61 protein-coding genes, 4 tRNA genes and 1 pseudogene (1 of these 66 running past the window's edge) are annotated in these 57671 nt (G+C 34.2%); 42 read left to right on the forward strand and 24 right to left on the reverse strand.

Translation table 11 applies throughout. The features are described from left to right. Positions 1–135: 135 nt before the first annotated feature. The 3 genes from F0460_RS14500 to F0460_RS14510 all read right to left on the reverse strand — a co-directional run bounded on the left by F0460_RS14500 (position 136) and on the right by F0460_RS14510 (position 1178). A complete protein-coding gene (locus F0460_RS14500) occupies positions 136–603 on the reverse strand; it encodes a regulatory protein RecX (RefSeq protein ID WP_150014499.1) in 468 nt (155 codons plus the stop codon). Between the two features lie 62 nt (positions 604–665). Beyond that, complete coding sequence (locus tag F0460_RS14505; RefSeq protein ID WP_150014501.1) at positions 666–938, reverse strand: hypothetical protein; 273 nt, start codon at positions 936–938, stop codon at positions 666–668. Positions 939–1098: 160 nt separating this feature from the next. Next, positions 1099–1178 (reverse strand) — tRNA-Leu (locus F0460_RS14510). Between the two features lie 145 nt (positions 1179–1323). Here F0460_RS14510 and F0460_RS14515 point away from each other — a divergent pair. Together F0460_RS14515 and F0460_RS14520 are read left to right on the forward strand one after the other, a co-directional pair. Further along, on the forward strand, positions 1324–2265 hold the full coding sequence (locus F0460_RS14515; RefSeq protein ID WP_150014503.1) for a ribose-phosphate pyrophosphokinase: 942 nt from the start codon (positions 1324–1326) through the stop codon (positions 2263–2265). Positions 2266–2292: 27 nt separating this feature from the next. After that, on the forward strand, positions 2293–2898 hold the full coding sequence (locus tag F0460_RS14520) for a 50S ribosomal protein L25/general stress protein Ctc (protein WP_150014505.1): 606 nt from the start codon (positions 2293–2295) through the stop codon (positions 2896–2898). A gap of 196 nt (positions 2899–3094) precedes the next feature. Here the strand turns inward: F0460_RS14520 and F0460_RS14525 are convergent, their stop codons facing one another. The 6 genes from F0460_RS14525 to F0460_RS14550 form a co-directional block, all read right to left on the reverse strand. Beyond that, a complete protein-coding gene (locus tag F0460_RS14525) occupies positions 3095–3484 on the reverse strand; it encodes a hypothetical protein (RefSeq protein WP_150014507.1) in 390 nt (129 codons plus the stop codon). Positions 3485–3502: 18 nt separating this feature from the next. Then, the gene (gene pyk, locus F0460_RS14530; protein WP_150014509.1) at positions 3503–4933 is read right to left on the reverse strand and encodes a pyruvate kinase; all 1431 of its coding nucleotides are present in this window, start codon (positions 4931–4933) and stop codon (positions 3503–3505) included. Between the two features lies 1 nt (position 4934). Beyond that, positions 4935–5453 carry an IPExxxVDY family protein gene (locus tag F0460_RS14535; protein ID WP_150014511.1) on the reverse strand — a complete coding sequence of 173 codons (519 nt, stop codon included), beginning with the start codon at positions 5451–5453 and terminating at the stop codon, positions 4935–4937. 64 nt (positions 5454–5517) lie between these two features. After that, positions 5518–6261 carry a ribonuclease III gene (rnc, locus tag F0460_RS14540; protein WP_150014513.1) on the reverse strand — a complete coding sequence of 248 codons (744 nt, stop codon included), beginning with the start codon at positions 6259–6261 and terminating at the stop codon, positions 5518–5520. Positions 6262–6267: 6 nt separating this feature from the next. After that, the gene (gene fabF / locus F0460_RS14545) at positions 6268–7521 is read right to left on the reverse strand and encodes a beta-ketoacyl-ACP synthase II (RefSeq protein WP_150014515.1); all 1254 of its coding nucleotides are present in this window, start codon (positions 7519–7521) and stop codon (positions 6268–6270) included. 167 nt (positions 7522–7688) lie between these two features. Next, positions 7689–7925 carry an acyl carrier protein gene (locus tag F0460_RS14550; protein ID WP_007137004.1) on the reverse strand — a complete coding sequence of 79 codons (237 nt, stop codon included), beginning with the start codon at positions 7923–7925 and terminating at the stop codon, positions 7689–7691. A gap of 189 nt (positions 7926–8114) precedes the next feature. Here F0460_RS14550 and purN point away from each other — a divergent pair, with 189 nt between their 5' ends. Beyond that, positions 8115–8678 (forward strand): phosphoribosylglycinamide formyltransferase, encoded by a 564-nt coding sequence (gene purN, locus F0460_RS14555; protein ID WP_150014517.1) that lies wholly within the window; start codon positions 8115–8117, stop codon positions 8676–8678. Here purN and F0460_RS14560 read toward each other — a convergent pair. Beyond that, positions 8675–9184 carry a hypothetical protein gene (locus tag F0460_RS14560; RefSeq protein WP_150014519.1) on the reverse strand — a complete coding sequence of 170 codons (510 nt, stop codon included), beginning with the start codon at positions 9182–9184 and terminating at the stop codon, positions 8675–8677. The two genes, purN and F0460_RS14560, sit on opposite strands and share 4 nt — an antisense overlap. A 151-nt stretch (positions 9185–9335) precedes the next feature. Further along, positions 9336–9716, reverse strand: coding sequence for a hypothetical protein (locus tag F0460_RS14565; protein ID WP_150014521.1), 381 nt, complete (start codon positions 9714–9716; stop codon positions 9336–9338). Positions 9717–9790: 74 nt separating this feature from the next. Here F0460_RS14565 and rnhA point away from each other — a divergent pair, with 74 nt between their 5' ends. The 7 genes from rnhA (at position 9791) to F0460_RS14600 (ending at position 14903) form a co-directional block, all read left to right on the forward strand. Beyond that, complete coding sequence (rnhA, locus tag F0460_RS14570; protein ID WP_150014523.1) at positions 9791–10261, forward strand: ribonuclease HI; 471 nt, start codon at positions 9791–9793, stop codon at positions 10259–10261. Positions 10262–10336: 75 nt separating this feature from the next. Continuing rightward, positions 10337–10564, forward strand: coding sequence for a ribbon-helix-helix domain-containing protein (locus F0460_RS14575; protein WP_150014525.1), 228 nt, complete (start codon positions 10337–10339; stop codon positions 10562–10564). Continuing rightward, positions 10557–10844, forward strand: a complete 288-nt coding sequence (locus F0460_RS14580; RefSeq protein ID WP_150014527.1) for a type II toxin-antitoxin system RelE/ParE family toxin — start codon at positions 10557–10559, stop codon at positions 10842–10844. The genes F0460_RS14575 and F0460_RS14580 overlap by 8 nt, the downstream gene beginning before the upstream one ends. Before the next feature lie 129 nt (positions 10845–10973). After that, complete coding sequence (locus tag F0460_RS14585; protein WP_150014529.1) at positions 10974–11903, forward strand: PfkB family carbohydrate kinase; 930 nt, start codon at positions 10974–10976, stop codon at positions 11901–11903. A 64-nt stretch (positions 11904–11967) separates the two neighbouring features. Further along, positions 11968–13869, forward strand: a complete 1902-nt coding sequence (locus F0460_RS14590) for an amidophosphoribosyltransferase (RefSeq protein WP_150014531.1) — start codon at positions 11968–11970, stop codon at positions 13867–13869. Positions 13870–14050: 181 nt separating this feature from the next. Next, a complete protein-coding gene (locus tag F0460_RS14595) occupies positions 14051–14452 on the forward strand; it encodes a hypothetical protein (RefSeq protein WP_150014533.1) in 402 nt (133 codons plus the stop codon). Positions 14453–14570: 118 nt separating this feature from the next. After that, complete coding sequence (locus F0460_RS14600; RefSeq protein ID WP_150014535.1) at positions 14571–14903, forward strand: hypothetical protein; 333 nt, start codon at positions 14571–14573, stop codon at positions 14901–14903. Positions 14904–14965: 62 nt separating this feature from the next. On the opposite strand, the gene F0460_RS14605 is transcribed toward F0460_RS14600, so the two are convergent. Together F0460_RS14605 and F0460_RS14610 are read right to left on the reverse strand one after the other, a co-directional pair. After that, on the reverse strand, positions 14966–16258 hold the full coding sequence (locus F0460_RS14605) for an aminopeptidase P family protein (RefSeq protein WP_150014537.1): 1293 nt from the start codon (positions 16256–16258) through the stop codon (positions 14966–14968). A gap of 73 nt (positions 16259–16331) precedes the next feature. Further along, positions 16332–16913 (reverse strand): Crp/Fnr family transcriptional regulator, encoded by a 582-nt coding sequence (locus tag F0460_RS14610; RefSeq protein WP_150014539.1) that lies wholly within the window; start codon positions 16911–16913, stop codon positions 16332–16334. Positions 16914–16995: 82 nt separating this feature from the next. Here F0460_RS14610 and F0460_RS14615 point away from each other — a divergent pair, with 82 nt between their 5' ends. From F0460_RS14615 to F0460_RS14640, 6 genes are all read left to right on the forward strand, one after another. Further along, positions 16996–17856 (forward strand): ChaN family lipoprotein, encoded by an 861-nt coding sequence (locus F0460_RS14615; protein ID WP_150014541.1) that lies wholly within the window; start codon positions 16996–16998, stop codon positions 17854–17856. Between the two features lie 150 nt (positions 17857–18006). Then, on the forward strand, positions 18007–18873 hold the full coding sequence (locus tag F0460_RS14620; RefSeq protein WP_150014543.1) for a succinate dehydrogenase cytochrome b subunit: 867 nt from the start codon (positions 18007–18009) through the stop codon (positions 18871–18873). A 20-nt stretch (positions 18874–18893) separates the two neighbouring features. Beyond that, on the forward strand, positions 18894–20894 hold the full coding sequence (locus F0460_RS14625; protein WP_150014545.1) for a fumarate reductase/succinate dehydrogenase flavoprotein subunit: 2001 nt from the start codon (positions 18894–18896) through the stop codon (positions 20892–20894). A 63-nt stretch (positions 20895–20957) separates the two neighbouring features. Continuing rightward, entirely contained in the window at positions 20958–21701 is a 744-nt protein-coding gene (locus tag F0460_RS14630; RefSeq protein WP_150014547.1) for a succinate dehydrogenase/fumarate reductase iron-sulfur subunit, read from the forward strand. An 80-nt stretch (positions 21702–21781) separates the two neighbouring features. Beyond that, positions 21782–22597 carry a hypothetical protein gene (locus F0460_RS14635; RefSeq protein WP_150014549.1) on the forward strand — a complete coding sequence of 272 codons (816 nt, stop codon included), beginning with the start codon at positions 21782–21784 and terminating at the stop codon, positions 22595–22597. Between the two features lie 30 nt (positions 22598–22627). Then, on the forward strand, positions 22628–23395 hold the full coding sequence (locus F0460_RS14640; protein ID WP_150014551.1) for a nitrilase family protein: 768 nt from the start codon (positions 22628–22630) through the stop codon (positions 23393–23395). A 32-nt stretch (positions 23396–23427) separates the two neighbouring features. On the opposite strand, the gene F0460_RS14645 is transcribed toward F0460_RS14640, so the two are convergent. Both F0460_RS14645 and F0460_RS14650 read right to left on the reverse strand, forming a co-directional pair. Further along, positions 23428–25032 (reverse strand): Ig-like domain-containing protein, encoded by a 1605-nt coding sequence (locus F0460_RS14645; RefSeq protein WP_150014553.1) that lies wholly within the window; start codon positions 25030–25032, stop codon positions 23428–23430. 45 nt (positions 25033–25077) lie between these two features. Then, on the reverse strand, positions 25078–25764 hold the full coding sequence (locus F0460_RS14650; protein WP_150014555.1) for a ComF family protein: 687 nt from the start codon (positions 25762–25764) through the stop codon (positions 25078–25080). 109 nt (positions 25765–25873) lie between these two features. On the opposite strand from F0460_RS14650, the gene F0460_RS14655 reads away from it, so the two are divergent. Then, a complete protein-coding gene (locus F0460_RS14655) occupies positions 25874–27418 on the forward strand; it encodes a glycine--tRNA ligase (protein WP_150014557.1) in 1545 nt (514 codons plus the stop codon). 48 nt (positions 27419–27466) lie between these two features. On the opposite strand, the gene F0460_RS14660 is transcribed toward F0460_RS14655, so the two are convergent. Then, the gene (locus tag F0460_RS14660) at positions 27467–28291 is read right to left on the reverse strand and encodes a universal stress protein (RefSeq protein WP_150014559.1); all 825 of its coding nucleotides are present in this window, start codon (positions 28289–28291) and stop codon (positions 27467–27469) included. Positions 28292–28466: 175 nt separating this feature from the next. Between F0460_RS14660 and rimP the strand changes: the two genes are divergently transcribed. The 4 genes from rimP (at position 28467) to F0460_RS14680 (ending at position 34084) form a co-directional block, all read left to right on the forward strand. Next, positions 28467–28934 carry a ribosome assembly cofactor RimP gene (rimP, locus tag F0460_RS14665; protein WP_150014561.1) on the forward strand — a complete coding sequence of 156 codons (468 nt, stop codon included), beginning with the start codon at positions 28467–28469 and terminating at the stop codon, positions 28932–28934. Positions 28935–28953: 19 nt separating this feature from the next. Next, a complete protein-coding gene (nusA, locus tag F0460_RS14670) occupies positions 28954–30198 on the forward strand; it encodes a transcription termination factor NusA (protein WP_150014563.1) in 1245 nt (414 codons plus the stop codon). A 53-nt stretch (positions 30199–30251) separates the two neighbouring features. Then, complete coding sequence (gene infB / locus F0460_RS14675; RefSeq protein WP_150014565.1) at positions 30252–33269, forward strand: translation initiation factor IF-2; 3018 nt, start codon at positions 30252–30254, stop codon at positions 33267–33269. A 140-nt stretch (positions 33270–33409) separates the two neighbouring features. Then, complete coding sequence (locus F0460_RS14680) at positions 33410–34084, forward strand: zinc metallopeptidase (protein ID WP_150014567.1); 675 nt, start codon at positions 33410–33412, stop codon at positions 34082–34084. Between the two features lie 34 nt (positions 34085–34118). Here the strand turns inward: F0460_RS14680 and F0460_RS16330 are convergent, their stop codons facing one another. Both F0460_RS16330 and F0460_RS14685 read right to left on the reverse strand, forming a co-directional pair. Continuing rightward, the gene (locus tag F0460_RS16330) at positions 34119–34544 is read right to left on the reverse strand and encodes a TM2 domain-containing protein (protein WP_262714210.1); all 426 of its coding nucleotides are present in this window, start codon (positions 34542–34544) and stop codon (positions 34119–34121) included. Beyond that, positions 34521–35462 (reverse strand): annotated as a pseudogene (locus F0460_RS14685) (2-hydroxyacid dehydrogenase); the annotation flags it as partial. The pseudogene F0460_RS14685 and the gene F0460_RS16330, both read right to left, overlap by 24 nt. A 139-nt stretch (positions 35463–35601) precedes the next feature. Between F0460_RS14685 and F0460_RS14690 the strand changes: the two are divergent. Genes F0460_RS14690 through F0460_RS14710 form a run of 5 tightly spaced genes read left to right on the forward strand, consistent with a single transcriptional unit; the run spans position 35602 to position 38157 of the window. Then, complete coding sequence (locus F0460_RS14690; RefSeq protein WP_150014571.1) at positions 35602–36105, forward strand: GbsR/MarR family transcriptional regulator; 504 nt, start codon at positions 35602–35604, stop codon at positions 36103–36105. A gap of 60 nt (positions 36106–36165) precedes the next feature. Beyond that, entirely contained in the window at positions 36166–36516 is a 351-nt protein-coding gene (locus F0460_RS14695) for a hypothetical protein (RefSeq protein WP_150014573.1), read from the forward strand. An 11-nt stretch (positions 36517–36527) separates the two neighbouring features. Beyond that, positions 36528–37436 carry a TIGR01777 family oxidoreductase gene (locus F0460_RS14700; protein ID WP_150014575.1) on the forward strand — a complete coding sequence of 303 codons (909 nt, stop codon included), beginning with the start codon at positions 36528–36530 and terminating at the stop codon, positions 37434–37436. Next, on the forward strand, positions 37433–37777 hold the full coding sequence (locus F0460_RS14705) for a hypothetical protein (RefSeq protein ID WP_150014577.1): 345 nt from the start codon (positions 37433–37435) through the stop codon (positions 37775–37777). The genes F0460_RS14700 and F0460_RS14705 overlap by 4 nt, the downstream gene beginning before the upstream one ends. 11 nt (positions 37778–37788) lie before the next feature. Further along, the gene (locus F0460_RS14710; RefSeq protein ID WP_150014579.1) at positions 37789–38157 is read left to right on the forward strand and encodes a hypothetical protein; all 369 of its coding nucleotides are present in this window, start codon (positions 37789–37791) and stop codon (positions 38155–38157) included. A gap of 65 nt (positions 38158–38222) precedes the next feature. Here F0460_RS14710 and F0460_RS14715 read toward each other — a convergent pair whose 3' ends face one another. The 6 genes from F0460_RS14715 to serS form a co-directional block, all read right to left on the reverse strand. Further along, positions 38223–38687, reverse strand: a complete 465-nt coding sequence (locus F0460_RS14715; RefSeq protein WP_150014581.1) for a MarR family winged helix-turn-helix transcriptional regulator — start codon at positions 38685–38687, stop codon at positions 38223–38225. A gap of 5 nt (positions 38688–38692) precedes the next feature. Further along, positions 38693–39052 carry a VOC family protein gene (locus F0460_RS14720; RefSeq protein ID WP_150014583.1) on the reverse strand — a complete coding sequence of 120 codons (360 nt, stop codon included), beginning with the start codon at positions 39050–39052 and terminating at the stop codon, positions 38693–38695. Positions 39053–39148: 96 nt separating this feature from the next. Then, positions 39149–40501: a magnesium transporter gene (gene mgtE / locus F0460_RS14725; protein WP_150014585.1), complete on the reverse strand. Its 1353-nt coding sequence runs from the start codon at positions 40499–40501 to the stop codon at positions 39149–39151. Continuing rightward, positions 40491–41276, reverse strand: a complete 786-nt coding sequence (gene rsmA, locus F0460_RS14730) for a 16S rRNA (adenine(1518)-N(6)/adenine(1519)-N(6))-dimethyltransferase RsmA (protein WP_150014587.1) — start codon at positions 41274–41276, stop codon at positions 40491–40493. Before rsmA ends, mgtE begins: the two co-directional genes overlap by 11 nt. Next, positions 41269–41583: a DUF4286 family protein gene (locus tag F0460_RS14735; protein WP_150014589.1), complete on the reverse strand. Its 315-nt coding sequence runs from the start codon at positions 41581–41583 to the stop codon at positions 41269–41271. The genes rsmA and F0460_RS14735 overlap by 8 nt, the downstream gene beginning before the upstream one ends. 136 nt (positions 41584–41719) lie before the next feature. Beyond that, positions 41720–42991 carry a serine--tRNA ligase gene (gene serS / locus F0460_RS14740; RefSeq protein ID WP_150014591.1) on the reverse strand — a complete coding sequence of 424 codons (1272 nt, stop codon included), beginning with the start codon at positions 42989–42991 and terminating at the stop codon, positions 41720–41722. Between the two features lie 134 nt (positions 42992–43125). On the opposite strand from serS, the gene F0460_RS14745 reads away from it, so the two are divergent. The 16 genes from F0460_RS14745 to F0460_RS14820 all read left to right on the forward strand — a co-directional run. Then, a complete protein-coding gene (locus F0460_RS14745; RefSeq protein WP_150014593.1) occupies positions 43126–45045 on the forward strand; it encodes a M1 family aminopeptidase in 1920 nt (639 codons plus the stop codon). Between the two features lie 76 nt (positions 45046–45121). Then, positions 45122–46465 (forward strand): RIP metalloprotease RseP, encoded by a 1344-nt coding sequence (gene rseP / locus F0460_RS14750; protein WP_150014595.1) that lies wholly within the window; start codon positions 45122–45124, stop codon positions 46463–46465. A gap of 83 nt (positions 46466–46548) precedes the next feature. After that, positions 46549–46622: transfer RNA gene (locus tag F0460_RS14755), tRNA-Asn, on the forward strand. A 61-nt stretch (positions 46623–46683) separates the two neighbouring features. After that, positions 46684–46757, forward strand: a tRNA-Asn gene (locus F0460_RS14760). Between the two features lie 40 nt (positions 46758–46797). After that, positions 46798–46871 (forward strand) — tRNA-Asn (locus F0460_RS14765). 223 nt (positions 46872–47094) lie between these two features. Next, positions 47095–48300: a site-specific integrase gene (locus F0460_RS14770; RefSeq protein WP_150014597.1), complete on the forward strand. Its 1206-nt coding sequence runs from the start codon at positions 47095–47097 to the stop codon at positions 48298–48300. 303 nt (positions 48301–48603) lie between these two features. Further along, positions 48604–49032 carry a hypothetical protein gene (locus tag F0460_RS14775; RefSeq protein ID WP_150014599.1) on the forward strand — a complete coding sequence of 143 codons (429 nt, stop codon included), beginning with the start codon at positions 48604–48606 and terminating at the stop codon, positions 49030–49032. Positions 49033–49035: 3 nt separating this feature from the next. Continuing rightward, positions 49036–49851 (forward strand): hypothetical protein, encoded by an 816-nt coding sequence (locus F0460_RS14780; protein ID WP_150014601.1) that lies wholly within the window; start codon positions 49036–49038, stop codon positions 49849–49851. Between the two features lie 5 nt (positions 49852–49856). Further along, the gene (locus F0460_RS14785; RefSeq protein ID WP_150014603.1) at positions 49857–50045 is read left to right on the forward strand and encodes a hypothetical protein; all 189 of its coding nucleotides are present in this window, start codon (positions 49857–49859) and stop codon (positions 50043–50045) included. A gap of 433 nt (positions 50046–50478) precedes the next feature. Next, positions 50479–51336: an AAA family ATPase gene (locus F0460_RS14790; protein WP_150014605.1), complete on the forward strand. Its 858-nt coding sequence runs from the start codon at positions 50479–50481 to the stop codon at positions 51334–51336. Positions 51337–51348: 12 nt separating this feature from the next. Further along, positions 51349–52332 carry a DUF3871 family protein gene (locus tag F0460_RS14795; protein ID WP_150014607.1) on the forward strand — a complete coding sequence of 328 codons (984 nt, stop codon included), beginning with the start codon at positions 51349–51351 and terminating at the stop codon, positions 52330–52332. 32 nt (positions 52333–52364) lie between these two features. Continuing rightward, on the forward strand, positions 52365–52613 hold the full coding sequence (locus F0460_RS14800; RefSeq protein ID WP_150014609.1) for a hypothetical protein: 249 nt from the start codon (positions 52365–52367) through the stop codon (positions 52611–52613). Positions 52614–52830: 217 nt separating this feature from the next. Beyond that, positions 52831–53592, forward strand: coding sequence for a hypothetical protein (locus F0460_RS14805; protein ID WP_150014611.1), 762 nt, complete (start codon positions 52831–52833; stop codon positions 53590–53592). Positions 53593–53730: 138 nt separating this feature from the next. After that, positions 53731–55194 (forward strand): primase-helicase family protein, encoded by a 1464-nt coding sequence (locus F0460_RS14810; protein WP_150014613.1) that lies wholly within the window; start codon positions 53731–53733, stop codon positions 55192–55194. After that, complete coding sequence (locus tag F0460_RS14815; RefSeq protein WP_150014615.1) at positions 55187–55825, forward strand: GIY-YIG nuclease family protein; 639 nt, start codon at positions 55187–55189, stop codon at positions 55823–55825. The genes F0460_RS14810 and F0460_RS14815 overlap by 8 nt, the downstream gene beginning before the upstream one ends. A gap of 150 nt (positions 55826–55975) precedes the next feature. After that, positions 55976–57671 carry the 5' portion of a DUF262 domain-containing protein gene (locus F0460_RS14820; RefSeq protein WP_150014617.1) on the forward strand. It continues 239 nt past the right edge of the window, so the window shows 1696 of its 1935 coding nt (coding positions 1–1696); its start codon is at positions 55976–55978; its stop codon lies off the right edge, out of view.

Here is a 57671-nt window from a genome sequence, read left to right on the forward strand (position 1 = left end):
CGCAATAGGGATAGAGCGATTGTTGGAGCTCTTTGTTTTGAAAAAACAAAAGCGACTCGCGAAAGCCCGAACTGTAGCAACAGCGGAAGGGATTGCCCAAATTATGAATAAAAAAACTCCTACGGATTGTAGACGTTATTGTAAATCTTTAAGAAAATCAAAAATTAAGTTGCTTTCATAGCCTTTACGCATTAAAAAATCGACCCATTTGCGTTTTTTCTTTTCTAATGATGGTTCGGTTATGTTTTGCCATTTACGTTCTGCTAGGGCATAGAAATTGCTTAAATAATCGGCTTCTATTTCTTTTATAGCAGTTTTAATGTTGTAGGAGGATATATCTCGAAACTTCAGTTCTTGTTCTATACGACGTTTACCCCATTGTTTGAATTTATGCTTGCCTCGAGCAAAGCTTTTAGCAAATCGCTCTTCGTTTAAAAAGTTGTTTGCGACCAAATGATCCAAAATATGGTCAATCGCGGTTTGAAACATGCCTAACGACTTTAATTTCATGGTAACTTCCCTATAGCATCGATCTTGATAAGAACAATAGTATTCTAACTTTTTTATGGCGTCGTTTACAGAAATTCCTTGACTGTTTTGCATTAGTTAACTGATTCTTATGTGTTTTGAAAGAAAAAATCCTCTAACAGAGGATTTCTGGGGTATTATTTTTCTTTATTGTTATTGGTTTCTTGATCGTCTTCTTCATTTTCTTCAGCAAACTGACTCATGATTTGATCGATTTCTTCTTCAGTTAATTCCTCTTCAACCTCGATATCTTCCAACAATGATTCAAACTTTTTAATGTTCTTTTTCATTCTTTTTGAAAGATCTTCATATTCACCCAGCAATTTTTTGTACGATTTAATTACCGATTTCTGTTTTTTTAACTGCTTATTTTGTTCTTTAAGCTTTTTCTTTAATTGGTCTTTTTTCATATTGATACGTTTTAGATCTATAAAAATAAGGAAAATACTTCTATATTAAAGCGTATTGATGTTAAGTTTTAAATTTCGATCTAAAAAATTGGATTAGAAAGTACTGTTGAATGATCTAATAAATAACAAAAAAAGCCCAACTTTGCAGTTGAGCTTTCTGTACCTGAGGTGGGAATCGAACCCACACTCCAAAGAACACGAGTTTGAGTCGTGCGCGTCTACCAATTCCGCCACTCAGGCTTTTTGCTTGAAATTGTGTTGCAAATGTAAACACAATATTATTTAAAACAAATAAAATATTAAAAAAAATGCGGTATCATTAAAATTATTTTTAAATTTGCACCCACAATACAACAAACAATAATAACTACTAAATTAAGCAACAATGAGTTACTTTGAACCTGAAGCAAAAGTATTTGCATGTTCGCAAAGTAAAGTATTAGCAGAAAAGATTGCCAAACATTACGGTGTAGAGTTGGGGCGTGTATCATTTTCGCATTACAGTGATGGGGAATTTCAACCATCGTTTGAAGAGTCTATTCGTGGATTACGTGTGTTCTTGGTATGTTCTACTTTTCCAAGTGCCGATAATTTAATGGAATTATTGTTAATGTGCGATGCTGCAAAACGTGCATCTGCTCGTCACATTACCGCTGTAATTCCTTATTTTGGTTGGGCGCGTCAAGACCGTAAAGACAAGCCGCGTGTGCCGATAGGTGCAAAATTAGTAGCTAAAATGTTAGAAACTGCCGGTGCAACTCGTGTAATGACAATGGATTTACATGCAGACCAAATACAAGGTTTCTTTGAAAAACCGGTAGATCATCTGTATGCATCAACCATCTTTTTACCTTATGTACAATCGTTAGGTTTAGAGAATTTAACCATTGCATCGCCTGATATGGGTGGATCTAAACGTGCGTATGCTTATGCTAAATATTTAGAAAGCGAAGTTGTTGTATGTTACAAACAACGTAAAAAAGCCAATGTTATCGATACCATGGAATTGATTGGTGACGTAAAAGGCAGAAACGTTATTTTAGTTGACGATATGATTGATACAGGTGGAACATTAGCAAAAGCAGCCGATGTTATGATGGAACGTGGCGCTTTAAGCGTGCGTGCAATCTGTACACATGCCATTTTATCGGGCAACGCAGTTGAGAAGATAGAAAACTCGGCATTAACAGAATTAATCGTTACAGATTCAATTCCGTTGAAAAAAGAAAGCAGCAAAATACGTGTCATAACATGTACCGAATTATTTGCAGATGTAATGCACATGGTACAAAATAACACATCTATCAGCGATAAGTTTATCATGTAATTTTTTATTAATTTTTATATATTTAAAATGAAATCAATTTCAATTAAAGGACAAGAAAGAGAAAGCGTGGGTAAAGTAGCTACCAAAACCGCACGTAATGCTGGATTGGTTCCTTGCGTAATTTACGGAGGAGAACAACCAGTACATTTTACAGCTGAGGAAAAAGCATTCAAAAGCTTAGTGTATACTCCAAACGTACACACTGTTGCAATTGATTTAGGTGCTAAGCAAGTTGACGCTATCTTGCAAGACATTCAGTTTGATCCAGTATCAGACAAAATTTTACACATCGATTTCTACCAGTTACAAGCTGATAAAGAAATCACTATGGAAGTTCCTGTAAAAGTTGTAGGAAACTCTAAAGGTGTTATGGCAGGTGGTGTTTTACGTTTAAACCAACGTAAATTAAAAGTACGTGCTTTACCGGCAAACTTACCTGATTTCGTAGAAGCGGATATCACAGAATTAGAAATGGGTAACAAATTATACATTACTAAATTGCCAACAAACAACTTTAAATTGTTACAACCAGACAATACAGTAATTGCACAAGTACGTATTTCTCGTGCTGCAATGAAAGCTGCTCAAGAAGCTGCAAAAGCAGAAAAAGGTGGAGCAAAAAAGAAAAAATAATCAACGTTATTTTTATACAAAAAGCCTCGAATTTATTCGGGGCTTTTTTATTGATCTATTTTTTATTTGGGCAAATCCCTTCGGGTCGGGCTTTAAGTTACAATTTTTTTGCTCGTTTCTCACAAAAAGTCTTTTGCAAACAAAGAAGTCATTCTCGGTTAAGAATGACTTTTTGTGTATAATTAGTTTACTGTTTTTAAGTTCTTAATCCGTTCTTGGCTTCAAGATAATTCTTAAAGGTAGAAAGATTTTTTAAAGATCCATCATCGTTAAATTGAACTTCGCAACAATACATACCGCTTATGAATTGTTTATCTCCGTTCGGAAATTCATAAATCGTTCCGCCTTTGTCAGACATGAAATGATGGCTTACAAACCAAAACTTAATTTCTTGTTTATTGTTAAGTGTAATAATTCCATACTGTACACCACTGTTAGTAATATTATAGTGTATGGTACTACTCTTTGCTTTTAGATCTATAAAATCAAAATTATCTTCTGATAATTGTTTCTTTAAGAATCTTTCAGATTCTGTAGTGTAAGGTATACACAATAAAATCAAACCAAAAAACAGAAAATTTCTCAAGTAAACGTATGTTTTTATCTATTCAATTTCAGAAACACGAATCGTGTTTACCATTCCCTTTTCATTTAAAGGCATCGAAGCTAAATTAATCGTGTAATCGCCTTCTAATACATAATTGTTTTCTTTGGCAATCTGGTTAATATCTTCAATAGTAACATCGGTACTTTCGTATTTATCGTACCAAAAAGCAGTAACACCCCAAAGCAAACTTAACTGTGTAAGCATGTTTTTGTTTGATGTATAAGCTAAAATGTGTGCATTTGGTCGCCATGCCGAAATTTGAAAAGCAGTGTATCCTGAATTGGTTAGCGTGTTAATAACCTTTGCTTCGATACTGTTTGCCATAATGGCTGCGTGGTAGCAAATAGATTTGGTGATGAAACGTTTTGTTTTAATTTTAGGATCGTTAACAGGTAGTTTAATCAAATCTGAATTTTCTACACTGTTAATAATCTGTGTCATTTTTTCGATTACCTGAACAGGATAATTACCAACCGATGTTTCTCCTGAAAGCATTACTGCATCGGCCCCATCCATTACAGAATTTGCAACGTCGTTCACTTCGGCACGAGTAGGTGTCAGGCTGGTAATCATTGTTTCCATCATCTGTGTGGCAATAATTACCGGAATACGAGCATATTTTGCTTTGTGAACCAATTGTTTTTGAATCAACGGAACTTCTTGTGCCGGAATTTCAACACCCAAATCGCCACGAGCAACCATTAAACCATCGCAATGTGATACAATTTTATTGATGTTCGCAACAGCTTCGGGTTTTTCAATTTTAGCAATAATCGGAATTTTATGATCAGAATGTTCTTCAATCAGTAATCGTAAATCTTCTAAATCTTCTTCGGTTCTTACAAAAGAAAGAGCAATCCAGTCAACACTTAATTTAATCGCGAAAAGAGCATCTTTAATGTCTTTTTCGGTTAAAGCCGGCAATGAAACCTTTGTGTTTGGTAAATTAACTCCCTTTTTAGATCGTAACGGACCGCCTTGAACAACAACAGCTCTCACTTCATGAATACCGTCTGTATCCAACACCGTGAAAATAAGTTTACCATCGTCTAATAAAATGCTTTCACCCGGATTTACATCTTGCGGAAAACTTTTATAGGTCATGTAAACTTTTTCGGCTGTTCCTAAAAATTCTTCTTTGGTAGAAAAAGTAATAATATCGCCTTTTTTAAGAACAACTTCGTCTTTCATTACACCTACGCGTAATTTCGGACCTTGTAAATCGGCTAATATAGAAGTGTTGTATTGAAATTCGTCGTTTAACTCGCGAATGATTTTAACCTTGTCTTCAATGTCAAAATAATCTGCATGCGAAAAGTTGATTCTAAAAACATTTACACCAGATTCAATCATTTGCTTAATTATCTCTTTGGTGCTGCAAGCCGGACCTAGGGTTGCGACTATTTTTGTTTTTTTTCTTGGTAACATATTAAAAAATTAAATTTTTTTGTGATTTTATATTTAAAGAATCAATATCAACGACAAATTGGGTTGATATGTTCTTTATGTTTTGAAGTTTTTCTAACAATTCTTCTGTTTCAAACAAAAAATCGGTGTTTTCAATCAGAATAAAAAAGTCGATATTTTTCCATTCCGGTATCAGATAATGCGTTGCTGCGAACAATTCTTCGTTGTTTTTAAACAAAGAATAACCTTCGTTAGTATCATTTTCCGTGTAATTCGATTTATTTTCGAACAATCGCCAAATCAAATGATTTTTGTGATCTTGGAAAATAAAACTCCTAAAAAAAGCAGTTACATTTTCTGTTAGCGATATTTCAGGAAGAACTTTTTTAAACTGTACGCCCAGATATCTGTTTAAAGAATACGCCATTTTGTAATCGGGCATGTTAGATTTTATGGCAATTAGAACAATATCGTCCTTATCGTCATCAATAAATTCCAGCTTGTGTAAAACTTCGTTTGTATTTTTTTTCTGCGGCGTCATTCTTTTAACAAAAATACAAAATTTAAATACGATTATTGATTGAAACTCAATATTTAATCATTTTTTAATGCTGCAGTATCTGATTTTGCAATGCAAAGTAGGCGCGGTGTGCCGCTTTTTCTTCGGCTTTTTTCTTGCTGGTCGCGCGTGCGCGTGCAATAACTGTATCGTTAAAATACAGTTTTATGTAGAAATGCTTAACGTTGTCTTTTCCGTTATCGTCACAGTTTTCAAACTTAAAGGTGCATTTGTTTTTTTGGCAATACTCAATAAACAGACTTTTGTAGCTTGATATTTTATTTTCTAAATGTTCCAGATCTTTAAAATCGATCAGAATATTCTTGTAAATAAATTTTTCGCAGGCTGTAAATCCGGTATCAACGTAAATGGCACCAATTAAAGCTTCTAACAAATTACCGTTAATGTTGTCGCCAAAGTTGTGAATGTTCGCTTTTGTTCGAACCAAATCAATTAATTGAAGTTTTTTGCCAATGCTGTTAAGGTACGATCTGTTTACGATTTTTGATCGCATTTGTGTAAGATAACCTTCATCGCCTTTTGGAGCATTTTTGTATAGAAAGGCAGCAATGACTGATCCTAAAATAGCATCGCCCAAAAATTCCAAACGTTCATAATTTAAAGGCTCGCCTGTAATACCGATTTTGTTGAGAGAGCGATGCGTAAAAGCAGTCTCGAAAAGAAGTGTGTTTTTTGGCTTGTATCCGATTACTTTCGAAATTTCCGAACAAAAAATCCCGCTATTATTAATAGGGGATCTTTTTGTCAGTATTTTTTTAAGCCAATTCATGCTTAATTAGTTCTCTAATTTTTTAACCAAAACACAAGCATTGTGTCCGCCAAAACCAAACGTGTTACTCATTAAAACCTTAACATCGCGTTTTTGCGCTTTGTTAAAAGTAAAGTTTAGTTTAGAATCGATGTTTTTATCGGCAGTAAAATGGTTGATTGTTGGTGGAATGATACCATGTTGAATCGCCAAAATACAAGAAATAGCTTCAATAGCCCCTGTTGCACCTAATAAATGCCCGGTCATAGATTTTGTTGAATTCAAGTTCATTGTATAAGCATGTTCACCAAAAACCTCTAAAATTGCTTTAGATTCTGCAATATCACCTAATGGTGTAGATGTTCCGTGCATGTTTACACCATCAACATCTGTTGGTTTTAAACCAGCATCGCGCAAACAGTTCAACATTACGTTTTTAGCACCTAAACCTTCAGGGTGTGGAGCTGTAATGTGGTGTGCATCTGCAGACATACCGCCGCCGCCAATTTCACAATAGATTTTTGCGCCACGAGCAACCGCGTGTTCATATTCTTCTAAAACCAAAGCACCTGCACCTTCGCCTAAAACAAAACCGTCACGGTCTTTATCTGTTGGTCTTGATGCTGTTTTTGGATCGTCGTTTCTTGTTGATAATGCGTGCATAGCGTTAAATCCGCCGATTCCTGCAATGGTAACCGCCGCTTCAGATCCACCTGTAACAATAACATCTGCCATACCTAAACGAATGTAGTTAAAGGCATCAATAATTGCATTGGTAGATGATGCACATGCAGAAACCGTTGTAAAGTTTGGTCCGCGTAAACCGTATTTCATAGAAATTAATCCACCGGCAATATCGGCAATCATTTTAGGAATAAAGAACGGGTTGAATTTTGGTACACCGTTTCCTTGGTTAAAATTGGTAACCTCGTCTTGAAAAGTTTGTAAACCACCAATTCCCGAACCCCAGATTACCCCAGCACGATCTAAATCTAATTTTTCAAGATTAAAATTCGCATCTTCCATTGCTTCGGTAGCGGTAACGATAGCATATTGGGTGTAGCGGTCCATTTTTCTTGCTTCTTTCCTGTCGATAAAATCTTCAACATTAAAATCTTTAACCTCACAAGCAAATTGTGTTTTAAAGTTAGAAGCGTCAAAATAGGTAATTGGCGCTGCGCCGCTTACTCCGTTAATAAGTCCGTCCCAGTAAGCTGCAACGTTATTTCCAATAGGAGTTAGGGCACCTAAACCAGTAACAACAACTCGCTTCAAATTCATATAAGTATATTTTAAATAAAATAATAAAAACCCAAGTTTCAAGAAAAACGAAACATTGGGTTGCTATAATTTTACAGATTTAGATCTAATAATTTAATCTTAAACTTGGAAAAAGGAAATAATAACACCTGTGCAATATTAAATATACTGCACAGGCTAATTAGTTATTATTTTTTAGCCTCTTCGATGTAAGAGATAGCTTGACCAACAGTAGCAATGTTTTCAGCTTGATCGTCTGGGATTTGAATATCAAATTCTTTTTCAAATTCCATGATTAGCTCAACAGTGTCTAATGAATCAGCTCCTAAATCATTTGTGAAGCTTGCTTCTGTTACAACTTCGTTTTCGTCAACTCCTAATTTGTCAACGATAATTGCTTTTACTCTTGATGCAATGTCTGACATAACCTTTTCTATTTTTTAAGTTTAATTGTTGTGGCAAAAATATAAAACTTTAATTTAAAACCACACTTTTAATTGTTTTTGTAACTGCGAAGTTAAAAAAATAATTTTTAAATGGATATTTTTTTCGATTTTTGTGCTGGTTAAATTAATTATTTAATCTTTAATACCCAATAAAAGTATCGTAATTGTATGAAAAACATTGTTTTATTAGCTTCAGGATCGGGAAGTAACGCAGAAAATATCATTAAGTATTTTAGAGAAAAAAAGATTTCGCACAACTTTCATATCATTACCAATAAAAAAGATGCTTTTGTTTTAGAACGAGCTAAAAATTTGAATGTTTCTGCCGAAGTGATTACCAAAAAGCAGAATGATGAGGGTATTTTGTTTGATAGAATCAACGAATTAAAACCCGATTTAATTGTTTTAGCAGGATATTTATTGTTGTTTCCTGCCCAAATTGTGGCGCTATATCCAAACAAAATAGTAAATATTCATCCGGCACTTTTACCAAAATTCGGAGGGAAAGGAATGTACGGAGGTTTTGTGCACGATGCAGTTGTTGCCAATAAAGAAACCGAAACCGGCATAACCATTCATTTTGTAAGTGAACATTACGATGAAGGCGCAGTTATTTTTCAGGCTAAAACGCCGGTTGCCGAAATCGATACGGCTTTAGATGTTGCCAATAAAGTACACGAATTAGAGTATGAGCATTTCCCGAAAGTGATCGAAAAATTATTGGACGATTAAAAGGAAGCTGCGGTATTTGACAGAACATTTTCTATAAAATTCTCTGTTTCTTCTCTGTTTAAATATCTGCGGATACACTTTTCGCTTAACCAAAGTTTAATAACATCGGTTAAAATATTATGTGGATCTTCAAAAATTACATGATCGGCTTTGGTTCGCACCTTAGCCGATTTTTTGCTTCCAACTTCGGTTATTTCCAATCTGTTGAATAATGGTTTCGAAAATTTATACTGCTTTTCCAAATACAGATTATTTTTATCGTAACTGCCAATTTCAAACGATAAAGAATCATCAATAGCAAAAATAATATCGTCTTCAAAAACGTAATAATCGTTAATAATTCTTCTATTTTTTAGATCGATATCAGTATGATTGTAATCGCTGTTATCCCAAAGTCGTGCAATGCTATCGTTTGGAATATCAAAATAAATAGTATCGTTTTGTAAATATTGCGCGTTGCCTACAGAAAAACTTAAAAGCAGAATGAGGGTTAATAGTGTTTTCATAAAACTATTTTATAACGATGTTTCGGTCTTTATGGTGATATTGGTTGATGTTGCTTTTTCGTACAATCGTCTTTCTCTATAAAAGAATTCACGTTGTAAAGCAGTTGATAATGCCCAAAGCTGAACCATTTCAGGAATGTTGTCTGTTGACTCAATAAATGATATCGTTGTTTGCTTGGTATTTACTCTTAACCAAGTTTTGTCTCCTTTTTTTGCGAATAGCGATTCTACCAGCGGCAGGATATTTCATTTCGTAAACTTCTCTATTTAGAATAAACTGTTCGGTATTGTAAAAACCAATTTCGACCAATGAATCATTCGTGTTTTTAAAAATATAGCCGTCTTTCAAAGTAAAATCTTTATGAAACAGCTTGTGTTCTAAAAAATCGTATTCTACAATAATATCAAAATCAATCCATAATCTCGACATTTTATTCGCATAGTTATAGTCGTAATTATAAACCGTATTTTTATTTTGCACAAAGATATTTGTAACAGCCAACAAACCAATTGTAAGTAAGTATTTCTCCATAGAATTTGTGTTTTGATAGGTGCTAACAAAAAAAATGCCAAAATAGAATTGTATTTTTGCTGAAACTAAATTACATGCAACCCGAAATTCTTTTATATACCGATGGTTCATCGCGCGGAAATCCAGGTCCGGGTGGTTATGGTACTATTTTACACTTAAACAATACCAAACATTATAAAGAATTATCAAAAGGATATCGTAAAACAACCAATAACCGAATGGAATTGTTGGCTGTGATTATTGGGTTAGAAGCTTTAACTAGAGATAATTTAACGGTTTTGGTGGTTTCAGATTCTAAATATGTAGTAGATTCGGTTACAAAGGGTTGGGTTTTTGGTTGGGAAAAGAAAGGCTTCGCAGGTAAGAAAAATCCTGATTTATGGCAGCGTTTTTTAAAGATTTACCGTAAGCATAAAGTCAATTTTCAATGGGTAAAAGGGCATAATAACCACCCAATGAACGAGCGTTGCGATTTCTTGGCGGTTCAAGCATCAAAAGAACCTAAACTGCTGATTGACGAATGGTACGAAGAAAACGAAAATTAAGTATGGTTATAAAATAATTATTAAAAAATTGTTGTTGATGCTATTTTGGTGTAAATTTACATCAAATGTGAAATTATGGCACGACAAAGTATTTCTCTTACAGAACCTAATGATCAATGGTTAAAAAATCAAGTTGATAATAAAGAATATGCCAGTAAAAGTGAGTTGGTTAATGATTTAATTAGACAAGCTCGCAAACAAGAATGGATAAAGGAAAAATTAGAAAATGCTGAAAAAAGTGGATTTACCACTGACAGTAAAGAAGAAATTTTAAAATTATCTAAAGAATTGCTTAATGGCTAACTATAAGTTAAGTAATGCTGCTAAAGAAGATTTGATTAGAATTCATCATTATGGAGTTCAAAGATTTGGTATGCAGCAGGCAGATGCTTATTTTAATACCTTTTTTGATCATTTTGAAATGATTGCCCGCATACCTTTTTCATTTGAATCTGTTGACTTTATTAAGCAAGGTTATCGCCGTTGCGTTTGCGGGTCAGATGCAATTTATTATAAAGTAAATAATAACCAGGTTGAAATAATGGCTGTTATTAGCAAGCAAGATCTCGAAAATAAACTTTAATCTCGTGTGTTTCGTCATGATTATCTACTTAAAAATAAACGAAAATTAATCTATGTTAATGAATAACAAACGTGTTTGCGTATTAGTTGGTTTCGTATTATCTTTGCATCTTCATTTACTAACAACTATATGAACAAATTATTGATTGTAGGAACGGTTGCTTATGATGCAATTGAAACACCTTTTGGTAAAACCGACAAAATTCTTGGTGGAGCCGCTACTTATATAGGTTTATCGGCATCGCATTTTAATGTAAAATCGGCAATTGTTTCTGTAGTTGGAGACGATTTTTCTCAAGAATATTTAGATTTGTTATCAAGCAGAAATATTGATATTTCTGGAATCGAAATCGTAAAAGAAGGCAAAACCTTTTTCTGGAGCGGTTTGTATCATAACGATTTAAATTCGCGTGATACTTTAGATACACAGTTAAACGTTTTGGCAGATTTTAATCCGATTGTTCCAGAAGATTTTAAAGATTCTGATGTAATTATGTTAGGAAATTTACATCCTAATATCCAAATTGGTGTTTTAGATCAATTAACATCAAAACCAAAATTGGTTGTTTTAGATACCATGAACTTTTGGATGGATTGTGCTTTAGAAGAATTAAAACAGGTTTTAAAACGTGTAGATGTTCTTACAATTAACGATGAAGAAGCTCGCCAACTTTCTGGTGAATACTCATTGGTTAAAGCAGCAGAAATCATTCATACCATGGGACCAAAATTCGTGGTAATTAAAAAAGGCGAACACGGTGCGTTACTTTTTAATAACGACCAAGTGTTTTTTGCACCGGCATTACCCTTAAAAGAAGTTTTTGATCCAACCGGAGCAGGCGATACGTTTGCCGGCGGTTTTTCGGGCTATTTGGCACAGCAAGGCAATGTTTCGTTCAATAATATGAAGAACGCTATTATACATGGTTCCAATCTGGCATCGTTCTGTGTTGAAAAATTCGGAACGCAACGCATGGAAAGTTTAGAAAAAGAAGAAGTAAACGCACGTTTACAGCAGTTTAAAATGTTAACACAGTTCGATATAGAACTAGCACAATAAAAACAGAAAGCCCAAATTATGGGCTTTTTTTGGTTTAACAACAATAACACAACAACATACAACAATGAGCGACGCTATAAAACACGAATGTGGTATTGCACTTTTAAGATTAAAGAAACCGTTGTCTTTTTATAAAGAAAAATACGGATCAAGTTTTTATGCAATCCAAAAAATGTACCTGCTAATGGAAAAGCAGCACAACCGCGGACAAGACGGGGCAGGTTTGGCAAGCATTAAGTTAGATATGGATCCGGGTGAGCGTTATATCAGCCGCGTTCGATCTAACAAAACATCTCCAATTCAAGATATTTTTTCGCAAGTAAACGGAAGAATCAATCAAGAATTAGAAGAAAATCCGGAATGGTTGAACGATGTTGATGCACAGAAAAAACACATTCCTTATTTGGGAGAAGTGTTTTTGGGGCACGTACGTTACGGAACTTTCGGAAAGAATAATATAGAAAGCGTACATCCGTTTTTACGTCAGAACAACTGGATGCATCGCAACCTTATTGTAGCCGGAAACTTCAACTTAACCAACGTAAAGGTTTTGTTTGAAGATTTGGTGCGTTTGGGTCAGCATCCAAAAGAAATGGCAGATACCGTTACGGTAATGGAAAAAATCGGTCATTTTTTAGATGATGAAGTAGAAGATCTGTACTTTCAGTTACGCGATAAAGAAGGTTTATCTAAAAAAGATGCGACTCCGGTAATCGGCGAGCGTTTAGATATTGCACGCATTTTACGCAGAGCATCTAAAAACTGGGACGGTGGTTTTGCAATGGCAGGTATGTTTGGTCATGGAGATGCGTTTGTATTGCGCGATCCTGCAGGAATTCGTCCGGCGTTTTATTACGAAGACGAAGAAATTGTGGTCGTGGCTTCAGAACGTCCGGTGATTCAAACTGCATTTAACGTTCCTTTCAACGAAATTAAAGAGTTAGATCCGGGTAACGCCATTATTATTAAAAAAGACGGTCAGGTTTCTTTCGAAGAAATTTTAGAGCCTTTAGAAAGAAAAGCATGTTCGTTTGAACGTATTTATTTTTCAAGAGGAAACGATGCGTCAATCTATCAAGAACGCAAAATGTTAGGTAGAACAATGATGCCTATGATTTTGAAAGAACTTGAAAATGATGTAGAAAATGCCGTGTTCTCTTACATTCCTAACACAGCCGAAGTTTCTTATTTTGGAATGGTTGAAGGTGCACAAGAATTTTTAAACAAGCAGAAAACCGAACGTATTCTTGCTTTAAAAGAGCAGTTGTCGCCAGAAAATCTACAGGAAATTCTTTCTAAAACTATTCGATCAGAAAAAATCACCATTAAAGATGCCAAGTTGCGTACGTTTATTACAGACGACAGTAACCGCGACGATATGGTAGAACATGTGTACGATGTTACGTATGGTGTAGTAAAACCAACCGATACTTTGATTGTTATTGACGATAGTATTGTGCGCGGAACTACCTTGAAAAAATCGATTGTCAAGATGTTAGATCGATTAAATCCTAAAAAAATCATCGTAGTTTCATCGGCTCCGCAAATTCGTTATCCTGATTGTTACGGTATCGATATGGCTAAAATGGATACATTGATTGCTTTTAATGCTACATTAGAATTGTTGAAAGATCGTAACATGTATCATATTATTGATGAAGTTTATGCGAAATGTAAAACGCAGGAAAATTTACCAGATGAACAGGTGATAAACTTTGTTACAGAAATTTACGCTCCGTTTACCGATGAAGAAATTTCTGATAAAATTTCTGAAATGCTTCATCCTGAAACTGTAAAAGCCGATTTAAAAGTGATGTTTCAAACGGTAGAAAATCTTCATATTTCTTGTCCTGATAATTTAGGTGACTGGTATTTTACCGGAAATTACCCAACAGCAGGTGGTAACCGCGTGGTAAACCGTGCGTTTATGAACTTTGTAGAAGGTAACGACGCAAGAGCTTATTAAGATTATAAAACTTAAATATATTAAAAGCATCAGGAGAAAACCTGATGCTTTTTTTGTTTACCTCAAAAATCAATCGGTTTACCTGCATTCAAATAAAATTTTCTCTGGTTTTAAACTTTGGCACGGCAATTGGAATTCACTAATCAAACAACAAGTTTAAAACATTAAAAAGTTAGAAATCATGAGAAAATTAATTACCCTTGCATTAGTAACACTTAGTCTAAGTGGATTTGCACAGCAACGACAAATGGTAAGAACTGATGATAACAGATACCAAGAAAACCGTCACAGCCAGCAAAATTATGGCAACGATAAATACAATAACAAATACGGAAACTATAGTTTTTCTCGTTTAGATTTATCAAAACGTCAAGAACGTATGTTGGTTGATATTTTGAAAGACAAACAAAACGATGAACGTTATATTATTAGAAAATACAGAAATCCAGAGCAAAAACTGCGTATGTTAGACCGTGAGTACGATCGTAAAATTCAAAATCTGTTAAGCAGATCACAATACGATAAATGGAGTAGAATTTATGCATACCAATACGAAGCTTATGGAAACAAACGCTGGTCATAATCAACCTTTATATTTTTTAAGATGAAATCCCGATACTGATAAGATTAGTATTTGGGATTTTTTTTATTTCAGATAATTGTTTTTTAGTAAATTAGATAAAATTTAAACCAAAGATATTATGAGAAAAGTAGTTTTGTTCGGTTTGTTTCTTCTTTTAAATGTTTCTGTAAAAGCACAAAGTAGTGCATCGGTAAAAGAAAATCAACCTATAAAAGAGTTTAGTGATGAAACAAAATCTCTAGGCGAAGCCGAAATTATTATTTCTATTTCTGTTGAAGGTAAAGAAGTTGAATTACCGGCTTACGCAAAAAGAACTACTTCATTAAAAGAAGGTATATTGTATGCAGAAAAACTTATAAGCGATTTACAAAGTAAAGGATTAAAAACTGTAAGGTATGATATGTCTTGGACGGCAGATAGAGAAGAAAAATTAGACTTTTCAAAAGAATAAGAAACTCCGACTAGATTAAATCAGTCGGAGTTTTGTTTATAATAACAGCTTAAAAATAAAAACTATCTATTCATTAAATCTTCAATTTCGGCAGCTTCCAACGGAATGTTTTTCATTAAATTCAATGGCAATCCTTGATTTTGAATTACGTAATCGTCCTCTAAACGAATTCCGAAACCTTCTGCAGGAATATAAAAACCAGGTTCGTTTGTAAATACCATTCCTTCAACAAAATTATCGGTTAAAATTCCGTAATCATGCGTGTCTAATCCCATGTGGTGCGATGTTCCGTGCATCATGTACTTTTTGTAAGCAGGCCAGTCTGGGTTTTCGTTTTGCACATCGGCTTTATCCAATAAACCTAAACCTAATAATTCAGACGTATAAATTTTACCTAATTCTTTGTGGTAATCGTACCAGTTGTTGCCGGCAACCAATAAGGTTTCAGCAGCTTTTTTACAACGTAAAACTGCATCATAAACCTCACGTTGACGCGCTGTATAACGTCCGCTAACAGGAATCGTTCTTGATAAATCTGATGCGTAATTAGCATATTCTGCTGCAACATCAAACAAAATTAAATCGCCATCTTTACATTGTTGGTTATTTTCGATATAATGCAACACATTAGCATTGTTACCCGATGCAATAATTGGCGTGTACGCAAAACCTTTAGATCGGTTACGTAGAAACTCGTGCGCAAACTCTGCTTCAATTTCATATTCCCAAACGTCAGGTTTTACAAAACCTAAAATTCTGCGGAACCCTTTCTCGGTAATATCACAAGCCTGTTGAATCAAAGCAATTTCTTGTGGTTCTTTTACCGAACGCAAACGCTGTAAAATTGGGTTTGATCGTATATATTGATGACCTGGAAAATCGTTCTTTAATTTTTTTATGAATCGATCTTCACGAGTTTCTGTTTCAACCGATGCGCGGTAATGTTCGTTATTATTAATGTACACATTTTCTGCTTCCACCATCATTTTTCTGAAAATAGTAGGGAAATCAGAAAGCCAATAAACCGTTTTAACACCCGAAACTTCAAAAGCACGTTCTTTAGTCAGTTTTTCGCCTTCCCAAATGGCAATATGTTCATTAGTTTCGCGTAAAAACAAAACTTCACGGTGTTTTTCTTCAAAAGCATCAGGAAAAATCACCAAGATAGATTCTTCTTGATCTACACCCGATAAATAAAAAATATCGCGATGTTGTGCAAAAGGTAAAGTAGAATCGGCAGAAACCGGATAAATGTCGTTAGAATTAAATACGGCTAAACTTTGCGGAGCCATTTGACCAACAAACTTTTTGCGGTTTTTTATAAAAAGATTTCGGTCTATTTGATGATATTTCATGGTTTTAGGTTTTTAAAATTATTGTTTATCAAAATTAAACAAATGCCAATTAGTACAAATCAGCCAAATGGCATTATTTTATGTTTTTACGAATTCGACTCATGTGTCGGTCTGAAATTCCTAAAAGTGATGATAGGTAATGCAACGGAACATCGTGTATCAACTTAGGTTCGTTTTCTAATAATTTCTTATAGCGATCTTCGGGCGAAAGTGTAAGCAGATCTAAACGATATTCGTCAATCAAACATAATTGCTTTTCAATAAGATTGTAATAAAACTGTCGAAAATCAGAATTGCTTTCACGCAGCTCCAAAAAAACATCACGGCTCATAATCCATAAATGGCAATCGAAAAGAGCTTTAATGCTTTTGCGCGATGGTTGCTGCATCAAAAAACTATTCAACGCTACTGTTGCTGTATTTTTCATGCCTAAATAAGTCGTCTTTTCTTGCCCGTCAATTTCAATAGAATGTTTTAAAACACCTTCATCAATAAAACAAAAGTATTTGCAAATTTCATCTTCCTTTACAAGGAAATCATTTTTCTTTAAATGGATTTCCTTAAAAAATGATCGAAAAGGAACTAAAGTAGCTCTTAAGTTTTCTGAAGAAAATCCGAAGGATTCACTAAATAAAAAGTTAGAATGATCGTGCATTTTTGTTAATCTGTATAAGATAAATATTAACAAGATAAAGATAATGAATACCTTTGTGTTTTTAAAAATAAATATTATTTCTATGAAATTTATTACAGCTTTATTTCTATTAATGGTTTCGGTTGTTTCGGCCCAAGTTCAACCTTACAAAATATTTACTTCGGAAGGAAAAGAAGTGTCGTTTGAAAAAATGAGCAAAAGCCTTCAAAAGTCTGATGTGGTATTGTTTGGCGAATTACACAATAATTCCATAGCACACTATTTTCAGGTAAAAGTCGCGAAAAGTTTGCATGCCGATAAATCTAAAAAACTAATTATTGGAGCAGAAATGTTTGAGCGTGATCAGGCAGAAATTCTACAGAATTATGTAAAAGGGAAACTTGACGAAAAAGAGTTTGAAAAAGAAGCACGTCTTTGGAATAACTATAAAACCGATTACAAACCATTATTGAATTTCGCTAAAGAAAACAATATTAATTATGTTGCAACGAATGTTCCGCGCCGTTACGCAAGTTTGGTTTACAAAAAGGGAGTAGAAGCGTTGGATACTTTATCAATGCAAGAAAAATCGTGGATTGCGCCTTTGCCTTTTCCGTATGATAAAAACCTGCCGGGGTATGTAAAAATGATGGAAATGTTTAAAGACAGCAACCATGCAAACGAAAATTTTCCGAAATCGCAGGCAATTAAAGATGCAACAATGGCTCATTTTTTAGTGACCGAATTACAACCAAATAGTATTTTTCTGCATTTAAATGGATCTTATCATAGTGATGATTTTGAAGGAATTGCTTGGTATGTAAATAAATACGATAGAAATTTAAAAATACAGACTATAAGTGTGGTGGAACAGGCAGATGTAAATAAGTTGGAAAAAGAACATCTTAATAAGGCAACCTTTATTATTGCGGTAGATGCCGATATGCCAAAAAGTTACGAATAATTTAATGCTACAGCCTGTTTGCTGTAAAAAAAACAATTTGTTTAAACTGATTATAAATAGCAAAATAAACCAATTAACATTTTTTTTGTTTTTATAATTAGCTGTATTTTTGTGTGATTTTTTAAGAAGAAAAACTAGTAACATTACATTATGGCAAAATCTGCACTATTAAAGTCGTCGATCGGGAAAAAATACTGGATGGCACTTACGGGGTTATTTTTATGCTTGTTTTTGGTAGGTCACTTAGCAGGTAACTTGCAGTTGATTTTTGGAACCGATTTACAGTTCAATCAATATGCGTACTTTATGACATCAAATCCAGCGGTAAAAATTCTATCTTACGTAACGTATTTTTCAATTTTATTCCACGCGGTTGATGGTATCATGCTAACCATTCAAAACAAAAAAGCACGTCCAATAGGATATGTAAAAAACAATGCAGCATCAAACAGTACATGGCAGTCAAGAAACATGGCGGTTTTAGGAACATTATTACTTGTTTTTATTGCTACGCACATGGTTAATTTCTGGGCAAAAATGCACTTTAGCCACATGCCTTTGCAACAACAGGAAGTTAACTTCCAACCAATGCCTGGTATGGACTTAAAAGCGCAAGGTATCAACACAACTACCGGCGGTATGGTTTATAAAATAGACCAAGAAGGTAAAGAAATTTACTTTGATAAGGTAGAAGGTGAGTTAGATGTTCGCAACAACAAAGAATTCTACACAAAAGGTACCGATATTAAGTTTGCCGAAGGATACAAAGATTTATACAAAATCACTATAGAATTTTTTAAAGATCCAACATATGGTTTGGTTTTTACAATTTTTTATGTGTTTTCAATGGTTGTATTAGCATTTCACTTAATGCATGGTTTTGCAAGTGCATTCCAATCGTTAGGTGCTAATAACCCTAAATACAACGGATTAATTAACGGGTTGGGTAAATTTTTTGCAATCGTAGTTCCATTATTGTTTGCAATTATTCCAATTTACATTCACTTCATTAAATAATCATATAAAGAAGATTGATTATGGCATTAGATAATAAAATTCCTCAAGGTTCTATTTCATCAAAATGGACCGATTATAAAGATCATATTAAATTAGTTAACCCTGCCAATAAAAGAAATATCGACGTTATTATCGTTGGTACAGGTTTAGCAGGTGGTTCTGCCGCAGCTACATTGGCAGAATTAGGTTACAGCGTTAAAGCTTTTTGTTACCAAGATTCACCACGTCGTGCACACTCTATTGCAGCACAAGGTGGTATCAATGCAGCAAAAAATTATGCTGGTGATGGTGACTCTATTTACCGTTTATTTTACGATACAGTAAAAGGAGGCGATTACCGCGCACGTGAAGCAAACGTTCACCGTTTGGCTGAGGTTTCTGTAAACATTATCGACCAATGTGTGGCGCAAGGTGTGCCGTTAGCACGTGAGTACGGTGGTTTGTTAGATAACCGTTCATTTGGTGGAACACAGGTTTCACGTACATTCTACGCTAAAGGTCAAACAGGTCAGCAATTATTGTTAGGAGCTTACTCTGCAATGAACCGCCAAATTGGTCGTGGAAAAATAAAAATGTACAACCGTCACGAAATGCTAGATTTAGTAATTGTGAATGGTAAAGCACGTGGAATTATTGCTCGTAACTTGGTTACTGGTGAAATCGAACGTCACTCTGCACACGCAGTAGTTATCGCAACAGGTGGTTACGGAAACGTTTTCTTCCTTTCAACCAATGCAATGGGATCTAACGTAACAGCAGCTTGGAAAGCTCACAAACGTGGTGCTTACTTTGCAAACCCTTGTTACACACAGATTCACCCAACATGTATCCCGGTTACAGGTGATCATCAATCGAAATTAACGTTGATGTCAGAATCATTACGTAACGATGGTCGTATTTGGGTTCCTAAAAAATTAGAAGATGCACAGGCAATTCGTGAAGGTAAAAAGAAACCTACCGATTTAGCTGAAGAAGATAGAGATTACTACTTAGAGCGTCGTTACCCATCGTTCGGTAACTTGGTGCCTCGTGACGTTGCGTCGCGTGCTGCTAAAGAACGTTGTGATGCAGGTTTCGGTGTAAATGCAACTGGTGAAGCTGTTTATTTAGATTTCGCTGCTGCAATTGACCGTTACGGTAAAGAACAAGCTCGTATTCACCATTTAGATGAAAATGATTCGAAATTGGTTTACGATTTAGGACAGAAAGTGGTTGAAAACAAATACGGAAACTTATTCCAAATGTACTACAAAATTGTAGACGAGGATCCGTACAAAACCCCAATGATGATTTACCCTGCGGTTCACTATACAATGGGTGGTGTTTGGGTTGATTATAACTTAATGACAACAGTTGAAGGATGTTACTGTATTGGTGAAGCAAACTTCTCTGATCACGGTGCAAACCGCTTGGGAGCTTCGGCTTTAATGCAAGGTTTGGCAGACGGATACTTTGTATTGCCTTACACTATTGGTGATTATTTGGCAGATGATATCCGTACAGGAAAAATTTCTACTGATTTACCTGAATTCGTAGAAGCAGAAAACAATGTACGTTCAATGATTGATCATTTTATGAACAATAAAGGAACACATTCGGTTGACTACTTCCACAAGAAATTAGGTAAAATCATGTGGAACAAAGTGGGTATGGCTCGTAACGAACAAGGTTTGAACGAAGCTATGGACGAAATTGCAGCTTTACGTGAAGATTTCTACAAAAACGTTAGAGTATCAGGAACGGCGGATTCATTCAACCAAGAATTAGAGAAAGCATTACGCGTTGCCGATTTCTTGGAATTAGGTGAATTGTTCGCAAAAGATGCATTACAACGTGAAGAATCTTGTGGAGGTCATTTCCGCGAAGAGCATCAGTCTGAAGAAGGTGAAGCAGAACGCGATGATGAAAACTTCTCTTACGTTGCAGCTTGGGAATACAAAGGAAATCCTCGTGAAGCAGTTCTTCACAAAGAACCTTTAGTATATGAAAACATTAAAATGGTAACTCGTAGTTATAAATAATATTGGAGTAAAGATGAAAGGTTAACGTCTTTTATCTTACTCTTTTGTAAAAATTCGAATCAGATGAATCTTACATTAAAAATTTGGCGTCAAAAAAACGCAAAAGACAAAGGTCAAATGGTTGATTACAAAATCGGCGGTATTGAACCTGATATGTCATTCCTTGAAATGCTAGACGTTTTAAATAACGAATTAGTAGAAAAAGGTGATGATCCAGTAGCATTCGATCACGATTGTCGTGAAGGTATTTGCGGTATGTGTTCTTTATTTATTAATGGTGAAGCACACGGACCAGATCGCGGTATTACAACTTGTCAGTTGCACATGCGTAAGTTTAAAGATGGCGATACTATTTATATTGAACCATTCCGCGCAAAAGCATTCCCTGTAATTAAAGATTTAGTTGTTGATCGCGGATCTTTTGATCGTATTCAGCATGCAGGTGGTTTCGTTTCTGTAAATACATCAGGAAACACGCAAGACGCTAACGCATTGCCAATTCGTAAAGACAATGCAGACAAAGCGTTCGATGCTGCTACTTGTATTGGTTGTGGTGCTTGTGTGGCAACTTGTAAAAACTCGTCTGCTATGTTGTTCGTTTCAGCTAAAGTTTCTCAGTTTGCTTTGTTACCACAAGGTAGAGTAGAAGCTACAGAACGCGTATTAAACATGGTTGAAGCTATGGATAACGAAGGTTTTGGTAACTGTACTAACACCGGAGCTTGTGAAGTAGAATGTCCTAAAGGAATTTCTTTAGAAAACATTGCACGTATGAACCGTGAATATTTTGCAGCTTCTGTTAAATAATCAGATATAAAATATTTTAGTAGAAAAATCCGGACTTATGTTCGGATTTTTCTATTTTAGCGAAAATTTAAACAACTTTTATGAAAAACTTTTATCTATTCATTATTGCACTATTGTCCATTAGTGCTAATTCACAATTTATATACTGGAAAGCGAACGAGGAAATTCCTGAGCAAGCCATGGTGTATATGAACGACAATACCACAAAAACAGGCTATATCAAAAACAACAAAGTTTCAAATGTAGGGAAACGTATGTTAACGTTAGATCCTAAACTTTTTAGACATGGAGACGTAGAAGCAGATGTAATTTTGTTTAAAGCCGAAGGAACGGAGAATTATGTTGAAATACCTGCAAATAAAATAAATTATGTTGTTTTTTCTGGTGAAGAACCTACTCGTTTCGATCGTATTAATGTATATAAATTCGAAAGAAAATCATTAGAGGTAAAAGATAAAGAACCTGTAACAATGTTTCAAATACCAAGGGTTGATGACTATGTTGTTATGTATGCAAATTATTATATAAATCTTGGTAGAAACGGATCTTTAAACGACGAATTGTATTTTTACGTAAAGCAGAAAGATAGTGATAAATCATATTATATGAGATTTTTCTCGTTTAATAAAGACAAACAAATTTTTCCATATTTAAAGATTCTTGCACCTAAAAATGAAAAATACATTGCCTATCTTGATAAGCTTTGTGATAAGAAATCAGCAGAATACAAAGAGTATAAAAAAGGAGAAGAAGAATTAATGGAAGAGGTTTCAAACTACGCGAAAGAGAATAGAAAAGAACTTTCAATAGTTGATGGTCGTTCTATGGCTTACAATGCAAAATTTCGGTATATGTTTACTTACGTAGGTAAAAAATTAAAACAGTTTTCAAATTAAATTTATTCATTATTTCATACCTTTAATAGTATGAAAACAGCCTTAATACAATTCGATACCATTTGGGAAGATAAACAAGCAAATTTAGAGTATGTTCAAGATAAAATCTTGAATTTACCGAATGATATTGACCTTATTTTTTTACCCGAAATGTTTACTACCGGTTTTACCATGAATCCGGAAATGGTTGCCGAAGAAGAACAAGGCGAGACCTTACAAATTATTCAAAAATTAGCTTTAGATAAACAAACGGCAATTACAGGAAGCTGGGTTGTAAAAGAAGATAACAATTATTATAACCGCTTGTTTTTTGTGTTTCCCGACGGATCTTACAAAACCTACAATAAACGACATTTATTTACATTAGCTGGCGAAGAAAAAGTCTATAGATCGGGTGATGAAAAACTAATTGTTTCTTACAAAGGCTGGAATATTTATTTATTGATTTGTTATGATTTAAGATTTCCGGTTTTCTCTCGAATTGTCAATGAAAACTACGATTTACTGGTTTATGTAGCTTCGTGGCCTGATCGTAGAATTGATGCTTGGGATGCATTGCTAAAAGCCCGTGCTATTGAAAATATGAGTTATGTTGTGGCAGTAAACCGTTGCGGAACTGATCCAAATGGAGTAGAATATTCAGGACATTCACAAGCTATCGATTTCATGGGAAAATATATTGTTAAACCACTTATTAATGAGCAGATTTACATAACAGAGCTTGAAAAAGATCCTTTACAAACTGCTCGACAAAAATTTGCTTTTTTAAATGATGCAGACGATTTCGAAATAAAATAAAACCTTCCAGATTTTTGGAAGGTTTTTTAGTTTTATGGCATAACCAATGTTTCGTTTAATTCCCAATTGGCTCTTATGTCAAATTCTTTTTGAAAGTTAATAACCTTTTCGGGTTGGCGTTTTTCAAGATAACTTCCGGTGTCCCATTTTTTATTGCCGTTAGCATCTTCAATAATCAGTATAAAATATTTATCGGGTTCAATGGCTCGGAATTCTATTGAACTTTCTTCTGTTATATATAGGTAATCGTACAACTTTTCATCTTTAGTCAACAGTTCAAAAATAATAGGGTAGTTTACCGTTCCCGAAAGTGTAAACGAAATATTTCCGTAATCGGTTAGTTTTCCGGTTTGGAAACGCTGAATCATCTCGGTTTTTAAGGCGGTGTCATAAAAATCGGTCACGCTGTTTGGTTTTAAAAACACAGTGTATTTTTCATCTTCCACCTTATCAAACAAAATCTTAACCATATTGTTTAACGAATCGGTTCTAATAGTAAACGGAATTTGAAGTGAATCTTTACCAATTACCTGAATTAAATCGTTGGAAATATTTTTAAAAGGTGTATTCGTTGTAAACGAAATGGTATCTCTAAACTGAATGGATCCACTTTTGGTAAATTTAATTTGCAGCGTATCAATTGGTTTTACGGTTCGTTGCGTAACCGTATGAATTTTCTCGTAATCTGTTGTTTTGAACTTAAACTGAAGCGAATCGTACTTCTCAATTGGAGTAAATATAAAAATAGAATCTTTACCTGGAACTTTTTGAAAGCGCGATGCAATTGGTTTATTGTTCCCTAAAGCAGTTACTTTTAAGTTTTTGGTGTCGCCTTCATAAGCAGCCAACCATTTGTTCTGACTAACCAACGACGGACGATAAGCCGTTGTCTGCTTGGCTTCGTTAAATAATTTTATGCTATAAACACTGTCTGTTGGCAATGTAATTGGTTTTGGATGAAAACCTATTTTATCTGATTTTGGATCAAACTTATAATTACTACTTTTTTCCTGTAAAGCAACAAGGTAATAACTGCCACTTTTCAAATTTTCCAAATCAACGGTTGAAAGACTGTCTTTTGCACTTGCCACATACAACGGTTTTTTCTTGTAGATTGTAGAATCGTTAAAACCTTCGGTTTCATAAAGCAGTACATTCACAGCACCTTTTGATTTTTTACTGTAAGCATCTTCAAAATTGGTGGTCAGTTTTAATGAATCGATATAATCTCCCGTAGAAAAAACGTATTTGTAGTTAGTGTACGGATTTCCCTCGTTATTGTCTTGAATACTTTCGCCAAAATTAAAACTGTAAGTTGTATTTGCTTTAAGCGTATCAAAAATCTTGATTTTTATAAATTTACTTGGATAGCCCATTGGTGTAATTTCGGGCTGTGTATCCATTGGTGGCGAAATAATCAGCTGCTGGTTAACCTTGTTCAGCTTAACATATTCGTCAAAATTTATCTGAATGGTTTTTTCTTTGAAATGCGTACTGAAATTTTCCGGATTGGTCGATAAAATAACGGGTGCCAGCGTATCTTTCAATCCGCCGGTAATGGTTCCGCGTTTCGCACAGTTTGTAAACAGCACTAATGTTAGTATAAGGAAAAAACTAAAATATCTTAAAAATCTCATCAACTTAAATTTACCCTGCAAAGTAACTATTTTTATTTGATTTTTTTACCGTGTATATGCCATAGTTAATATGCTTATTTTGTTGGTCGAATTTTTTAAGATGCACTTACCCGCAATTTCTAAAGTAGACCCCGTTGTCATAACATCATCAATCAACAGAATGTTTTTGTTTTTTAGATCTTGATATTTCGCATTTACAATAAACTCGCTTTTACTTTCGGCGCGTTGCCACATACTTTTCTTGGTTTGCGTATTGGTTTTCGATGTTTTAATAAGATAATCTTTATAAAAAGGAACTTTTATCTGCTTGCTCAATTCCTTCCCAAAACCATCTAACTGATTGTACCCGCGTTTTTTCTCTTTCGATTTATGCAGCGGAATACAAACAATAAAATCAACCCAGCTAAAAACAACATGATTTTTTAAGTGCTGTAAAGTCAGCGTAGCAAAAAAGGTAGAGATTTTCTGCTGATTTTTATACTTTAGTTCGTGCAGTAATTTCTGAACAATGCTTTCTTCAGAAAAATACAAAGTAGCCAAACAATGTTCAACCAAAAGTTTACCATAAAAACGGCGTTTCATTTCTGTATTGTTGTTTACAGCTGGCGGAATAAAATCCAAACCAATCAAACAATTGCTGCACAGAATATCATTCCTGCCATGCAGAACTTCATCGCAACCATAACAAAGATGCGGATAAAATAAATCAAAAACATCGATAATTGCCCACATTACCAACACATTTTATGTACCTTTGCGTTAATATACAATAAAAAAACAATATTTTACAACTATTTGTTTTACAAACTTTAACAAACTGCAATTTTAGTATTTTTGCATTATGGCAAAACAAGAAGATATTTTTAAAAATGTAATTTCGCATGCAAAAGAGTATGGATATATTTTTCCATCGAGCGAAATTTACGATGGTTTAAGCGCTGTTTACGATTACGCGCAAAACGGAGTAGAATTAAAAAAGAATATTCGTGAGTACTGGTGGAAATCAATGGTACAGATGCACGAAAATATTGTGGGGATCGATGCTTCTATCTTTATGCATCCAACCACATGGAAAGCTTCCGGGCACGTTGATGCCTTTAACGATCCGTTAATTGACAATAAAGATTCTAAAAAAAGATATAGAGCCGATGTTTTGATCGAAGACTACTGCGAGAAATTGTGGCAAAAGGCTCAAAAAGAAATCGAAAAAGCAAAAGGTCGTTTTGGCGATGCTTTTAATGAAGAAGAATTTATTACTACAAATCCGCGCGTTGTAGAATATCTTTCAAAAAAGAAAGAAATTTTAGAACGAATGGCGTCTGGATTAGATTCAGGGAATTTAGAAGATGTAAAAGCCTTGATTGAAGAATTGGGAATTGCTGATCCGGAAACAGGTTCTAAAAACTGGACCGATGTTCGTCAGTTCAATTTAATGTTCGGAACAAAATTAGGTGCATCGGCTGATACAGCGATGGATTTGTATTTACGACCAGAAACCGCACAGGGAATTTTCGTGAACTTTTTAAACGTCCAAAAAACCGGACGTATGAAAATTCCGTTTGGAATTGCACAAACTGGTAAAGCGTTCCGTAACGAGATTGTGGCACGTCAGTTTATTTTCCGTATGCGCGAGTTTGAACAAATGGAAATGCAGTTTTTCGTAAAACCGGGCGAAGAAATGACCTATTACGAATATTGGAAAGAAACGCGTTTAAAATGGCATTTGTCGTTAGGTTTAGGGAAAGAAAACTATCGCTTTCACGACCACGAAAAATTGGCACATTATGCAAATGCAGCAGCAGATATTGAATTTAATTTCCCGTTTGGATTTAAAGAATTGGAAGGAATTCACTCGCGTACCGATTTCGATTTAAAAGCGCACGAACAACATTCAGGTAAAAAACTGCAGTTTTTCGATAACGAAACAAATTCATCTTATGTGCCGTATGTGGTAGAAACATCGGTTGGATTGGATCGTATGTTTTTATCGGTTTTCTCAAAATCGTTACAAGAAGAAACGTTGGAAGACGGATCAACACGTACGGTTTTAAAATTACCGAGTGTTTTAGCACCAACAAAAGCAGCTGTTTTGCCATTGGTAAAAAAAGACGGATTGCCGGAAGTTGCCCGTGAAATTATTGAAGAGTTGAAGTGGGATTTCAATGTGGCTTACGATGAAAAAGATGCAGTTGGTCGCCGTTACCGTCGCCAAGATGCATTGGGAACACCTTTTTGTATCACAGTTGATCACCAAACATTAGAAGATAAAACCGTAACAATTCGCCACCGTGATACCATGAAACAAGATCGTGTTTCTATTGCCGAATTGCGAAATATCATTAATGAAGAAGTTTCTATGCGCAACTGGTTGCAACGAATGAAATAATATAAAAACAAGAAATAAAAAAATCGCCTTTAAGGCGATTTTTTTATGCTATAACTTAAAAGTAATAATAGATCTTGGCGAATGGTTCATTAAATCTTCGCTGATGCTTCCGTTTAACAATCGGGCAAAACCTTTTCTGCCGTGTGTTCCCATTGCAATTAAATCGGCGTTAACGCGTTCTGCAAAATTTAAAATTCCTTTTTCAATATCTAAATCGTTGTAGATAGAAAATTCGTAATTGTCTAAATTATATTGTTTTAAAAACTCGTGCGCCATTGCTTCTGCAACATGAGTTGGTTTAAAATTATTCGGCGTATTCACCATTAAAAAGTGCGGAGTAGATCCGTTTAATTTTAAGAAATCAACAATTTTTTGAAAACCTTTTGCAGTTTCTTCTGTAAAATCGTTTGCAAAAACAACTTTGTCAAAACTCACTTCGGTTTCGTCTCCTTTAATTGCCAATACCGGAATGTTCGATGTACGGATTACTTTTTCAGTGTTCGATCCTATAAACAATTCCTTAAAACCGCTGGCACCATGCGATCCCATTACAATTAAATCAATATTGTTGGCTTTTGCAACTTCGGTAACTTCGTCAAAAGTACGCCCTAATTTTAAAATCTGTGAAACGTTTAAACCGCTTAATTCTTCAGATAACGATGCTTGTGATAATTTAGCTTCGGCATGTTCTTTAAAAAACATAATTTCAGGCAGGTCGTAACCCGGTTGAATCATGTCCATAGTTTCGTGCGGCAAATCAATTATATGTAATAAAATAATTTCAGCGCTCGATTTTCTTGCAATACCAGCAGCAGCTCTTAAGGCAATATGTGCTTGTTCAGAAAAATCAGTAGGTACTAAAATCTTTTTCATCTTGTATGGTTTATTAGGTTAATAAATGTTTGTGTTAATTTTATAAATATACTTATAATATTCAGAAATAACCAAAAAAATCAATTACTTAAATAAAATTTGTATATTTGCAAAGTTATTTATTGTTAAACTAAATAATGAGGGGACATAATTGTCCCCTCTTTTTATACAAAAGATGGATTTTAAAAGTAAAGTTAAAGATTTATTAGAAGAAGGTTTGGCAGAACATCCAGAGCTTTTTTTGATAGATTTTTCTATTTCGGCAGATTATAAGATTTCTGTAGTAATTGATGGCGACCACGGTGTTGTGCTGCAAGACTGTATTGATGTTAGCCGCAGCATAGAACACAATTTAGACCGCGAAGAGCAGGATTTTTCTTTAGAAGTAGCTTCGGCTGGTGCAACCGCACCGTTAAAATTCCCACGACAGTATAGAAAAAACATTGGTAGAACTATTGAAGTTACTACCGATGACGACAATAAAATAGAAGCCAAGTTGATTGATGCCAACGAAGAAGCTGTAAAATTAGAATGGAAAGCACGCGAACCTAAAAAAATAGGCAAGGGTAAAGAAACCGTTGTTAAAAACGCTGAAATTCCGTACATTAGCATCAAAAAAGCAGTAGTAGTTATATCATTTTAAAAAAAATACAGATAATTTCATGGATAATATTGCATTAATTGATTCGTTCTCTGAATTTAAAGATTTTAAACATATTGACAGAGTTACCCTTATGGCAATTTTAGAAGATGTTTTTAGAAATGCATTGAAAAAAAGATTTGGGTCAGACGATAATTTCGACATCATCATTAATCCTGACAAAGGAGATATGGAGATTTGGAGAAACAGAATCGTTGTTGCCAATGGTGAGGTTGAAGACGAAAACTCTGAAATTTCATTAAAAGAAGCACAAAAAATTGAACCAGATTTTGAAGTGGGCGAAGAAGTTTCTGAAGAAGTTAAATTGTTTCAATTAGGTCGTCGTGCAATATTGGCATTGCGTCAAAACCTAATCACAAAAATTCAAGAACACGACAGTACCAATCTTTACAAACAATTTAAAGACATGGTGAACGAGATATATGCAGCCGAAGTAAGCCACGTGCGTCCTAAAGCAGTTATATTGATCGATGAAAACAATAAAGAAATCATTTTACCTAAAGAGAAACAAATCCCATCAGATTATTTCAAAAAAGGCGAAACGGTTAAAGGAATTATCGAAAGTGTTGAATTGAAAGGCAATAAGCCGCAAATCATCATGAGCAGAACATCGGAATTGTTCTTGGAAAAATTGTTCGAACAAGAAATTCCTGAAATTGCAGACGGTATAATTACCATTCACAAGGTAGTGCGTATTCCTGGCGAAAAAGCAAAAGTAGCTGTAGACAGTTACAACGAAAATATTGATGCAGTTGGTGCCTGCGTAGGTGTAAAAGGATCTCGTATTCATGGAATTGTTCGCGAATTAGGAAACGAAAACATCGACGTTATTAACTACACAAGCAATGTAGAATTATATATTCAACGTGCATTAAGCCCAGCAAGAATAAACAATATATCAATAAACGAAACAAGCAAACGTGCAAATGTTTTGTTAGATATCAGCGAAGTTTCAAAAGCAATTGGTAAAGGCGGTCAAAACATTAAATTGGCAAGTTTACTAACTGGTTACGAAATAGACGTGATAAGAGAAGGAACACAGGTTTTAGAAGAAGACGACGTTGAGTTGCGCGAGTTCTCAGATGAAATCGATGCGTGGGTAATCGATGAATTTGTAAAAATTGGTTTAGATACAGCAAAAAGCGTATTAAAACACAGTGTAAGCGAATTGGTCCGAAGAACAGATTTAGAAGAAGAAACAGTAGAAGATGTTTTGAACATTTTAAGTGCTGAATTTGAAGACTAATTAAACACACTAGAACAACAACACAACGCACAAAAATATACTAAAAGGATCGTATGTCTGAAAATAGAATAATAAGAATAAACAAAGTTTTAAGAGAATTAAATATTTCTCTCGATAGAGCCGTGGAATTTTTGAAGACCAAGGGCTTTGAAATTGAGGCCTCTCCGAACGCAAAAATTTCAGACGCAGAATACACTGCGTTAGATAAGCAGTTTTCGGCAGATAAAGGGAAGAAAGAAGCTTCGAAAGAAGTGAGTGAAGAAAAAAAGAAAGAAAAAGAAGAATTGCGTTTAGAACGCGAGCAGGAAGACAAGCGTAAAAAAGAAGAAGACGAAAAGCGTAAAAGAGAAGAAGAAAAACGTAAGAAGGAAGAAGACGACAAACGTAAAAAAGAAGAAGACGAAAAACGCGAGCAAGAAGTTATAAAAGCTAAAGCTGCTAAAGTATCTTCTATAAAAACAGTTGGTAAAATTGATTTAGATGCAAATTCTAAAAAAGCACCGACTGCCGATTCTAAAAATTCTTCAGAAGACAAAAAAGAACCTTTAAGTGCATCAAACAATACTGCCGATAAAGCAGAAAAAACAGCACCTGCTGCAGTAAAAGCAGACGCGCAGTCTAAACCGAAACCGGCTCCTAAACAAGAAGCAGAAAAAACGGAAAAACCTGCACAAGAAACGCAGAAAGAAACACCGGCTGAAACAGACAAACCGGTACAGAAAGCTGTAGAATCAACAGAAAATAAGTCAGAAGCAACTTCTACTGAAGAAAGCGCAGAATCTGAAATCATAAAAACAAACTACCAAAAACTTTCGGGAACTACCTTTACAGGTCAAAAAATTGATTTATCTCAATTCAACAAACCTAAAAAGAAAAAAGAAGAGCCTAAGAAAGATGGTGCAAAACCAGGTGGCGCAAACAATAACGCAGCAAACAACAAAAACAAACGCAAGCGTATTGAAAAACCAGGTACGCCGGGAACACCAGGTGCACCAGGTAATAATGCCAATAAACCAGGTACACCAGGACAAGGTGGTCAAAACCGTCCGGGTCAGCCAGGTCAAAACCGTGGTGGTCAAGGTGGAAATTCTAAATTCCCTAACAACCGCAACAATGCAGGCGGAAACAAAAATTTTGGAAACAGAAACCAACCGGTTGTAAAAGTTGAGCCTACAGACGAGGAAGTAAAAAACCAAATCAAAGAAACGTTAGAGCGTTTACAAGGAAAACAAAACAAATCAAAAACAGCGAAATATCGTAAAGATAAACGTGAACTTCACCGTAAAAAAGAAGAAGAAGCACGTGCTGACGATGATTTAAAAATATTAAAAGTTACCGAATTCGTAACAGTTGGTGAAGTTGCCACAATGATGAACGTGCCAATTACACAGGTAATCGGAACATGTATGTCGTTAGGTATCATGGTTACCATGAACCAGCGTTTAGATGCTGAAACATTAACCATTGTTGCAGATGAATTTGGATACGAAGTACAGTTTACAACTGCCGATATCGAAGAATCTATTGTAGAGGATGTTGATAGCCCGGAAGATTTACTACCACGCGCACCAATTGTAACGGTGATGGGTCACGTAGATCACGGTAAAACATCGTTACTGGATTATGTTCGTAAAGCAAACGTAATTGCAGGTGAATCTGGTGGAATCACGCAACACATTGGTGCTTACGGAGTAACTTTAGATAGTGGACAAAGAATTACCTTCTTAGATACACCGGGTCACGAGGCATTTACCGCAATGCGTGCACGTGGAGCTCAGGTTACCGATATCGCAATTATTGTAGTTGCTGCCGATGATGATATTATGCCACAAACAAAAGAGGCTATTGCGCACGCACAAGCAGCAGGTGTGCCTATTATTTTCGCAATTAATAAGGTAGATAAGCAAACGGCGAATCCTGAGAAAATTAAAGAGAAATTAGCAGGTATGAACTTCCTTGTTGAATCATGGGGAGGAACGTATCAGTCACAAGATATTTCGGCAAAATTCGGACAAGGTGTTCCTGAATTGTTAGAAAAAGTATTGTTAGAGGCAGAGATGTTAGAGTTGAAAGCAAATCCTAACAAAGCAGCTGTAGGTACCGTTGTAGAAGCGTTCTTGGATAAAGGTCGTGGATATGTATCAACAATCTTGGTTCAAAGCGGAACGTTGAAAATCGGAGATTACTTGTTAGCAGGTAAAAATCACGGTAAAATTAAAGCAATGCACGATGAACGCGGAAACTCTGTAAAAGAGGCAGGTCCTTCTCGTCCTATATCAATTTTAGGATTAGACGGTGCGCCAACAGCAGGTGACAAGTTCAATGTATTCGAAGACGAGCGTGAAGCAAAAGCAATCGCAGCAAAACGTACACAATTAATCCGTGAGCAGTCGGTTCGTGCACAACGTCATATCACGTTGGCAGAAATTGGTCGCCGTATTGCTTTAGGTGAATTTAAAGAATTGAACATCATCTTAAAAGGAGACGTAGATGGATCGGTAGAAGCGTTATCAGACTCGTTCTCTAAATTATCAACAGACGAAATTCAAATCAACATTATCCACAAAGGTGTAGGTGCAATTACCGAATCTGATGTATTGTTGGCTTCGGCTTCTGATGCGATCATTATTGGTTTCAACGTACGTCCAATGGGTAATGCCAAAACAATTGCAGACAAAGAAGAAATCGATATCAAAACATACTCGATTATTTACGACGCAATTGATGATATTAAAGATGCAATGGAAGGAATGTTGTCACCGGAATTGAAAGAAGAAATCACCGGAACAGCAGAAATTCGTCAAACTTTCAAAATATCTAAAGTTGGAACAATTGCAGGATGTATGGTTACAGATGGTAAAATCTTCCGTAACTCTAAAATCCGCTTAATTCGTGAAGGCGTTGTAATTTACACAGGTGTTCTTGATGCGTTAAAACGTTTTAAAGACGATGTAAAAGAGGTTTCTAAAGGATACGATTGTGGTATTCAGATTAAAAACTACAACGATATTAAAGAATACGATATTATTGAAGGATTCCAAGAAGTTGAAGTTAAGAAAACTTTGAAATAATAGAATTTACATTAAATAGATAAAAAGGAGTCGTAAGGCTCCTTTTGTCATTTTGACAGATTTTGAACCGATGCAATTGTTTGGCTTAAAGTTTGATTGAATCTAACAAATAAATACGCATACATTAAAAAAACAGAATTATGGGATTATTATTAATGGGAATCATTATGCTTGCCAGCTGGTTAGTTGGTTGGCAGCTAAAAAATAAATTTGAGAAATATTCAAAAGTTCATTTAAGAAACGGAATGAGCGGTGCAGAGATTGCAACAAAAATGCTGCACGACCACGGAATTTATGATGTAAAAGTTATTTCTACACCAGGTAGATTAACCGATCATTACAACCCAATGGACAAAACCGTTAACTTAAGTGAAGCAGTGTATAATCAGCGCAATGCAGCCGCTGCAGCCGTAGCCGCACACGAGGTAGGGCATGCTGTACAGCACGCAACCGCTTACAGCTGGTTAACCATGCGTTCTAAATTGGTGCCTGTGGTAAATATCGCATCACGCTTTATTTCAATCACTTTAATTGGTGGTATTTTGTTGCTTAACACATTTCCTCAATTATTACTTATCGGTATCGTGTTGTTTGCATTAACCACTGTATTTTCAATTATAACGTTACCGGTTGAATACGACGCAAGTAACCGTGCGTTAAAATGGCTGGAAACTAAAAATATGGTTACAAGAGAAGAGTATGCAGGTGCATCAGATTCATTAAAATGGGCAGCACGTACGTATGTTGTAGCAGCGTTGTCATCAATCGGAACACTACTATACTATTTAATGATTTATATGGGAAGAAGAGAATAACAAAAAAGCGAGCATCTGCTCGCTTTTTTGTTTATTAAAACCAAGGTTTCTTATTAAGAATGTAGGTGTCATAGAAATCATTATCGGTCTTTGTAAGATAAATTATCCCTTCAATCAAACCAATAGCAAATCCTACTAACAACATGTAATATCCTATAAAAATACACATGGTGTAGCCTACCAAACCTAAAACCAATAGCAGAATACCTTCGGTAGTATATCCTAAAACAAATTTATGAACACCGATATGTCCTAAAACGATTGCCAAAACACCCGCAAGTATTTTTTTATTGTACGCCTCTTGATTATATTGATTTGGCTGATGATTTTTATACTGATTATAGTTCTGTGAGGTGTTGTTGTTTGTTGATCCTGTATGCCATTTTTCCTCTTTTTGATCTATTGAATTCGCATATTCTATTTTTGAAGCTTTACGATCTGTACTGAAATTAGCAATTATTTTATCAACAATAACCTGCGCCAGTTTTTCTTTGCTTTCCATTGTCCAGCCTGCAATATGGGGCGATAACAATACGTTTTCGGCAGATATCAGATATATGAAAGCATCAGGAAGTTCATTATCTGTAAACATATTTTCGAACGATGATTTTTCGTATTCCAATACATCCAATCCTGCACCTTTAATTTTGCCCGATTTTAAAGCATCAACCAAATCATCTGTACAAACCGATTTTCCGCGTGCTGTGTTTATCAACCAAAATGATTTTGCAAAACCATTGATAAAATCTTTATTTACGTAATGATGCGTTTCGGGAGTTTCAGGCGTGTGCAAGCTCACAATATCACTGTGCAGTTGTAAATAATCTAACGAAACCTGCTGTGCATTTGCATCGCCCATGTGCGGTTTAATATCGTAACAAATTACCTTACAGTTAAAGCCTTTTAAACGTTGGGCAAAGGCTTTTCCCATATTGCCATAACCAATAATACCAACAGTTTTGCCTTCAATTTCAATGCCTCGGTTTTCTTCACGTTTCCAAACACCGTTGCGTACTTCTTTATCCACGTACGATAATTTGTTTGTAAGGTTTAAAAGCATGCCCAAAGCATGTTCTGCAACGGCAGTTTTGTTACCTTCAGGAGCTGCAATCAGTTTAATACCTTTTTGTTTGGCATAATCGCAATCGATATTTTCTAATCCGGCACCAACCCTTCCAATGAATTTCAGGTTTGTAGCTGCATCTAAAAAAGCTTTATCGATCTTAAATCGGCTACGTAAAACAATACCGTCATACTGATGGATTATTTGTTCAATTGCATCTTTTGGAGCGTAGTAATTTTCATCGTTTTCAAAACCTGCAGCTGTTAACTGTTCAATTAGCAACGGATGGTTTTTATCAAGGTGTAATATTTTCATTTATGTATATAATCTTATTCGGTAAGTGAATTTTATCAAACTAAATTAGATAAAAATTTCATTAAATCGATTTAAAATAATTTTAAATAAACTTTCATCTTTTTTTGAAAGTTTAAAAACTTTGTTATACATTTGATCTATGGAATTCAAAGAAGCAAAAAATAAATTTGTACAATCATGGGGAGCTTTAGGTTCGCAATGGGGTATTAATAAAACCATGGCACAGATTCATGCACTGTTAATGATTTCTACCGAAGCGGTTTCTATGGAAGATATTATGGAAGAATTGCAGATTTCGCGTGGAAATGCTTCTATGAATTTAAGAGCTTTAATGGATTGGGGAATTGTGTACAAAGAATACAAACCGGGCGAACGAAAAGAGTTTTTTATTGCGGAGAAAGATTTAGACGAATTGGCGGTAAAAATTGCGAAGGAGCGAAGCAAACGCGAAATTAAACCTGCTTTAAAGGTATTAAAAGAAGTTTCTACCATTAAAACAAATAAGACCGAAGAAGAAAAACACTTTGTAGAGCAAACAGGTAAATTGTACGATTTTGTTTTAAAAGCCGATAATGTTTTAGATAAAGTAACCGAATATAAAGACAATTGGCTGGCAAAGCTGGTGATTAAAATAATGAAATAGAATTAAAAAAATTTAAACAAAACTTTCAAATATTTCTGAAACTTTAAAATAATTTAAATTATGAAAGCAATTAAAATATTAAATACCATAGCAGTAGGTATTCCGATTATGCTTATGCTAATAGGAATAATAAAGCAAGATAGTGCAGGTGAATTCATAGGTTATGCATTGTTTTCAACTATGTTCACAGGCTTTGTTCAAGTGATGCTGGGACTTTCTCTATTGAGAAAATTTCCTGAAAACATTCACTATCAAATCTATATTGTAGCAGTTGTTTTATTCTTTGTGCTATGGTTCATAGTTCATTCATTTGATCTTTATGATTTTGGTTATTTGCTACTTTGGATACCACCTTGTTTAGCAGTGTATTTATCTATACTGATTTACAGTCGTACAAATAATGAATTTTAAGAAAAGAGAATATGAAAAAAATGGTCATTGCAGCAGGAACCGGTTTTTTAGGAACCGTCTTAATTGATTTTTTTAAAGGATCGTATCAAGAAATTATAGTACTAACTCGTGGAAAATCAGAAAAGAAAAATAATATACAGTTTGTTCATTGGAACGCGAATTCGCTGACGGGTTGGGAAGAAGTATTGGAAAATGCCGATGTGCTGATAAATTTAGCAGGGAAATCGGTTGATTGCAGATATACTCCAGAAAATAAAGCTACAATACTTTCTTCGCGTATTGATAGTACCCGAGTGTTGAATGAAGCGGTCTTGAAGTGTAAAAATCCCCCAAAACATTTTATAAATACATCTACAGCGACTATTTACAGACATTCCGAAGACAAACAGATGGATGAATATTCAGGCGAAATTGGTGATGATTTTTCTATGAACGTTGCTAAATCGTGGGAAAAGGTATTTTACGAAGTACATACTGATAAAACATTGAAAACGGCTGTTAGAACTTCAATTGTTTTAGGTAAAAATGGCGGTGCATTTATCCCTTTAAAAAGATTAACTCAATTAGGATTTGGAGGGAAGAACGGAAGCGGGAATCAATTTGTTAGCTGGATTCATGAATTAGATTTTGCCAGAGCAATCGCTTTTATAATCAATAATAAAATGACAGGAAGCGTCAATGTTGTTTCACCTAAGCCTGAACGAAATGATGATTTTATGAGGAAACTCCGAAAAGCTGTGGGTATTCCTTTTGGAATTCCTGTTTCTAAAACGCTTTTACAGATTGGTGCAAAAATTATTCAAACCGAACCGGAATTGGTTTTGAAAAGTAGAAACGTAATTCCTAAACGCTTAACCGAAAACGGTTTTGTATTTGAATATCATGATCTGGAAAAAGCCTTTAAAAATCTGTTGTCATGAACTATAACATTATTGCCTATTTCTTGTATTTCACGATCACTTTTTTAATCATCGTGAAAGTCGGACGGATTTGTTATCAGAATGGAAATGTCTTTGTATCGCAATTAATTCCAAACCATGAATACTTGTGTAAAAAGATCAATCATTTGCTGTTAATCGGTTATTATTTGCTGAACATTGGGTATTGCACCATGACCATCATTTCGTGGGAAAAAATACAGAGTTTTACGCAGTTGGTTGAGATCATCAGTCTAAAAACATCTCTCATTATCTTGATTATAGCAATTATGCACTATCTAAATATTTTATTACTTACAAACTATATCAAAAAATTAATTTAAAGCTGTAAATTATGGAAACTATCAAAATTTTAATCGGTTACGCAGTCTATCTGCCTATAGCGTTGTTTTTAACTTATTATGTGTCTAAAACGCTTTTTAAAAACAGTAAAGTTTATATGTTGGATATTTTTAAAGGAAGGGAAGAAATTGCCTTTGCTACCAATAAATTGTTTGAAACCGGATTTTATCTTCTGAACATTGGCTTTGCTTTGATGATTTTACAGATGAATCTGTATAACGACAGTTACCAGTTGCTTATTGAAAAATTGAGTTACAAAATCGGAGCATTTTCTATTTATTTAGGATTGATGCTTTTTATAAACCTGTATTTCTTTTTCAGAGGAAAACGCAAAGCCAGTCAGGCGGCAGCAGTTCAATAGAAGACAAAAAATCCCAATGAATTTAGATCATTGGGATTTTTTTTGATTCAGTTAAATGAAAGCGATTAACTTAGATCTTTATTTTGATTGATTATTTTAAGCATGTTTTTATTGAACAATGTTTGATTTTCTCCTAATGATTTAAAAAATTCAATATCTGCTTCTTCAATTGCAGTTAGTGCTTTTTGTAGAATGATAGATCCTGTATTTGTTAGCTCGATGACTTTAGCTCTTGTGTCGGTAGGGTGTTCTTGCCGACGGATAAATTCTTTTTCTTCCAGAGTTCTTAAAACTTTAGAAACCATCATTCTATCAGCATTCCCTTGATTGGCAATATCTATTTGTGTAACATGGTCGTTTTCTTTAGACAACCATCCTAACGCTGCCAACAAAACAAATTGAGTCTGAGTTAGGTTTAGTGGATCTAAAACTTTTTTATGCTTTCGTTGCAATAATGTTGTCAACTGACCCAAAAGATAACCTGAACTTTCGCTTGAGCTTTTAAATTTGAACTCTATTTTCTTTGCCACAGCTGTTATTTTGATTCTAGAAAAGTAAGTTTATATCCATCGATATCTTTTACATGAAAAGCTCTACCAAAAGGTGTTTCAATTATTGGTCCCGCATTATTTACGCCGTTTGAGATAAGTTTTTCTTTCAATTCTTCTACATTTTCGCTAACGGCAAACCATAATGCTACGCCAACACCTAATTCTCTTTCTTCTAAAGGTTCCAAAGGTGTACGAATGGCAAAACTTGCTTGCCCTTTATTATACTTAAAAACGCAAGCTTGCGGATTTGAATTGTCAATTTCAAAACCTAATTTATTGGTGTAAAATTCTTTTGAAGCTTCTAGGTTTTTTACCTGTAATGAAGCAAATGTTAGTTGTATCATTTTATAGTATGATTTAGAATTGTAGTTGCAAATATAATATACGCGACAACAATATGCAAATGTTTTTTTAAAGAGTAAAAAAAAAGTATTTTTAAATTAAAACCCTAAAATGATTTTTGCAATGGTAAAGTAAATCAAGATACCAAAAATATCGTTGCTGGTGGTGATAAACGGTCCGGTTGCAATTGCGGGATCAATACCGTATTTATCAAGCATAATCGGAATAAACGTTCCAATTAAACTGGCAAGTATCATTACGGTAACCAATGCCAAAACAATGGTTGAAGATATTTCGTAAGTTGTTCCCATTAAAAAATGCGTTGCCAAAAGCAGTAAAACTGCTAAAACGGTACTGTTTAAAAGAGCCAGTAACATTTCTTTACCCAAGCGTTTCCAAAGTGATCCTGACAAACTGTTATTCGCCAAACCTTGTACTACGATTGCCGATGATTGCACACCCACATTTCCTGCCATTGCGGCAACCAAAGGTGTAAAGAAAAATAAGGTAGCATATTTTTCCATGGCATCGCTAAAACTTTGCGCTACGTTTACGGCAATAAAACTCCCAATTAATGCCAAAAGCAGCCAAGGTAAACGTGCTTTTGTAAGTTCCCAAATGCTGTCATCTGCCTCAACGTCTTGAGAGATACCCGCAGCCATTTGGTAATCACGATCGGCTTCGTCTTTAATAACGTCAACGATATCGTCAATGGTGATACGACCTACCAAACGTCCGGTTTCATCAACAACGGGAATGGCTTCTAAATCGTACTTCTGCATAATGCGCGCAACTTCGGTATCTTCGGTATCAACCTTGACAGAATCTACTTTAGGAATATAGATTTCTTTGATTTGGGTGGTAGTTGATGAGGTAATAAGATCTTTTAACGACAAACGACCTTTTAAGCGGTCTTCGTCATCAACCACGTAAATAGAATGTACGCGCGATACGTTTTCTGCCTGTTTGCGAATTTCCTGAATACACGTTAATACATTCCAGTTTTCATTTACCTGAATGTATTCTTTCGCCATTAAACCGCCGGCAGTATCTTCATCGTACCGCAAAAGTTCAACAATGTCTTTAGCGTGTTCAAAATCTTCTAATTCCGAGATTACCTCATCTTTCATTTCTTCCGACAGTTCGGCGATAATATCCACCGCATCATCGGTATCCATTTCGTCTAACTCTTCGGCAATTTCTTTGGCAGAAAGGTTGTTTAAGATTTTTTCACGAACTTCTTCGTCTAATTCTAATAGAATTTCAGAACTGGTTTCCGATTCAATAATACGGAAAAGATAACCTGCATCTTCGCCGTCTAATTCGTTCATCAGTTCTGCAATATCAGCAAAGTGAATATCCTCGAGCCTGCGAAGTATTTCGCGTTCGTTTTTTTCGGCAATTAAGCCTTCGATCTCTTGGATAAATTCTTTGCTGATTTTAAATTGCATACGCTTCTATTTTTTGTGTAAGTGCGATGAATTCTTCCACACTTAATTGTTCGGGACGAAGGTTAAAAACTTCATCGTCTTTAATTTCTTCTGATATAAAACTTTTTAAACTGTTGCGCATAGTTTTTCTACGCTGGTTAAATGCCGATTTTACTACGGTATAAAACAGTTTTTCGTTGCACGGCAGGCTGTAATTTTCTTTGCGGATCATTCGCATTACGCCCGATTTTACTTTTGGCGGCGGTGTAAAAACGTGTTCTGATACGGTAAAAAGATATTCGGTATCGTAAAAAGCCTGTGCCAAAACCGAAAGTATTCCATAGGTTTTACTGCCTTTTTTCTCGCAAATACGTGCAGCAACTTCCTTCTGAAACATTCCCGAAAATTCCGGTATCTGATCGCGCATTTCTAAAGCCCTGAAAACAATCTGTGTGGAAATGTTGTACGGAAAGTTTCCTATGATGGCGAACTGATCGTCGTTAAAAATCTTCTTTAAATTATACTTTAAAAAATCTTCGCCAATAATGTGATTGTTTAACTTTGGGTAATGTTTTTCAAGATAATCAACCGATTCTTTATCAATTTCAACTACAAAAGTTTCAACCGGTTTTTCTAGAATGTACTTTGTAAGCACGCCCATTCCCGGGCCAATTTCCAACACTTTATCGTAACCGTTCAGTGTTAGTGTATCGGCAATATTCTTTGCAACACTTTCATCATTTAAAAAGTGCTGACCAAGATGCTTTTTTGCCTTTACTTTGTCAGAATTATTCATGTTCGCTGATTATTTCAAGATCGGTGCGGAACGTAAGCATTTTATCTGCAAAAAGCTGTAAACCTTCGCTGCGCAATAATGGGGCATGATTGTTTTTGTAATCATCTAACGCTGCCTGATTTTCTGCAAAATATTGTACAGAATAGGTAACGCCGCCCATATCTTCATCAACCAAAACCTTTACCAAACGTGCCGATTTAAAACAACCGGTGTTCAGCATTTCTTTAATGTGTTTGGTTTGCATCCAGTTAAGCCATTGTTCGTGAACAGACTCGTCTATATTTATGGTAACATTGTAAATAATCATAGTTTGTAGTGTTAGGATTTGTTTAAAAACCAATGTCATTTCAAGTGAAGCAAAGTGATTTTTCTGAAATCTTAAAGATTCTTTTTTCGCTCTGCTACATTCGAAATGACATTAAAGTTGTTATTCCTTTTTAAAATTAATTAATAATATCGAATCCGCAGTAAGGTTTTAACACATCGGGTATCACAATACCCTCGGGTGTTTGGTAATTTTCTAAAATACCTGCCAATACGCGGGGTAAAGCCAACGACGAACCGTTTAAGGTATGCGCAAGCTGTGTTTTTCCGTCTTTGCCTTTAAAGCGTAACTTTAAGCGGTTTGCCTGAAATGTTTCAAAATTTGATACCGACGAAATTTCTAACCAACGATCTTGCGCTGTTGAAAAAACTTCGAAATCATAAGTTAAGGCAGATGTAAAGCCCATATCGCCACCACATAATCGTAAAATACGGTATGGTAGTTTTAATTCATTCAAAATTTCTTTTACGTGCTCAACCATTCCTTCTAACGCTTCGTACGATTTTTCTGGATGTTCAATACGTACAATCTCCACCTTGTCAAACTGGTGTAAACGGTTTAAACCGCGAACGTGTGCTCCCCAAGATCCTGCTTCTCTACGGAAACATGGTGTGTAAGCTGTTGCAAGAACAGGCAATTCATTTTCCTGTAAAATAACATCACGAAAAATGTTTGTAACCGGAACTTCGGCTGTTGGAATTAAATATAAATCGTCTTTAGCATCATGGTACATTTGTCCTTCTTTATCAGGTAACTGACCCGTGCCGTAGCCTGATGCTTCGTTAATTAAATGTGGAACCTGATATTCTTTATAGCCGGCATCGGTATTTTTATCTAAAAAATAACTGATCAGCGCACGTTGTAATTTGGCACCTTTACCTTTATACACAGGGAAACCCGGAGCTGTAATTTTTGTTCCTAATTCAAAATCAACAATGTCGTATTTTTTAATAAGATCCCAATGCGGTACGGCACCTTCATGCAATGTTGGAATATCGCCCGATTGAAAAATATTTAAATTATCATCTGCACTTTTTCCCTGCGGAACAATATCTGCCGGTGTATTTGGTAATTTGTATAATTCTTGCGTAAGCTCTTCGGTAACGCTGTTTAAAACTTCTTTTAAATCGGCAGTTTTATCTTTAAGCTTTGCTGTTTTTTCTTTTAAGATTTCGGCTTTAGATTTTTCGCCGTTACGCATTAAATCACCAATTTCTTTGGATAGCTTGTTCGATTCTGCCAAGATGTTGTCTAATTCAACCTGTGTTGCTCTGCGTTGTTCATCCAAGTCTATAACTTTTTGAATCATTTCAGTAGCATCAAGATTTCTTTTTGCAAGGGCTTTAACCACTTGTTCCTGATTTTCTCTAATGTAAGCTATCTGTAACATAAATAAATAATTGTTAAACGGCAAATTTACATAAATTCTTTGTGAATAGGTAACTATTGCGTTAATAATTCTTTGGTTTCAATGTGGTTGAACTTCAAAGAAATAATAGTATTTTTACGCAAATTAGTATCTTTATGAAAAGAGCATTTTTTGTTCTGGCTTGCGGTTTGTTTACCTTGTCTTCGGTGGCACAAATCACAGCTAATACACAAGACGAATACCGTTTGTACGAAAAGCAGGCGGCAGAAAAACGTTTGGCATTTAAGCAGAATCCCAACACGTTTAACTACGATGTAAAACACCAGAAACTGGAACTGAAAGTAGATCCATCTCAATATTATATAAGCGGTACGGTTACAACGCAGTTTGTGCCCAATCAGAATTTACAGACCATTGTTTTCGATTTAAGTCATGAGCTTACGGTTAGTGCGGTAACACAAGGTTCGCAGTCTGCTACGTTTACGCAGTCTAATAACGAACTGGTAATACAGCTTCCGCAAACAGTGGCGTCTGGCACACAGGGCGAAGTTAAAATAACCTATGCAGGTACACCGCCAAACGATAACGAAGCCTTTACGCAGAGTTATCATAACAATACCCCGATTATCTGGACACTTTCTGAACCTTTCGGAGCCAAAGATTGGTGGCCTTGCAAACAGTCGCTAAACGATAAAGTAGATGCAATTGATATTTACCTTACTGCACCAACAGCAATGGTTTCGGTTGCAAATGGGGTAGAGCAGTCGCAGGTTACAAATAACAACGGTACAAAAACCACGCATTTTAAACACAATTTTCCAATTCCAGCATATTTGGTAGCCATTGCAGTTACCGATTATCAGATTTATAATCAAACAGCGGGCACAACACCAAATACATTTCCGGTGGTTAACTATCTGTATCCCGAAAATTATAATTCAAGCGTGAGTCAACTGGCGGTTACCTTGCCAATTATGGATGTTTTTGAAGAGTTGTTTGGAACGTATCCGTATCATACCGAAAAATACGGTCATGCCGAATTTGGATGGGGTGGAGGAATGGAACATACTACCGTTTCTTTTATGGGTGGATTTTCCCGCGGATTAATCGCTCATGAACTGGCACACCATTGGTTTGGAAACAAAGTTACCTGCGGAAGCTGGAAAGATATCTGGATTAACGAAGGTTTTGCAGAATACATGGCGGGCTTGGTTGTGGAACATTTAGACGGACAAAATCAATTTGATAGCTGGAAAGGCGGAAAAATCAACAGTATTACATCGGCACCCGCAGGTAATGTATATTTAACCGACGCACAGGCGTTGGATTCGGATCGAATTTTCAGCGGACGTTTAACGTATAACAAAGGATCTATGGTGGTGCACATGTTGCGCTATGTTTTGGGCGATGAGGATTTTTACCAGGGAATGCGCAATTTCTTGAACGATCCCGCAATTGCCTATAATTATGCAGTTACCACGCAGGTAAAACAGCATCTGGAAGCAGCATCAGGCAAAAATCTTACCGAATTTTTTAACGATTGGATCTATGGCGAAGGATACCCTTCGTATCAGGTAAATGCAGAAATAGTATCGGCAACACAAACAAAAATTACCCTTTCTCAAATTTCATCGCATGCAGGTGTATCGTTTTTCGAAATGCCGGTTACTTTGCGCTTAACAGGCAGTAACGGACAAACAGAAAACGTAGTCTTGCACCATACGCAAAATAATCAGCAGTTTGTGGTAGATACCAATGTGGGGACGGTAAGTGGTATCGAAATAAATCCTTTTAACGATATTGTAAGTAAAGACAATCAGGTAACTTTTAAAGAAGTTTCAAATCCTGTGGCAGAAGAATTAAAAGTATTTCCGAACCCAACTGAAACAACTTTTCAGGTAGAAATTCCTCAAAAAATGAAAGTCGATGCCATGAATCTTTACAGCGTAAGCGGAAAACTGGTAGCGCAGAACATCAGCAATCCGTATCCGTCAGAACAATTGGCAAGCGGTATGTATGTGCTGGAAATCAAAACAGCCGAAAAAACCTATCATAAAAAAATTATAAAAAATTAAAATGAACCCGTTGTTTGCCAAATAGTAACCTTAAAATAGTACATTTGTGCAACACAAAATGAAAGTATTGTAATTAATGGACGTATTAGTTAAATTATCGCAGTTTTTATTAAGTTTATCCTTATTAATTGTATTGCACGAGTTGGGGCACTTTATCCCGGCAAAATTATTTAAAACACGAGTAGAAAAGTTCTACCTTTTCTTCGATATAAAATTCTCATTATTCAAAAAGAAAGTCGGTGAAACCGTTTACGGAATCGGTTGGTTGCCATTGGGCGGTTATGTGAAAATTGCCGGAATGATCGATGAAAGCATGGATACCGACCAATTGAAACAGGATCCGCAACCGTGGGAATTCCGTTCAAAACCGGCATGGCAACGTTTAATCATTATGTTGGGTGGTGTAACCGTAAACTTTATATTGGCATTCGTAATCTATATTGGAATGACTTGGTTTTACGGTGACCGTTTCGTAGCAAATGAGAGTTTAAAAGATGGTGTTTGGGTAATATCCGATGATTTAAAAGCAGCAGGCATGCAATCAGGAGATAAAATTGTATCTATTGATGGTGAAAAATTAGTACGATTTGATAAAGCGCAGGCAAAGATGCTAACCGCTAAAGAATTGGTGGTAAACCGAAACGGTGTAGAGCAAGAGCTTAAACTACCAGTTGATTTTGTAAAAGGAATTATAGAGGATAAAGGTGGTAAGTTAATTGTACCCCGTATGCCTTTCATTGTAGCTGGTTTTGAAGATAACTCGCTTAACAAAGAAGTTTTAAAAGAACGTGATTTTATAGTATCGATTAACGGAACTACAATTACTTATTACGATCAAATGGAAGGGTTTTTAAAGCCTTTTGCCAATCAAACGTTACCAGCTGTAATAAAAAGAGATGAAGTTGCACAGAACGTTACATTAAAAGTAGATAAAAACGGAAAAATTGGTGTTGCACCTGCCATGATATCGAACAAAGATGCCGAAAAATTGGGCTTGTTTAAGCTAACTACCAATCACCACAGTTTTTTAGAGTCGATTCCGATTGGTTTACAAACAGGTGTTGATCAGTTAGTGGGTTATGGTAAGCAGTTAAAAATGATTGTAAATCCTGATACAGGTGCATATAAAGGTGTAGGTGGATTTAAAGCGATATTCGATGTTTTTCCTAATACTTGGAGTTGGGAAATGTTCTGGAGTATCACCGCGTTTTTATCAATTATGTTAGGTGTAATGAATTTATTACCGATACCTGCGTTAGACGGTGGTCACGTATTGTTCTTATTATACGAAATGATTTCGGGCAGAAAACCAAGCGATAAGTTCTTGGAATATGCACAAACAGTTGGTTTTGTTATACTTATTGCTTTGTTGTTGTTCGCAAACGGAAACGATATATTCAAAGCCTTAACAGGCAAGTAAAAAAAATAACGATTTTTTAAAAAAGGTGTTTGCAAAAAGGAAAAATCGTTCTATATTTGCATCGCAATAAAGGTAACACACCTTCCTCCTTAGCTCAGTTGGTTAGAGCATCTGACTGTTAATCAGAGGGTCCTTGGTTCGAGCCCAAGAGGGGGAGCAAAGTTGTCAAAAGCAACACCTTAATTTTATTGCAAAATAGAAAACTTAAAATTTAAGTTTCCTCCTTAGCTCAGTTGGTTAGAGCATCTGACTGTTAATCAGAGGGTCCTTGGTTCGAGCCCAAGAGGGGGAGCAAATTGCGAAAGCAGTGAACAATTTTAATATTTTAAGTTTCCTCCTTAGCTCAGTTGGTTAGAGCATCTGACTGTTAATCAGAGGGTCCTTGGTTCGAGCCCAAGAGGGGGAGCAAAATATACAAAGCCTTACAGAAATGTGAGGCTTTTTTGTTGTTTAAAAAGGTTTTGCTGGGTTCATCAACTTTCATTGCAGAAAATACTAAGGTAGTTTAAAAGTAAAAGGTGTAAAGTTCGGTGGATGAGGTTTTAAAAACTAGGTGTCCCAAAATGTATCAGGTGTCCTGTGAAAATCAAATAGTTACGTCAATTTTTTAACATTTTAAAATATTGATTATGAACTTCAATCAGGTAAAAATCTTATTCGTTTTAAGCAAAGCTAAAATGAATATGCGGGGAATGTGTCCTCTCATTTGTAGAATAACTTACAATGGTAAACGTAAAGAATTCTCTACAGGATTCTTAGCTTCAGAAAACGACTGGAATGCTAAACTTCAAATAGTTACCACTAAAACCACCTACGCTAAAAATATCAATACACATCTAAATAAGGTGTATCGCGATTTATTAGCCACATACTCAGAATTGGTGTTAGATAAAGAGATCTTCACTGTATATGATATTTATAATGTCTATATGGGTACTTCAAAAGGTGGAATACTTCATACTGTAGAATATTTTCAAGATTACTTACTAAAAATAAAAAGATTAGTTGGTAAAGATATGGAGCAATCTACATGGAAGAAATTTGAGAATTCTTTAATGCATCTCAAATCTTTTATTAATTGGAAATATGATCAACAAGATTTATTACTGCGAGATATTAACCTATTCTTTATTCAAGAATATGAATTCTATCTTAAAACTGTGAAAGACCTTGCGAATCCAACTATTCACAAAGTAGTACAACGTTTCAAAAAAGTTATGATGCATGCTGAAAATGAAGGAATGATACGTAAAACACCTTTTGCGTTACACAAAGCAGTATTGGTTAAGAAAGAAGTAGTTTTTTTGAACCAAGAAGAATTACAAATTCTTGAAGATTACACAATTTCTCAACCAAAATTGAATTTGGTACGAAACCTATTTGTGTTTTGCTGTTATACAGGATTACCTTATTATGAAATGTCAACTTTATCTGCAAAAAATATAGAGCGTGGTTTCGATAAGGAATTATGGTTGGTTGTTGATCGTAAGAAAACTAGTAAATCATACAGAGTACCATTGTTACCTAAAGCAGTTGAAATAATGCGTGATTATTTAGGTGGAGAAGGTTTGATATTTCCAAAAGTTACCAACCAAAAATTCAATTCTTATTTAAAAGAAATTGCAGATATTGTTGGAATTGAAAAGAACCTTACACACCACATAGCACGTAAAACCTTTGCGAGTACCGTATTGCTTTACAATGATGTACCTATTGAAATAGTTTCAGAATTATTAGGACATTCAAGTATTAAAGTAACTCAAGAAAGTTATGCTAGACTATCTAATAAGAAAGTGAGTGAAACAATGATTAGATTAAGTAAAATCTTGAAATGATAATCAAATGTTTAACAATTTTTAATAAGTTTGTAAGGTCTAGTGAAAGACATTATTTAAAATCTAAAAAGTATAAATGAATTTATAAAAGATAACTAACATATTAAAATATTAGCGTTTCGCTTTAAAATTTCCTGTTCAGAAAATACGACCAATTTTTTTTCAAGCATTACAGGGAAGTGAAAGTGGAAGCGCCTACGGTTTCGTGGGCGTTCCTTTTTGCTTTGTAATGCAGCCTTTGGTCGGGCGATCTGAACAAGCAATTGGAATAGCTCACGTTTTTTTATGCTTAAAATTTAAGTTATGACTAAAAAAATATTAATGATAGGACTTGTTTTAATATCATTAAACTCTTGTAAAGACAGGGAGTTAGAAGATTTAAAGCTCGAGAATGAAAGTCTGAAAAATGAATTATTCACACGGAATCAAGCTGTTTATACTTGGACAGTAATAGAATGTAAAATAGGAGCCTACACCATAGACAATGGTTATGGTAAGAAAGGTTTTTTTAAAGGAACTGACGACGTTTTATATTGGTCTGAAATCGAGATGTTTAATAATTTTAATGAAGATATTAAATACCAACTTCAAGATCAGTTGGAAAAAAAATGTAGAAATCGTTATGGTATGGAATTACATTCAATTCAAAAAAAGGAAACTTTTGCATTTAATAGCTATGCAGAAGCAAGTCAATTTAAAGATAGTGTAACAAATGGTAATAAAAATAAATAAAAAATGAAAACAAGACTACTTACAATCTTCTCGGCTATAACACTTTTACTTAGTAGCTGTACCAATCTAAACGACAAAAGACTAACAGATTTAGATGAATTAAATGTAAAAGGTAAGGTGAAATCTATAACAGTAAAAAGCTTTGAAGCAGAAGAAAAATTTGGAAAAGCTGTTAAAACTACTATAGAAGATTTTTACAAAGAAATGTTTGACGAAAATGGATTTGTTACTGAAATGCATATATTCAATACGGAAGAACTAAAAGTTGGCACAAGCTTCTATAAGTATGATGAAAAAGGAAATATGAATGAGAGTATATTCGCTTTTGAAATAGGATCAAATAAAGGGGATAAGATTAAGAGGTCAAGTAAAAGTACTTATACGTACAATGAACGAGGTTTTAGAGTGGAAGAAAATAAGTATTCAACTGAAGGCTTATTTGAAACTAAGGTTACATACACATATAACGAAAACAACCTTAATATCGAACAGAATACATATAATGCAAATGGGGAGTTAATAGGAAAAGAAACCTATAAATACAATAAAGATCGACAAGTAACTGAATCCAAAAGCTATTTAATTGAGAATGGGAGTGAACACAACTCTACAACTGAATTTTGGTATAATGATAAAGGAGATCGTTCTAAAATGCGATTTGTCAGTATAGATAAATTTGCTCATGTAGATATTTTATCAAGCTTTGAATATGAATATGATGAGAAAGAAAATTGGATAAAAGAGATTGTATATTCAGAGGACTCATCAGAAAGAAAACCTTTTAAAATAACCGAACGCGAAATAGTATATTATAAATAAATTCTATGCCTAAGTTTTTAAAATATATATTGTTGGTATGCGGAATTGTTCTTTTTTGGATTAGTGGTGATTTAATAAGAGGAAAGGGATTTGATGATGCGCTGAATGACTTAATTTATTCTATTGGTTTTATGACTACTATTGCTGTTTTAGGTTATCTATTTTACATATTCGTTATTAAGAAAGATTCCTAAATCTAAAAATCATAAACCAATGCAAACGGGGAGTTATCTAATAGGTAGCCCCCTGTTTGCTTTTAAATTGGGATGCCCCCGTGCTTCTAATAGACAACCACCATTTTAGGTAGTTAATTCGTAGCTTTTTAATTCAAACATACCTTGGAAGTCCTTGATTAACAAAAGGTTTCTTAAAATAATTGTATTCAATTAAATTCTATACCATTATCAATTGCTAAAGTTCAAAGCAATTTTAACTAAAACTTAATACGCTACAGTAGTTGTTAATAGTTCAAGCTACATTATACCTTTTGAAATCATGAGAGGTTATTGTAGCTTCTTGAAGCTTTTAGATGTATTAAAAGCTAAAAAAATTCGATCCCTTCTCGCTCACGCTCGAAGGGATTTTTTGTACTCAAAATTTAAATTAACTATCTAAAATTAAGAAACTATGCAATTACAAAAAGCACAAAGACATCAAGTAAAATTAAGAATTGGACTATCGGGTCCTAGTGGCTACGGAAAATCATATTCAGCCTTACTATTAGCCTATGGCATCACAGAGGATTGGACTAAAATTGCCATCATTGACACCGAAAACAACAGCGCAAGCCTTTATTCTCATTTAGGGGAATTTAACGTATTAGCACTACAAGAACCGTTCGCTCCAGAAAGATACATTGAAGCAATTAAAGTCTGTGAAAACGCAGATATGGAGGTAATTATCGTTGACTCTATCAGTCACGAGTGGCAAGGTAAAGGTGGCTGTTTGGAAATTCACGAAATGCTGGGTGGCAGATTCAACGATTGGGCGAAAGTTACTCCAAGACATAATGCGTTTTTAGATGCTATTATACAATCTAAATGCCATGTAATTACTACATCACGTAGAAAAGTAGATTACAGTATCGACCAAGATTCTAACGGTAAAACAAAAGTATCCAAAGTAGGTATGAAAGAAATTACTCGTGAGGGTTATGAGTATGAATTAACCGTAAACTTTGAATTTTTGAACGATAGAAATCTAGTAAATGCTTCAAAAGACCGTACAGGCTTATTTGCAGGTAAACCCGAATTTGTGATTAATTCATCAACAGGTAAAAAACTATCTGATTGGTGCAAACAGGGTAAATCGTTAGATCAAATCAAACTACAGATTTATCAAGCTACCAATGAAGAAGATTTAAAACAATTGTACAACAAGTACATTGACCAACGTAAAGATATTTACGAAGACATTCTAAAGCGTAAAACAGAATTAGAATTTACACCAAATCAAATCATTTCAGACAACATTATTAACATCTAAAACAAAATTATTATGGAACTATTAGCAGTAAGAAACACTCCTGTAATGGAAATCATCGAAGATTCAAAAATCGAAAACACATCAAAAACAAGATTTATAGAGGCTAACACGGTAAATGTTAGCCTTTCTCATTTAAAAGAAGAATGTATAATACCTGTATTCGCAAAAGATAACGAAACTACAATTAGTCATTATGAATTCGTGAATACTGTTCAAGATGCTTTACACGAAATATTAGGACATAACGCACATTTAAAACTTGATATACGTGTGTCTCATGTAATTAAAGGCAGAATCCCAAGTGCAATTGGTAAACCTGCAAAAGAACTGTTAGAGCACGAGAAAACCATCTATTACGAACGTATGGCATTTGTATTTGAAATACCTGAAATCTACGAGGTAATCAATGGAAACCGTATCAATCTATGTGTAGGCGGTGTAAGAGCATACAATCAAGAGAATTTGTTCAGTAAGAAGTCTATTGAGAAGTTTAAGGTATTTGTAGGTTATCAAAATACCGTTTGTACCAATCTATGTATTGCAACCGATGGATTGAAAGCTGATTTACGTGTGAGTTCTACTATGGAATTGAAACAAAAAGTATATGAACTATTTAATTCTTATGATAGACAATCTCATGTAAATACAATGAAGTCTATGTTGAATCATAAAATATCCGAAGAAGAGTTTGCTCATTTAGTTGGTAAAATGAAAATGTACAATTACCAATCAAAAGAAGCTAAAAAGCAGTTGTTTCCTATCACTATTACAGAGACACAGATTAACTCTATTGTAAAAGATTATCATACAGATATTGACTTTATGAAAGCTGATGATGGTACAATTAACTTCTGGAATTTATACAACTTATTTACCGAAGCAAACAAAAGCACGTACATAGATGTCAACTTTGAGCGTAATGCCAATGCATACGAGTTTATACAATACCTAACTAATTTTAAAGCAAACGAAGTTAGCAATTGGTATCTAGACTAATAATAATAGCTTTTATATGAATAAGCGTTCTAATGAATGAATACGAAAAACTGCTACAACAGATACATTTAACCTACTCAAACGAACTGTATGTTGTTGACTATTTGGGGCATTTAATTAAGCTTGAATGCCCTTTTATTGTTGAAGCAACAGAAACTATAGGGAATGTGCAACAAGGCTCTAGATACGAGGTTTTAAGCGTTAAAATCTCCATCAGATTAGAAACTGTGTATCAGATAAACAACAGTTACTATCTGTACAAATCCTTTGAGATATTATAATTAAACAACCTGTTATGCTGTATTTTGATGCAAAACTTTTGAGACGGTTACAGGTCAAACAAATAACCACTGAAAACGTTTAACCATACAAGACTGAAGTTCTATAGGCTTCAGTCTTATTTTTTTGATAAGTCAACTTTTTTTGCAAAAAGTTAGGGGTATCTATTCAAGAGCTCAAAATTACTAAATGTTTATATTTGCTTTAAACATATAAATAATGAAACCTTTTTTAATCGATTACTTTATAGATAGAGAATCATTTATAGATTTACAAATAGACTTTCTAAAACAAGATTTTGTGTATAGTATGAATTCAGAGTTCTTTCCATCTTTTGAAAGAGCTTTGAAAAAAGAGGACTTCTACATTGAAGAACAAGTGCCTTTATCATATTCGGAAGATCCTAATGGAATCTCATTCACAATGCAAAAACTTTATTTTTATAAGACTTACTTAGGGACGATAATTCATAAATTATCATCTAATTACTTAAACGATTTTTACAATTACATTCGTGAAGATTTATTAGAAAGTCAAAAAGATAGACGTAAGTTCCTAAACGAAGGAAAAAAACGTGTGGCGTCTATAATTGATAATATTAACCAATTCAATTTTATTGATTTTAGGTTGCTTACTGAATTAAAATCACAATTATGTCAGATTGAGTTTGCAATCAATTCTCCAACACTATATAACGATAAGTATTTGAAAATAGATAAATTGGCTTTGCACAAATGGAATGAGACAGATTTAGTTACATTTTTTCATTTTTTACGAACTCAAAAAGTGATTGATTTTATATCCGATGCAGAATTAGGTCGATTTCTAGAGCGTAGCTTTTGTGTTGAAAATCATGAAGGAGAAGTTTCGTCATTAGATAGTTTAAACAAAAGATTAAACGATCTCAAAAACGTAAATAAGCTAAATGATAGGTCTGAAAAGAGATTAAGCGATTTATTTAAAAAATTTTCAAAATATTAAGCCTTGTATTTCCTCTGCAAAATAGAGGAATTTTTTTTTGCCGTTACCAGAGAAATCTACAATTAACACCTTTGTCATGTGATAAAATAAGCGCTTATCCACATCACAAAATTTATTAACATCTAAATTTTGTATAAAATGACAAATCAAGAACAAAAAGAGCTTTTTCAAGCAATGTTTAAAATCGAGGGTGACAAAGTAGAATTACAACAAATGGCATTAATTCATTTACTAGAAGAAATGGGCTTTGGAATTTGTAGAGATGATGACAGTCCTTATAACAATCAATTGATCTATAAACGTAACAATGTTATTGAAGTATATAACGAGAAGAATTTAGCATATAAATTAGTCTCATTAATGAAAGCTCATGAATTAGATAAAAAACTTATTGAAAAATTTCTTAGAGGCAGTATAGGATATTTATCGGTTAACAAGTTACAGTTTCTTAAAACTATTGAACTTAATATTCTAAGAGATACTCGTGATACAACCTTTATACCATTTATGAATAAGTTGATCAAAATTACTCGCAATGGTTATGAGATAATTAAATATAAAGATATTGATGGTTCAATTTTATCAGATAGTAGAATTAAAAGAACATTCGTAGAGTCTGAAACAAGTGATGGTTGTAATTTTAAAGAATTCTGCAAGATGATTACTGGAAATAATGAGGAAAGGTTTGGTTCTTTAAAATCAATTATAGGTTATCTTTTACACACTAATAAGGAAGCGCAAGAAAATAAAATTGTGTTGCTTTATGATGCTGAAACTGGTACAAAAACTTCTGCAAATGGAGGTACAGGTAAAACTTTATTGATCAACGGTGCGATTAAACAGCTAAGAAACGTAACAGTAATTGACGGTAAGAGATATGATGATAGAACAAATAGATTTCTATATCAAAATGTAGATCCTTATACAAATACAGTATTCTTAGACGATGTAAACGATAAATTTAACCTAGAGGACATATTTTCTGTTTCAACAGGAGATTTTGAAGTTGAGAAAAAAGGAAAACAATCGTTCATTTTGGACTATAAATATGCACCAAAATTTGTGGTGTCATCAAATAGAGAGGTTAAAATGATTGCAGGAGCTTCATCTGAACGCAGAAAAATTGAATTAGTATTAGATAATGTCTTTAATGCTACAAATACTCCAAAAGATCATTTTAATGAAATTTTCTTTTCTGATGATTGGAATGATGAAGCTTTCAATAAATTCTTTCTATTTATGGTGGAATGTATTGTTTATTATCATCAAAATGGATTAAAAGAATACAAAGATCAAGATATTCAAGATTCAAGAGTAAGAAGTTTGATCGGTAATAAAATGTTTGATTTCTGTGAGTCAATTACGAATTTTACAGACGATGAATGGAATATAAAAAAGGAAGTTGTGGAGGTATATAATGAATCACAAGATTATCCAATATCTTCAAATTCAATCACACGGGATATCAAGAAATACTGCTTTTATAAAGGTTATAAATATGTAGAAAAGAATGCAGGTGGTGTTTTTTCATTCAAAATAGTAGATACGCATAAACCATTAGAAACGGATAATATTTTAGAGGAAGGAGCTAATAATGAATAAGATCTACCTTGTATGGAACATATTTACAGCTCAGTTTTATGTAGGGTCAACAACAAAAGAAATCAAAGGTCGTATACTAGACCACTTCCAAAAAAGTGCAAAAAAAGTTGACAATAAATTTCATAAAGCCATTGAGAACTACGGTTCTCAGGCTTTTGATTATTTATGGATTGACTTTACCGATACAACTGATGAATTAGCTCAAAAAGAAGCCTATTATATTGAAGCATATAATGCATTGTCGGCTGGGTACAATTCAGATAGAGGTGGTGGTTTTCGAAAAACGATTTATAAGTTTGAAATGAACAACATTGAGCCAATAGCAACATATGATACGTTAGAGGAAGCTGGTAACTCTGTAAATGCTTCACGTAAAACAATAAGCAATGCTTGTTTAGGTAGTTTAAAGACAGCAAAAGGATTCTTATGGTCTTATACTCCAGAATATCCAGAGGTCGAAGATAAACGTTCTAAAATAGTATATCAATATGGTTTAGATGGTTTATTGTTGGCTACTTTTAGCACTGCTTGTGAAGCATCTAAAGTACTTGGTATTGGTTTATCATCCATTACACGCTGTTGTAGAGGTGAACGTAAACAAACATCAGGTTATAAGTTTTGTTACAAATAATTGTATCATGAAGCACTTTGCTTGTCTTAAATTTTAACATATTTTGGTATGAACTTTTTAAAATTAAAATACATTGTATTAATGTTAGTTTTTAATAAAAATTACTAATTTAGTAGGATAATGACATATTCAAAATTATAAAAGACTTGGATGGACAATCAACTACAATCAATTTCTAAATTTTTTACTGAAAGACTATTTCGAATTCCAGATTATCAAAGAGGATATGCATGGACCGAGAAGCAATTAAAAGAATTTTGGAATGACATAGAGCAATTAGATGACGCTAAAAATCATTATGTTGGTGTATTAACATTAGAATCTGTTCCTAAACACATAACAGAAAAGTGGGAAGAAGATACATGGATTATTGAAAAAAAAAATTACGAGACATTATACATTGTTGATGGGCAACAACGACTTACTACAGTAATAATACTTATACAAGCATTAATTGAGTCAATAGAGAATTCACAAATGCTAAATTATACAACTTTAGGGGACATAAAAAAGAAATTTATCTATGAATCTATAGATAATGGAATATCTAGATCATATATTTTTGGTTATGAGAAAGATAATCCTTCCTATGAATACTTAAAAAATAATATTTTTTTAGAAACATCAATTGGTGGTTATAGCAATGAAGTAACAATATATACACACAATCTTGAAAAGGCAAAGTTATTTTTCGAAGAAAAACTAAAAGATCTATCTATCCAACAAAAGGAAGTTATTTACAGGAAAATTACTCAAAATCTTTTATTCAATATTTATACAATTAGTGATGATATAGATGTATTTGTAGCTTTTGAAACAATGAATAATAGAGGTAAACCGCTAACAAATCTAGAATTGCTAAAAAATAGATTGATATATTTAAGTACTAAATTAAATTGTAAAGAAGACGATAAAAAAATTCTCCGTAAGATAATAAATGATGGATGGAAAGGTGTTTATCATTATCTTGGGGTAAATAAAGATAATCCTTTAAATGATGACAGATTTTTAATAGTTCACAGAGATTTATTTTTTGGGAAGGAAATTTTTAACGAAGAAAATAAGTATAAGAGATATAGATATTATAGGTATCATGAAGAGAATGAAGATTTTTTATTAGAAGATAAATTTAATTTAAAAAATATAACTGATTTAGATCCATTGGATGTTGTTAGTCTAATAAAAACGTACGTTGAAAGCCTTCAACAATCAGTTATAGTTTGGAATAATTTGAACAATCCTTTACTAAATAATGGCTTTGATGAAGATGAGAAAATTTATTTGGATAAAATCAATAGGTTAGAGGATAGAGATATTCTTAGACTTTTGTTAGTTGTGTATCAAAAAAAGGTAAGTAAATCATTAAAAATTAAACTTTTAAAAAAAATTGAACAAATCAGCTTTTTAAGCTTTCTAACTTCTTGGAGATTCAAAATTGAGGAAATAAATTTCCATGAATATTCATATAAAATTTACAATGATGATGTGAAAATTTTAGAATTCTATGATATTGTTGAACAAAAGATTAATACAATTTTAAATCATCCTGAATTTATTGAAAAAGTAATTGAATTTTTTAATGAATCCAATTTTTATAATTGGAGAGGGATTAGATATTTCTTATATGAGTATGAACACAGTTTATATAAAAAATCTAAAACTCAAAAAGGTAAACTTGATTGGGTGAATTTTAAAGAAGAGAAGCGTGATTTTATTACAGTAGAGCACATTTTTCCACAAACTGTTAACCATGATTGTTGGAAGAAAAACTTTTCTAGCTATAGTTTAAAACAAAGAAGAATATTAAATAATTCTTTAGGTAATTTACTTCCTCTCTCGAAACCAA

It is taken from the genome of Paenimyroides baculatum (assembly GCF_008629655.1).
GTDB lineage: Bacteria > Bacteroidota > Bacteroidia > Flavobacteriales > Flavobacteriaceae > Flavobacterium > Flavobacterium baculatum.

What these genes read in the sequence shown, in the direction of transcription:
- F0460_RS14500 (WP_150014499.1), bottom strand. Translation starts at nt 603, where the DNA reads ATGCAAAACAGTCAAGGAATTTCTGTAAACGACGCCATAAAAAAGTTA.
- F0460_RS14505 (WP_150014501.1), bottom strand. Translation starts at nt 938, where the DNA reads ATGAAAAAAGACCAATTAAAGAAAAAGCTTAAAGAACAAAATAAGCAG.
- F0460_RS14515 (WP_150014503.1), top strand. Translation starts at nt 1,324, where the DNA reads ATGAGTTACTTTGAACCTGAAGCAAAAGTATTTGCATGTTCGCAAAGT.
- F0460_RS14520 (WP_150014505.1), top strand. Translation starts at nt 2,293, where the DNA reads ATGAAATCAATTTCAATTAAAGGACAAGAAAGAGAAAGCGTGGGTAAA.
- pyk (WP_150014509.1), bottom strand. Translation starts at nt 4,933, where the DNA reads ATGTTACCAAGAAAAAAAACAAAAATAGTCGCAACCCTAGGTCCGGCT.
- F0460_RS14535 (WP_150014511.1), bottom strand. Translation starts at nt 5,453, where the DNA reads ATGACGCCGCAGAAAAAAAATACAAACGAAGTTTTACACAAGCTGGAA.
- rnc (WP_150014513.1), bottom strand. Translation starts at nt 6,261, where the DNA reads ATGAATTGGCTTAAAAAAATACTGACAAAAAGATCCCCTATTAATAAT.
- fabF (WP_150014515.1), bottom strand. Translation starts at nt 7,521, where the DNA reads ATGAATTTGAAGCGAGTTGTTGTTACTGGTTTAGGTGCCCTAACTCCT.
- F0460_RS14550 (WP_007137004.1), bottom strand. Translation starts at nt 7,925, where the DNA reads ATGTCAGACATTGCATCAAGAGTAAAAGCAATTATCGTTGACAAATTA.
- purN (WP_150014517.1), top strand. Translation starts at nt 8,115, where the DNA reads ATGAAAAACATTGTTTTATTAGCTTCAGGATCGGGAAGTAACGCAGAA.
- F0460_RS14560 (WP_150014519.1), bottom strand. Translation starts at nt 9,184, where the DNA reads ATGAAAACACTATTAACCCTCATTCTGCTTTTAAGTTTTTCTGTAGGC.
- F0460_RS14565 (WP_150014521.1), bottom strand. Translation starts at nt 9,716, where the DNA reads ATGGAGAAATACTTACTTACAATTGGTTTGTTGGCTGTTACAAATATC.
- rnhA (WP_150014523.1), top strand. Translation starts at nt 9,791, where the DNA reads ATGCAACCCGAAATTCTTTTATATACCGATGGTTCATCGCGCGGAAAT.
- F0460_RS14575 (WP_150014525.1), top strand. Translation starts at nt 10,337, where the DNA reads ATGGCACGACAAAGTATTTCTCTTACAGAACCTAATGATCAATGGTTA.
- F0460_RS14580 (WP_150014527.1), top strand. Translation starts at nt 10,557, where the DNA reads ATGGCTAACTATAAGTTAAGTAATGCTGCTAAAGAAGATTTGATTAGA.
- F0460_RS14585 (WP_150014529.1), top strand. Translation starts at nt 10,974, where the DNA reads ATGAACAAATTATTGATTGTAGGAACGGTTGCTTATGATGCAATTGAA.
- F0460_RS14590 (WP_150014531.1), top strand. Translation starts at nt 11,968, where the DNA reads ATGAGCGACGCTATAAAACACGAATGTGGTATTGCACTTTTAAGATTA.
- F0460_RS14595 (WP_150014533.1), top strand. Translation starts at nt 14,051, where the DNA reads ATGAGAAAATTAATTACCCTTGCATTAGTAACACTTAGTCTAAGTGGA.
- F0460_RS14600 (WP_150014535.1), top strand. Translation starts at nt 14,571, where the DNA reads ATGAGAAAAGTAGTTTTGTTCGGTTTGTTTCTTCTTTTAAATGTTTCT.
- F0460_RS14605 (WP_150014537.1), bottom strand. Translation starts at nt 16,258, where the DNA reads ATGAAATATCATCAAATAGACCGAAATCTTTTTATAAAAAACCGCAAA.
- F0460_RS14610 (WP_150014539.1), bottom strand. Translation starts at nt 16,913, where the DNA reads ATGCACGATCATTCTAACTTTTTATTTAGTGAATCCTTCGGATTTTCT.
- F0460_RS14615 (WP_150014541.1), top strand. Translation starts at nt 16,996, where the DNA reads ATGAAATTTATTACAGCTTTATTTCTATTAATGGTTTCGGTTGTTTCG.
- F0460_RS14620 (WP_150014543.1), top strand. Translation starts at nt 18,007, where the DNA reads ATGGCAAAATCTGCACTATTAAAGTCGTCGATCGGGAAAAAATACTGG.
- F0460_RS14625 (WP_150014545.1), top strand. Translation starts at nt 18,894, where the DNA reads ATGGCATTAGATAATAAAATTCCTCAAGGTTCTATTTCATCAAAATGG.
- F0460_RS14630 (WP_150014547.1), top strand. Translation starts at nt 20,958, where the DNA reads ATGAATCTTACATTAAAAATTTGGCGTCAAAAAAACGCAAAAGACAAA.
- F0460_RS14635 (WP_150014549.1), top strand. Translation starts at nt 21,782, where the DNA reads ATGAAAAACTTTTATCTATTCATTATTGCACTATTGTCCATTAGTGCT.
- F0460_RS14640 (WP_150014551.1), top strand. Translation starts at nt 22,628, where the DNA reads ATGAAAACAGCCTTAATACAATTCGATACCATTTGGGAAGATAAACAA.
- F0460_RS14645 (WP_150014553.1), bottom strand. Translation starts at nt 25,032, where the DNA reads ATGAGATTTTTAAGATATTTTAGTTTTTTCCTTATACTAACATTAGTG.
- F0460_RS14650 (WP_150014555.1), bottom strand. Translation starts at nt 25,764, where the DNA reads ATGTGGGCAATTATCGATGTTTTTGATTTATTTTATCCGCATCTTTGT.
- F0460_RS14655 (WP_150014557.1), top strand. Translation starts at nt 25,874, where the DNA reads ATGGCAAAACAAGAAGATATTTTTAAAAATGTAATTTCGCATGCAAAA.
- F0460_RS14660 (WP_150014559.1), bottom strand. Translation starts at nt 28,291, where the DNA reads ATGAAAAAGATTTTAGTACCTACTGATTTTTCTGAACAAGCACATATT.
- rimP (WP_150014561.1), top strand. Translation starts at nt 28,467, where the DNA reads ATGGATTTTAAAAGTAAAGTTAAAGATTTATTAGAAGAAGGTTTGGCA.
- nusA (WP_150014563.1), top strand. Translation starts at nt 28,954, where the DNA reads ATGGATAATATTGCATTAATTGATTCGTTCTCTGAATTTAAAGATTTT.
- infB (WP_150014565.1), top strand. Translation starts at nt 30,252, where the DNA reads ATGTCTGAAAATAGAATAATAAGAATAAACAAAGTTTTAAGAGAATTA.
- F0460_RS14680 (WP_150014567.1), top strand. Translation starts at nt 33,410, where the DNA reads ATGGGATTATTATTAATGGGAATCATTATGCTTGCCAGCTGGTTAGTT.
- F0460_RS14690 (WP_150014571.1), top strand. Translation starts at nt 35,602, where the DNA reads ATGGAATTCAAAGAAGCAAAAAATAAATTTGTACAATCATGGGGAGCT.
- F0460_RS14695 (WP_150014573.1), top strand. Translation starts at nt 36,166, where the DNA reads ATGAAAGCAATTAAAATATTAAATACCATAGCAGTAGGTATTCCGATT.
- F0460_RS14700 (WP_150014575.1), top strand. Translation starts at nt 36,528, where the DNA reads ATGAAAAAAATGGTCATTGCAGCAGGAACCGGTTTTTTAGGAACCGTC.
- F0460_RS14705 (WP_150014577.1), top strand. Translation starts at nt 37,433, where the DNA reads ATGAACTATAACATTATTGCCTATTTCTTGTATTTCACGATCACTTTT.
- F0460_RS14710 (WP_150014579.1), top strand. Translation starts at nt 37,789, where the DNA reads ATGGAAACTATCAAAATTTTAATCGGTTACGCAGTCTATCTGCCTATA.
- F0460_RS14720 (WP_150014583.1), bottom strand. Translation starts at nt 39,052, where the DNA reads ATGATACAACTAACATTTGCTTCATTACAGGTAAAAAACCTAGAAGCT.
- mgtE (WP_150014585.1), bottom strand. Translation starts at nt 40,501, where the DNA reads ATGCAATTTAAAATCAGCAAAGAATTTATCCAAGAGATCGAAGGCTTA.
- rsmA (WP_150014587.1), bottom strand. Translation starts at nt 41,276, where the DNA reads ATGAATAATTCTGACAAAGTAAAGGCAAAAAAGCATCTTGGTCAGCAC.
- F0460_RS14735 (WP_150014589.1), bottom strand. Translation starts at nt 41,583, where the DNA reads ATGATTATTTACAATGTTACCATAAATATAGACGAGTCTGTTCACGAA.
- serS (WP_150014591.1), bottom strand. Translation starts at nt 42,991, where the DNA reads ATGTTACAGATAGCTTACATTAGAGAAAATCAGGAACAAGTGGTTAAA.
- F0460_RS14745 (WP_150014593.1), top strand. Translation starts at nt 43,126, where the DNA reads ATGAAAAGAGCATTTTTTGTTCTGGCTTGCGGTTTGTTTACCTTGTCT.
- rseP (WP_150014595.1), top strand. Translation starts at nt 45,122, where the DNA reads ATGGACGTATTAGTTAAATTATCGCAGTTTTTATTAAGTTTATCCTTA.
- F0460_RS14770 (WP_150014597.1), top strand. Translation starts at nt 47,095, where the DNA reads ATGAACTTCAATCAGGTAAAAATCTTATTCGTTTTAAGCAAAGCTAAA.
- F0460_RS14775 (WP_150014599.1), top strand. Translation starts at nt 48,604, where the DNA reads ATGACTAAAAAAATATTAATGATAGGACTTGTTTTAATATCATTAAAC.
- F0460_RS14780 (WP_150014601.1), top strand. Translation starts at nt 49,036, where the DNA reads ATGAAAACAAGACTACTTACAATCTTCTCGGCTATAACACTTTTACTT.
- F0460_RS14785 (WP_150014603.1), top strand. Translation starts at nt 49,857, where the DNA reads ATGCCTAAGTTTTTAAAATATATATTGTTGGTATGCGGAATTGTTCTT.
- F0460_RS14790 (WP_150014605.1), top strand. Translation starts at nt 50,479, where the DNA reads ATGCAATTACAAAAAGCACAAAGACATCAAGTAAAATTAAGAATTGGA.
- F0460_RS14795 (WP_150014607.1), top strand. Translation starts at nt 51,349, where the DNA reads ATGGAACTATTAGCAGTAAGAAACACTCCTGTAATGGAAATCATCGAA.
- F0460_RS14800 (WP_150014609.1), top strand. Translation starts at nt 52,365, where the DNA reads ATGAATGAATACGAAAAACTGCTACAACAGATACATTTAACCTACTCA.
- F0460_RS14805 (WP_150014611.1), top strand. Translation starts at nt 52,831, where the DNA reads ATGAAACCTTTTTTAATCGATTACTTTATAGATAGAGAATCATTTATA.
- F0460_RS14810 (WP_150014613.1), top strand. Translation starts at nt 53,731, where the DNA reads ATGACAAATCAAGAACAAAAAGAGCTTTTTCAAGCAATGTTTAAAATC.
- F0460_RS14815 (WP_150014615.1), top strand. Translation starts at nt 55,187, where the DNA reads ATGAATAAGATCTACCTTGTATGGAACATATTTACAGCTCAGTTTTAT.